Source organism: Ruegeria sp. PrR005 (genome assembly GCF_010500245.1).
Lineage (GTDB): Bacteria > Pseudomonadota > Alphaproteobacteria > Rhodobacterales > Rhodobacteraceae > Ruegeria_B > Ruegeria_B marisflavi.
Genome location: NZ_JAAGOX010000010.1, coordinates 1 through 57434 on the forward strand (window position 1 = coordinate 1; position 57434 = coordinate 57434).

Sequence of the window (57434 nt, forward strand, 5' to 3'; positions counted from 1 at the left end):
AACCATCGTCCAGATGGACCAGAGGCCACTAATGCACTAACAATCAAACCGGACCAGTCAGATCAGGCCACCCAGTTCCCAATCCAAGGATATCGCCAATACAAAGGTTTTCTTCGGTCAGGCCAATTGTCGTGATGTTTTCACCAAAGGCGGCGGGTTCCATCCCGGCGACCATGTGCCCCTCATGCTGCCAGGCTGCGTAGTGATCGCGCGCATAGTGGTGGATGGCTTTTTCCTCGCCGCCATGCACGGTCAGATCCGCTTGCACATCTTCTGCAAAACCGGTCGGCGTTATGGTCTGGTATCCGGGAACCCGGTTCTTCTGAATGGCGGACGGCGGCTTTCCTTGCCAGCGGTCCTGGACATTGCCAAGGAATATACCGCCGATTTCCGCCGAGAGATCAGGATGGGTCATTCAGGCCTCTTTGTATTCGATACAGATCTTGTCTTTTTCGCCGGGTTCCAGGGCCAGTTTCAGCAAGGAGCAAAAGCCGTTTTCTGAGGTGGCATCGTGATAGGCGCAGGCCTTGCACCGGCCGAATGCCTGGCCGCCATTGGCTGCCAGTGCCAGCTTCAACCCCTGTGTCAGGCCGCTTTCAAGCGCGCGCTTGACCTCTGCCGGAAGGTTGCCGATAGCATCGGCAATCGGGTTCGGCTCCTGCACGGCGGCAATGCCCGCATCCGCGAGTGCGTAGGATATTGACCTTTGGTCGGATGCTTGCCGCCGCTCGGTGACATATCCCTTGCGCACCAGTGCCTTCAGCGTTTGGGACATCGTTCCGCGGGTGGTCCCCAGATATTCCGCGACATGGGAAGGGGATCGGGAAAACTGGTTGGCTTCCGACAAATACTCCAGCGCCGCCTTTTGGGTCGGGTTCAAGTCTCCGGACCAGCCGCTGGCTGAATCCAGCCGGGCGAGCCGGTTGATGAGGATGCGGATGCCTTGATCTCTTGTCATGTTCAATAAATAGCGAGTCGAAATTAAAGTTGCAATGTGGATCTCTATATAGTAGCGAGTCGATACATGTGCCGATGGAGAATTCAGATGAAACGTTCCACCCTTCCTAATCTTGCCGCTGTTCTGGTGGCCTCTTCTGCCATTGCAGGCGGCGACCGCGCTATTGACCAGGTGGAGGCTGTCAGTTCCCCCCAAGATGCTGCAAAGGTGGCGGATTTCGACATCTTGGCGGCCCATGTACACCGTAGCGGCAATACCGTAACCTTCCACATGACCACCGGTGGAACGGCGGGCGCGTCTGTTCCTGTGGCAAACGGAGCCGTTGGCGGGTCCGATGTTTGGTCCTATGTGTGGCCCACCTCGCTGGATCCTTCTGCGGTGGGGTTCGAGGGCGGCACCGGCATTCTGGCGATGGCCGCAACCAGTCACCCGGACTTTGATGACACTCCGCTTTACGACGAGAACGGCGACGGTCATCCGGCCAATGACGGCATCGAATGGCATAGCCATTGGGTTGTGCTGGCCCCGACAGACGCCTGCGGCCCAGGTGCCCTGGCCGTGCGCGACATTCCCGAAGGGGCGTCGCCCAAGCTGCCTGCAACTTGGCCCGGCTTGCCGATTTTCCTGGACAGCCCCGGCTTTACACCGCTGTTTGACGGGCCGGAAATCAAGGTGAATGCGGGTTTTGTCAGTGATGTCGATCTGGAAAGCGTCGCGTACGACGGCGTCACCGCCGCGCTGAGGGTGAATGCCAATGTCCATGCGCCCTTGCTGTGTGTCACGGATGTCTTCGACATTGCCTCGGGGGATCTGAGCCTTCCCGGCAAGCTCAAGTAAACTTCATCGGGCAGTTCCCTCTGTTTCCGAAGCCGCCCATATTCATGGAGAAGTCAAATGCAAGCCCCGGAACTTCGGGTAACCCAGTGGTTCAATACAAAGGAGAACCTTAAGCTCCTGGATTTCAGGGGCAAAGTTGTCCTGATCGAGGCCTTCCAGATGCTGTGCCCTGGCTGTGTCGTCCATGGCATCCCCCTGGCACAGGCAGTCCAGCGGCACTTTTCCAGCGATCAGGTCATGGTGATTGGGCTGCACACGGTTTTTGAACACCACGAAGCCATGACCCCGGTATCCCTCAAGGCCTTTCTGCATGAGTATCGCATTACCTTTCCTGTGGCGGTCGATAAACAAGGGACAGGACCGCTGCCGGACACCATGGCAGCATTCGGGATGCGGGGAACACCCAGCCTGGTTCTGCTGAATCAGAACGGCGAAATTGCTGCGCATCACTTTGGCCAGGTGTCTGAATTGCAGGTGGGGGCCGAGATTGGCTGTCTTCTTGGCGGCATGGCCGCTGCGACTGCCGCGGAACGGCGGGCAACTCACTCGGGCGGATGTACCGACAATGGATGCACCGCGTAGACCGCGACCTGTGGCCAACGCAACGCTAGTACCCTGAACTTGGGGGGCCGGAACGTTCAGGGTCGGATTGCTGTCGTCGGGGCGTGCAGGGCCGCTTGAGGTCAGAGAACAACCGATGGCTCCGGTCACGGGGCACGATCAAATCGAACAACTGAATCAGACCCGAACAGGCGCCCGCCTGATTGGTTCAAAGCCTGCGTCTAGCGGCGCTCTGCCGCATCCAACGGCAATGTAAGGGTCGCGCAAAGACCGCCGTCCGGCAGGTTGCTCAGCACGATATCGCCGTTATGGGCCTGAAGGATGCCGCGTGTGATCGACAATCCCAATCCATACCCGCCGGTCGCGCGTGCACGCGAGGTTTCCAATCGCACGAACGGGTCGAATACGCGCTCCAACTCCGGTTCGGGAATGCCCGGTCCCCTGTCGCAGATCCGGATGACGGCGGTTCCACCCTCGTCTGCATAGGTGACCTCGGCCTCTGTGCCGTACCGCTGAGCGTTCTCTATCACGTTGCGCAGAGCGCGCCGCATCGCATTCGGGCGCAACGAAACCTTGACGGAACGGCCATGGTTCAAGACATAGCCGTTCGGCATATCTTGACGCAGGGTTTCGAGAAACGCGCCCAGATCACATCTCTGTTCTGGCTCGGCATCAGCCAGCCCACGGGCGAACGACAAAGCTTCTTCGACCATGTGCTGCATTTCCTCGACCGAGGCGATCAGGCTTTCGCGGGTTTCGTCATCCTCGACCAGCTCGCTGCGCACACGCATCGCGGTCAGTGGCGAGCGCAAGTCATGGCCCATCGCCGCGAGTATGTGCGTACGCTCGGCCACCAACCTGAAAATCCGGTCCTGCATGCGGTTGAAGGCTTGAACCAGCTCCCGCACCTCGCGCGGTCCGGAATTGATGAGCACCGGCCCGCCCTGTTCCGGCCCCAGCTTTTCCGCCGCTTCCGCCAACAGGCGCAGCGGTTCGGTGACCCGCGCCAGAAGGTACCAGAACAGGGCCAATAGGATGAAACCGGCGCTCAAACCAAAGGACAACGTAGCAAATCGCGGCCATTGAAAAGGCGGGCGTTCGAACCGGGTCGAGACATTCAGCCAGTCGCCCCCCGCAAGCGCGATCGAAAGTTCCAGTTCAACCGTCAGCATCTGGCCGCGCATCATTTCGCGATGCTGTTCGGCCATGCCCGGTTCGAGATAGGGAAGCGGCAGTGCCGAGCTGTCAATCTCGTGCATCTCTGCCCGGATCTCTCGGCTGAAATCATCGTCCAGCAGGGCCCGTATTCGGGCTTCGGTGGTTCCTCTTGCATCATGAGAGATATGGTCGACCACTGGATCGGCACCGATCTCGAACCGGACCAAGGGAGAGTTGGCCGCCCTTACGATCTGCTCATGCAGATTGGCCGGTGCCTTTTCGATCAACCGCACCACATTGGCGGCACGACCCGTCGCCTCGTCGCCGATAGCCGCGCGCACAGCCAGGTTACGCTGATCCTCAAGCAGAACCAGTGTAACGCCCTGGGCAACCGCAAGCGCCGCCAGGACCAGACAGACGATTTGCAGCCGAAGGCTCTGCGGGACCAGCCTCACGTCTCCAAAACCTCTATATCCGCCGAAAGGCAATATCCGCCATTGCGATATGTGGTTATGAGGCGCGGGCGCAGCAGATCCTTTTCGATCTTGCGTCGAAGCCGGCTGATCTGATTGTCGATGGTACGGTCCAGCGGCGCCGTGGCCCGGCCAGAGGTCAGCTCCATCAGTTGATCGCGGCTAAGCACCATTCGGGCCCTTTCCAGCATCACGACAAGAAGTTTGAAATCCGCGCTGGTCAGGCTGGTCTCGCGGCCCTCTTCGTCCACGATGACCCGCCGGTCGCTGTCGAGTATCCACTGTGCAAACCGAATGCGTTTTCCGGCAAGACTGCCCGCCGGGGAAACGGTTCGGCTGGATCTGCGCAAAATCGCCCGGATACGGGCCAGCAACTCGCGCGGGTTGAAAGGCTTGGACAAGTAGTCATCGGCGCCGGTTTCCAGCCCGATGATCCGGTCCATGTCCTCATCCAGAGCGGTCAGAAGCAGGATCGGAACGTCCCCGGTTTGCGATAGACGTTTGCACGCGGATAGCCCGTCCTCTCCGGGCATCATCACATCCAGAACGATCAGATCAATACTCCCAGAGACCAGGACGGCATCCATTTCTTTCGCATCCTTTGCCATGGACGCGCGCATTCCATGTTTCTCGAGATACCGGCAAACTGCATTCCGTATCTCACTGTGGTCATCAACGACCAGGATATGCGGAGTGGGGTTCTGCATATTTACAATTCGGCCCGTTGTTCCTCTCGGATGTTGATTTGTTCCGCGCGACGTCTGGTCCCAAATACAGGCCCTTGTTCCCTTGCCTTCGTATCTCGGAAGCGGCCTGCATCCTAGTCCTTGTCGGGGTTCAAACGCTTGCAGATCGGCACGCCGCTCGGCACCGCTGCAAATACCGACCGCTGACCTTGCCCGTTTCGCAGATGCAAACTCGCAGCCTTTGGCGGCGAAAAGTCAAGGATACACTTCGTTACAATTCTTCATCCCGGCTGACATTGACCTTCCGGCGACGGAGAGGCGTATTCCGCTTAATCGCATCGGTGGAAGGAAACAGATCCGATGCAGTCAATCGGGAACCGAGAAAGTAAGTAATGAAAAAGCTGATACTCGCGGTGCTTGCTGTCGGCGTTGCTGCCACGTTGGTTCTCACTTGGCGTTCGTCTGCCCCAACACCCGCCTCCGACCGGGTCTTGGGCACTGATGGCACTGATCAAGGCGCGCCGATGGTGACAGTCCAGTTGCCGGAAAGCCTCTCTGAAAACGGCAGGATCGGTGAGCGGATCTTTCAAGGCAAATGCATGGTCTGCCATGGCCAGAACGCCGCCGGTCAGAACGGTGTGGCCCCGCCCTTGGTGCATTCGATCTATCGCCCCGGTCACCACGCCGACGCGGCCTTTCTGATTGCCGCCCGAAACGGGGTCCGCGCGCATCACTGGAAATTCGGCAACATGCCTCCGGTCGAGGGGATCACAGACGGCGAGGTGCGGATGATCGCCGAGTACATCCGCGAGTTGCAACAGGCAAACGGGATCAAGTGAGGCGGCCCCCTTGGTATCGAACTTCACAAAACGACAAGGCAAGAACATGTTGAGCAGACGATCCTTTATCAGGGCATCAGGTGGCGCGGCCGCGATGGCCGCGTTACCGGCAACGGTGGCCCGAGCCAAAGCTGCGGCACCCGAACTGGTCGCCCGGGAATACGCGGTGCAACTGTTGCCGCCTGACTATCCCGAAACCTCGGTCTGGGGGTATGACGGCCAGGCGCCGGGACCCGAGATTCGGGTGATGCAGGGCGACCGGATCGCGCGCCGTTTCGTCAACCGGTTGCCGCAGGCCAGCTCAGTCCACTGGCACGGGCTGCGCGCGGAAAACGCGATGGACGGGGTTTCTGGCCTGACACAGGATGCGGTGCCTCCGGGCGAAAGCTTTGACTACGATCTGGCGGCCGAGGATGCGGGAACCTTCTGGTATCACTCGCACAACCGCTCGGCCGAGCAGGTGGCGCGCGGGCTTTACGGGCCGCTGATCGTTGACGAGCCGACGCCGCCGGACGTGGATCGCGATGTGACGTTGATGCTGGACGACTGGCGGGTCGACCCCAAGACCGGCCAGATCACCCAGGACTTTGACGCCCCACATGATCTGTCGCATGGCGGGCGCTTGGGCAATTTCATCTCGACCAATGGCGAGGCAGCGTATCAGCTCCCGGTCAGGCGGAACGAACGGCTGCGCCTGCGGATCGTGAATGCGGCCAATGCCCGGCTGTTCACGCTTGGCATTCAAGGGCTCGACGGTTGGCTGATGGCCTATGACGGGATGCCGGTAACAAGCCCCGAACCGATGCCGGAGACGCTCACCCTGGGTCCCGGTCAGCGGGTGGATCTGTTCGTTGATGTCATCGCCGAAGAGGGCGAGGAGGCCTTGCTGGGGCGCATTGACCAGAGCAAAGGTTATGTTCAGGCGGCCTTTCCGGTGTCGGGCAGGGCCAGCGCCAATCGCCGCCCCGCACCCGCGCCGCTGCCGCGCAACCGGACACCGGACTTGGCCGGTCTGGCCGATGCCGCGACCCTGCGGCTGGAGATGAGCGGCGGTGCGATGGGCAGCATGCGCGAGGCCATCTGGAAAGGCAGCAGCCGCAACGCGGACGAGTTGATGGAGAACGGGCAATTCTGGGCCTTCAACGGGCTTGTTGGAATGACCGAGACACCGCTGGCCCGCCTGTCGCTTGGCCAGGTCGCGCGCATGACCGTGGTTAACGACACCGTTTTTCCGCATGCGATGCACCTGCACGGGATGCACTTCCGGGTACTCGCACAGGACGGCACCCCCGGACCACTGCGGGACACGCTGCTGACCGCGCGCGGGGAAACCCACGAGATCGTCTTTGCCGCCGACAACCCGGGCCGCTGGGCTTTTCATTGCCACATGCTCAGCCACGCGGCATCGGGCATGATGACCTGGATCGAGGTGACCGCATGAAGCCCATCCATCTTGCCAGCTTTGCCGTTGCGATCATTGCTCTGGCCGCAGTGGTCTATGCTGTACGCGCGCCATCCGGGTCCGTATCCGCGGGCGCGTCCGCATCAGCAAGCGAAGCCACGCTTGCACAGGGACAGGCCCTCTATCAGGAAAACTGCGCCTCCTGCCACGGCAAGTCTCTGGAAGGGCAGCCGAACTGGCGCGAACCGGATGCGGATGGCCGCCTGCCCGCGCCGCCACATGACGAGACCGGCCATACCTGGCACCATCCCGACAGCATGTTGTTCAATTACACCAAATTCGGCGGTCAGGCGACGCTTGCCGCGCTGGGGGTGGAGCTGAACAGCGGTATGCCCGCGTTCGGAGAGCAACTGACCGACGACCAGATCCGGTCGATCCTGGATTACATCAAGTCGACCTGGCCCGCACGTGCACGCGCCGCCCAGGCCGAACGGACCCGCGCAGACGAGGAGGCGCAAAAGCCATGACCCGAGCCAAGCATTTCGTCCTGTGGGCCAGCCTTCTGACGATGCCGCTGGTCGCCCAGGCGAGCGAACGCAGCGAGGAAGAGATCAAGGCATTGGTCTATCAGGCAATCCTGGAACGGCCCGAGATCATCCTGCAAGCGGTCGAACAGCTGCAACAGGCCGAAGAGGCGGCACAGGCAGCCTCGGCCCATGCGGCGCTGGCCGAAAACCGCGACAACCTGTTCAACGACCCCAACGCGCCGGTTCTGGGCAATCCCGAGGGCGATGTGACGGTGGTCGAGTTCTTTGACTACAACTGCCCATATTGCCGCCGCGCCATGGCCGAGGTTCAGGGTCTGCTCGAGGCCGATCCGGGCGTGCGGCTGGTCTACCGTGAATGGCCGATCCTAGGAGAAGGGTCCGATTATGCCGCCCGCGCCGCGCTAGCCGCGCGCCAACAGGGGAAATACGAGGCGTTCCATTGGGCGCTGATGGGCATGTCGGGCAAGGCGAACGAGACCAGCGTGTTGCGGATCGCCCGCGAGGTCGGGCTGGATACCGACCAGTTGCAGCGCGACATGGAGGCCCCCGAGGTCACCGCCCATATCGCCCAGTCCATGGCGCTTGCGCAGCAGCTTGGATTCAATGGCACCCCCTCTTTTGTGGTCGAGGACAGTCTGGTGCCTGGGTTCGTGGAGCAATCGCAATTGCAGGACGCGATTGATCGCGCCCGGGATGCTGCGGCCAAGTAAGAGCGCCCCGAGTTAGCGCGGCCTCTCAGTCCCTTCTGCTGCCGCGCTGCCGCTCCCGGTCTCCCCCGGGGGCGGCCCTTGAAAAAAACGTAACCGTCCGTCGCAGAGTCCGGACCTGGTTACATCCCGATACAAATTGCCCAAGGACCATGCTTGCGCTGTTTGTGACCGCTCTCGATATCTGACGAGGCGGCGGTGCAATGAAGCCCGACCGACCTTCAAACACAGGTGTACCGTTGCAGAGCAAACCCAGGCCCAGGCCGTTCCACAGACGCCCGGTTGCACTCGTGGCGCTTGCCATTCTGATGTTGGCGTTGGCGGCGGCTGCGGCCGGCGGGTTCGTCGGGCTGGATCAGCAGAGTGTTGCGGCCTTGCTGGACCGGGCCGGGGTCTGGGGACCGGTCGCCATTGTCGGGTTGATGACGATGGCGGTGGTAATCAGCCCCCTGCCCTCGGCCCCGATCGCGGTCGCCGCTGGTGCGGCTTATGGCCATACGCTGGGCACCGGGTTGGTTTTGGCAGGGGCGCTGATGGGTGCGGTGATTGCCTTTGCCCTCGCCCGGCTGCTGGGCCGGGACTTCGTGGCCCGATGGGTCGGTTCGACGCTTGATACCGGATTGCTGGGATCGCAGAATTTCCTGACCTGGACCGTTTTTGTCAGCCGCCTTCTGCCCTTCGTTTCCTTCGACCTGGTCAGCTATGCCGCCGGTCTGTCGGCGCTGCGACCATGGCGCTTTGTCCTGGCCACTCTGGCCGGGATCGTACCGGCCAGTTTCGGGCTGGCCCATCTGGGCAGCGCGCTGAGCGCGCCCGTCACGGGCGGTACACTCTGGCCTGTTCTGGCGCTTGGGCTGCTGACCGGCCTGCCCGTGGCCTGGGCCGCGTGGCGGTCCGGGCGGTCATTTCCGCAATCAAACAAGATGCCAAGGAGGCTCTGATGATGCTCGTTCTCTATACCCTGCTGTTGTCTCCGGTCGTCGGATTGGGGCTGCGCCGCATGGTGCGGCGTCAACTGATCCGCGTCGAAAACCCAACCCTCAAAGGAGCACGCTCATGATCCGCGCCCGCATTCTTCCCGCCCTGAGCCTGACCGGCGCGCTGATGACAACATGGGCCGCGCAGGCCGGGGTAGTCTATATCCCCGAAGGCAGCGCCGGTTCGGTCCTGATGGTCGAAAGCGAGACCGGCCAGCCGATCGGACGGATCGCGGGGGTCGAGGCGGTGCATGGGCTGGCCGGTGCGCCCGGCACCCCGTATCTGGTGGCAGGCAGCTTCACCGAGATCGACCCGGAAAGCGCCGCGCAGACGGCCAAGCCCGAAGGCGTCAGCCAGGCCGATCACAACGCCCATCACGCCAAACCCGCCCAGGCGGCCATGCCGACCGACAAGGGGCTGAGCCTGCTGACCGTTCTAGACGCCAAGACCGGCGACGTGGTGCGGCGGATCGAGGTTCCGGGCGCGGTCCACCATACCGCGGTATCACCCGATGGCCGCTGGGCCTTGGCGACCCATCCCAGCGGTGACGGCGTTTCGCTGATCGATCTGACGACGCTGGACTATGCGGGCTTTATCGCGACCGGCCCGATGCCCAATTACGTGTCATTCAGCCCTGACAGCAGCCGCGCTTATGTCAGCAATACCGGGAACGGCACGCTCAGCGAACTTGACCTGGACAGCCGCATCCTGTCGCGCAATCTGCTGGCGGGCGAAGGACCCGAGCATTTCGCCCTGTCCCGTGACGGCGCCACCGCCTTTGTCGCCGATGCCGAGGCCGGCACCGTGCTGCGGCTGGACATTGCCTCGGGCGCCGAAACCGCGACCTATGGGTTCGGGGCCGAATTGCACGGGCTTGACCTCTCCGATGGCGAGGACACTCTGTTCGTCGCGGTCAAGGGCGCCGACCAGGTGGCGGCGGTCGATCTGGCCTCGGGCGCTGTCCGTCTGCAAGCGCTGGCGCCAGCCCCGTATCACCTGACCGTAGCCGATGGCAGCGAAGCACTGTTTGTCAGCAGCCGGGAGGAACCCAAGGTGTGGGTCGTGAACCAGGCTTCACTTCAGGTGACATCAGAGATCGGGGTCGAAAGTGAAGGCCACCAGATGGTGATCCTGCCCTGATACCGGCGGCCCCGCTCTGCCAACCACACAGTCAACAAACGGACACAGTATGGAACATTCCGCCCACACCCATCAGGCGCCTGAAGGGACAGAAATCTTTACTTGCCCGATGCACCCCGAGGTGCGGCAATCCTCGCCGGGCAACTGCCCGAAATGTGGCATGACCCTCGTTTCCGAACACGAGGCGGCAACCCCGTCGCATGCCCATTGCCACGGGAGCGGCGGCACAGTCGAACCGGGCGGCAGATACGACAGCGTGCCCGCAAGCTGGTCAGGCAGCGTCTATACCTGTCCGATGCACCCGCAGGTGCGCCAGACCGACCCGGGTTCCTGCCCCCTCTGCGGCATGGGGCTGGAGCTGGAAAGCGCGGCCCTGGCCGATGACGGCCCGAACCCCGAACTGGTCGATTTCACCCGCCGGTTCTGGGTGGGCGCGGTGCTGACGCTGCCGTTGCTGGTGTTCACCATGGGGCCCTATCTGGGCTTTCCGGGCGTGCGCGAACTGTTCGGCGAACGGATGACGCTGTGGATCGAACTGGCGCTGGGAACTCCGGTCGTCTGGTGGTGCGGTTGGCCTTTCATGGTGCGGGGCTGGACCTCGTTCCGGACGCGGCATCTGAACATGTTCTCGCTGATCTCGATGGGGGTGCTGGCGGCATGGCTGTTCAGCGTCGTCGCGGTGTTGTGGCCGCAGGTCTTTCCCGACGGGTTCCGCGATGCCGAGGGCAATGTCGGCGTCTATTTCGAGGCGGCGGCGGTGATCGTTACCCTGGTTCTGCTGGGGCAGGTGATGGAGCTGCGTGCCCGCGAAGGCACCGGCAAAGCGATCCGGGCGCTTTTGGACATGGCGGCCAAAACCGCGCGGGTGATCCGCGACGATGGCCGTGAAGAGGAGATCCCGCTGGACGCGGTTCAGCTGGGCGACCGCCTGCGGGTGCGTCCCGGCGACAAGGTGCCGGTGGACGGGGTGGTGACCGAAGGCCGCTCCTCGGTCGATGAAAGCATGATCACCGGCGAGCCGGTCCCGGTTGAAAAGGTGGCGGGCGACATGCTGACCGGGGCCACCATCAACGGCACAGGCAGCCTGGTGATGGAGGCGACTCGGGTCGGCGCCGACACGATGCTCAGCCAGATCGTCGAGATGGTGTCGAACGCACAGCGTTCGCGGGCGCCGATCCAGAAATATGCCGATCAGGTGGCGGGGATGTTCGTCCCCGCCGTGATCGGGATCGCAGTGCTGGCCTTTGTCGGCTGGGCGCTCTGGGGTCCGGCACCGGCGCTGTCCTATGCGCTGGTCGCGGCCGTGGCGGTGCTGATCATCGCCTGCCCCTGCGCCCTGGGCCTGGCCACGCCGATGTCGATCATGACCGCCACCGGGCGCGGTGCGCAGGCGGGCGTGCTGATCAAGAACGCCGAGGCGTTGGAGCGGTTCGAAAAGGTCGACACACTGATCGTGGACAAGACCGGTACGCTGACCATGGGCAAACCGCGTCTGGTGGCAGTCCTGCCCGAGGCGGGCCATGACGAGGGCGAAGTGCTGCGGCTGGCGGCGACGTTGGAAAGGGGGTCGGAACACCCCTTGGCCGAGGCCATCGTGGCCGGGGCCGAGGAACGCGGCGTCGCACTTGGTACGGCGACTGATTTCGAGGCGGTCACCGGCAAGGGTGTCACCGGCACAGTGGATGGCAAGGCGGTTGCCCTGGGCAACCGCAAGCTGGTCGAGGATCTGGGCCTTGACGCTGGTGATCTGGCGGAAACAGCCAACACCCGCCGGGACGAGGGCGAGACGGTGATGTTCGTGGTGGTCGAGGGCGCGCTGGCTGGGCTGGTCGCCGTCTCGGACCCGGTCAAGGAGACCACTCCCGCCGCGCTGAAGGCCCTGCACGACCTAGGCTTTCGCATCATCATGGCAACCGGCGACAACGAACGCACCGCCAAGGCCGTCGCCGCGCGGCTGGGCATCGACGAGATCCGCGCCGACGTGCTGCCCGAGGACAAGGCCCGCATCGTGCGCGAGCTTCAGGCCGAGGGACGCAAGGTGGCAATGGCGGGCGACGGGGTGAACGACGCACCGGCCCTGGCGCAGGCCGATGTCGGCATCGCCATGGGCACCGGTGCCGACGTGGCGATCGAAAGCGCGGGCATCACGCTGGTCAAGGGCAATCTGGACGGCATCGTCCGAGCCCGGCGACTGGCCCGTGCCACGATGCGCAACATCCGGCAGAACCTGTTCTTTGCGCTGATCTACAACGCCTCTGGCGTGCCTGTGGCGGCGGGGCTGCTGTACCCGCTGTTCGGCATCCTGATCAGCCCGATGTTCGCCGCCTTTGCAATGAGCGCCTCGTCGATCTCGGTGGTGCTGAATGCGCTGCGCCTTCGTGGCACCCGGATCTGATGCGACAGGGTTGAAACAGGACTGATCAGATGACTGAGACCGCGCAAAACCGTGCTGCCGTGCCCGAGGGGGCCGGCAGCATCAGCCTGAGCAACGCCGTGGCCATGGGCACCGGGGTGATGATCGGGGCGGGGATATTTGCCCTGACCGGACAGATCGCCGGTCTTGCCGGGCCTTTGTTCCCGCTCTCTTTCGTGCTGGGCGCGGTGGTGACGATGTTCAGCGCCTACAGCTATATCGTGATGTCGAACACCTGGCCCTCGTCCGGCGGCATCGCGATGATCCTGACCAAGGCCTATGGACGCGGTGCCGTGGCGGCGGCGGCCTCGGTGCTGATGGCGCTGTCGATGGTCATCAACGAAAGCCTGGTGGCGCGCACCTTTGCCACCTATGCGCTGCGCCCCTTTGGCATTCAGGACGGGCCGCTGGTGCCCGTGATCGGCGTTGCGCTGATCGTGATGGCCTATCTGGTCAACGTCTCGGGCAATCGCTCGGTAGGGCTGTGGTCACTGGTGATGTCGGCGGTCAAGATCGGTGGTATCGCGCTGTTCGGCATCGCCGCCCTGTGGGCCAGCGGTATGGAAAACTGGTCACCCGTCACCCGGCTGTCGGAAAACGGGATTACCGGGTTTGCCGCATCGGTTGCGCTGTCGATCCTGGCGTTCAAGGGGTTCACGACGATCACCAACAGCGGTGGCGAGATCACCGATCCCAAGCGCAATGTCGGGCGGACGATCCTGATCTCGATCGCGGTCTGCGTCGTCGTCTATCTGCTGGTGGCGCTGGCGGTCGGGTCGGCGTTGACGCCCATGCAAATCCAGCAGGCGCGCGACTATGCCCTGGCCGAAGCGGCGCAGCCGGTGCTGGGCCAGACCGGGTTCTATCTGACCGTGGCGCTCGCCATGGTGGCCACCGCGTCGGGCCTGATCGCCAGCGTCTTTGCGGTGTCGCGCATGCTGACCATGCTGACCGAAATGAAGATGATCCCGCACAGTCATTTTGGCATGTCCGGCGGTATCCGGTCACATATGCTGATCTATACCGTGGTGATCGCCGGTGCCCTGACCGTGTTGTTCGATCTGGGCCGCATCGCCTCGCTGGGCGCGTTCTTCTATCTGGTGATGGACATGGTGGTGCATTGGGGCGTCTGGAAGAACCTGCGCCACAGGATCGTCGCGCGGGGCTGGGTCATTCTGACGGCGCTGATGCTGGACGCGGGGGTTCTGGCCGCCTTCACGGTTTTCAAATGGCGTGCCGATCCCACCATCGTCATCGTTGCCCTTGTCACCATGCTGGTCGCTCTGCTGGCCGAGCAGCTGTATCTTGGCCGGTTCGTATCAGATGGTGGTGAGGCGAAACACACTGGCCGTCACTAAATCCGGCCAGGCTCTGTCGCGCCCTCAACCGGGGCGCCGCGCCTTTCGATCAGAAAGCCCAACACCTCGCGATAGCGGATGCGAGTATCCTCAAGTTGTTGATAATAGCGGAACAGCTCTTTCAGCGGCGCCGAGAAATCCTTGTGCGCGGCCAGCACCGCAACCAAGGCACCCAGGGTGATCCGTTCTTCGATCACGAAATAGCCGCCCAGCGAATAGAACAGGAACGGGGTCAGCGAAGTCAGAAAGTTGTTCAGTACCTTTGCCAGGAACTTGATCCGGTGGATGCGATAGCGGATCCGTTCCAATTCTCGCAGCGAGGCCGCTGTTTGCCGGATGTTCCACAGAGCCCTCTGTTCCGGTTCCAGTTGTCCCGCCAGGCGCCGGGTCAGCACCCGCATGGCCCGGATGCGTTCGCGGCTCAGCCGGTTCACGATCCGTTGCAGATAGGGCAGCAGCACCAGTTGCACTGGCAGCACCGTCAGCGCCGCCGCCCCCAGGATCGGGTCCTGAAGAAACATGAACAAAAGGATCGTGATCAGGGTTCCGCCCTGGGTCACCGGCAAGGCGATCAGGTCGGCGGCAAAGCCGCCGATCGGCTCGACCTCGGCCCCCAGAACCTGCACGACATCGTTTTGGCGTTGTGGCGGCGGCCGTCGGCGCCATTGCCGATAGATCAGCAGACGCAACCGTCGGAGCAGGCGTTCCGCCACCCTGCCCTTGCACGTGTTCAGGCTGTATTTTCCCAGTCCGTTCAACGCAATCGCGACCAGGTAGATGGCGCTGAACAGGCCCAGCATCTCCATCTGGCTGAGCGTAAGGCCGAAAACCTCGGCCGGACCTGCCGAAGGTTCCAGCACGTTGTTGACGATCTGCTTGGGCATTTCCAGCGAGAGATAGAGCGGCGGCATCAGCGACAGGCTCAGTAGCAATAGGCCCACTTGCTGTCGTCGGGTGTTGCGCAGAATCTGCCTCAGAAGGTTCCGTTCCAACCCGCCGATGCGTGCCGGGGTCTGGCGCCTGGGCCCGCGCTGCTCACGGCGCTGAAGGGCCTGCCGCGCGGCATGAAACAGCAGCGCGAGGATGGATACAAACAGCAGAGAGGGGGCCAGGACCAGGATAAGGTGCATCAGCGGATGCACCCAGGCCGGAGCGCCCATGTCGTAATCCGTTCCCAACCGGCCGGCCGCCCAATGGGCCAGGGTGTGAAGTTCCGGGAACCAAGAACCTGTCATTTTAAGCGAATGTCCAGAAAACGCGCGGCAATTCGCAATGAATTGCCGCGCAGGTGGGCACCGTGTTCTTGTTAGTGGTGCGGTGCCAGGAGGTTAGTTGACCGCGACCTTGCCGAACATTCCGGATTCATAGTGGCCGGGGATCAGGCAGGCGACTTCGAAGGTGCCCGAATTGCCAAAGGTCCAGATGATCTCGCCCTTTTCACCCGGCTCCAGCGTGATCGCGTTCGGGCTCTTGTGGGATTCCATCTGCTGCGACATCGCCTCTTTGTGCATTGCGTTGCGCTCCATCGTGTCCAGGATGAACTCGTGTTCCAACTCGCCCTTGTTGGTCACCGAAAAGCGGATGGTTTCACCCTTTTTGATATCGAAATCTTTCGGGGTATAGATCATCTCGCCGTCGTCGGTTTCGCTCATCGTCACCTCGATCGTGCGGTTGACCTGGCTGGCCTGGCCGGGCATGCCGGTTTCCATCATACCCGCGTGGCCGCCGCTGCCATGGCCCTGTGTGCCGTTGTCCTTGTTCTCTTCACCGTGACCAGAGGGTCCGGCGATGGCAACACTGGCGCCGATAACGGTCACGAGGGAAGCAATGAGAAGGATTTTCATAGGTAACTCCTGTCAGATTAGAGGGTGATAGATTCCAGCGACGCGGCGGGTTGGGGTTGGCCACACCGCTGGTGAACGAGCGGGCTGTCGCCCGCCCGGTGTCCGGTCAGAACATCAGTCTGGTTCCGAACACGACCGAGAACGTTCCGTTCTCGTCGCCCGCGGCGCGGATCAGATCCGCAGTGCCGCCATAGGACCGCTCGTAGTTCACGCCCACATAGGGGGAAACCGCCCGGTCGATCAGGTCGTAGCTCAGCCGCAATCCGGCTTCGAGCGTGACCCCGCCCGCCGCCTGATTGTAGATCGGGTCATCCTGCAACGGCAGCGTCAATTCCAGACTTGGTGTCAAGACCAGACGGTTGGTCAGCATCGCCTCGTATTCGCCTTCAAAGCGAAAGAAGGAGTTGTCCGACAGATACAGATCGGCGTCGATCTCAAACCATTGCGGCGCCAGGCCCTTGAGACCCAGAACTGCGTTGTAGCGGTCAGGCAAACCGTCGGGCGTGTTCGCCTGAACACCCACCACCGCGTCGAAGAAGGTCGAGATAGGGAATTGCAGGCGGAGCTGGTTTTCGAGCGTCTCGAACCCGCCGGCACCCTGCACCCGCTCGCCTTCGCTGCGCCAGACGAGTTTCAGCTCGTCGGTGCCGATCAGGGCGTCGAAATCCCAAACAATGGTGTCTTCGTCATCGCCCAGCCGGTATTCCAACTGCTCGGCCTGAAATCCGTAGATCAACTGTTCTGCCTGCGCCGGAAGCGCCCAGGCCATCGCCATCGCCCCGGCAAGGGCGGCATTACGCATCTTGTTCATCGTTGCTTCTCCATTCTGAGAGGACCGCATCACGCAGGGCCGCCTTCGATGACGACCTTGCGGAACATGCCCGCATCGGCGTGGTAAGACAGGTGGCAGTGGAAGGCCCACTGGCCGGTCACATCGACCTCGGTCTCGGTATAGACGGTGGTGCCGGGCGCAACGCTGACCGTGTGCTTGATCGGGTCGTACTGGCCCTTGCCGGTATCCAGGATCGACCACATGCCATGCAGGTGCATCGGGTGCGACATCATGGTTTCATTAACGAATTTGAACCGCACCCGCTCGCCGTATTTCAGCACGATCGGCTCAGCCTCGGACAGTTTCTTGCCGTTGATCGACCAGATGTAGCGTTCCATGTTGCCGGTCAGGCGCAGTTCGATCTCGCGGGTGGCGGGCCGATCCTTGTACAGCGGTTTGCGCGCCGTCAGGTCGTCATAGCTGAGGAATTTGCCGCCATTGGCCGCCTTGGGGGTCAGACCGCTGCCGGGAGCATAGAACGGGTCGCCCTGGCCCTTGGCATTGGTCATCGCGGAATGATCCATGCCCGCCATCGAGTTGCCTGAACTGGTCATATTGGAGTGATCCATGCCTGCCATCGGTTGGTTCATGCCCGTCATGGTAGAGTGATCCATTGGAGCGGCCTTGGCCTGCGGCGCCGGTGCGGTTTGAGTCATTTGACTGTGATCCATACCCGCCATCGGTTGGTCCGTGCCGGTCATGGTGGAGTGATCCATCGGCGCGGCCTCGGCCTTGGGCGCCGGCGTGGTACCGCCCATCTGGCTATGATCCATACCTGCCATCGGCTTGGGCTGAGTGTTCATCTGGCTGTGATCCATGCCGCTCATGTCGTCGAGCGGTTTGGCGGCGCTCTGCATGACATGGCCTTCCATGCCCATGCCGCCCATCATCCCGCCCATGTCGGCCATGGTCAGGCGCGGCTTTTCACGCATTGCGGGCACTGGGCCAGCCATTCCTTCGCGCGGGGCCAATGTGCCGCGCACCATGGCTGTTCGGCCCATCGATTCCGCCACGATGCTGTAGACGCGGTTTTCCTTGGGCTGCACGATCACGTCATAGGTCTCGGCCACCGAGATCCGCAATTCGTCCACCATAACCGGTTTCACATCATTGCCATCGGCCTGCACGACGGTCATTTTCAGACCGGGGATGCGCAGGTCGAAATAAGCCATGGCCGACGAGTTGATCAGCCGCAGCCGTACCTTCTCGCCCGGCTTGAACAGTCCGGTCCAGTTCTGATCGGTGCTTTCGCCGTTGATCATGGGGGTAAATCCCTGGACGTCCTCGACATCCGTGGGCATCATCCGCATCCGGCCCCACATCTTGCGGTCTTCCAGCGCCGCCTTGAGGCCGATATCACCTGAATCCTTGATCAGGTCCTGCAAGGTGCGCTGCGAGCGGTTGTAGTAATCCGCCGACATTTTCAGGTTGCGCATAATGCGCTTGCCACGCTGCGGGTGGGTGTCGGTCAGTTGCACGACATAATCGCGGTCGGCACGGACACGCTCGCCCCCCTTGGGCTCGATCACGATGGCGCCATAAGCGCCGTCCGGCTCCTGGAAACCTGAATGGCTGTGAAACCAATAGGTGCCGGCCTGCTTGATCGGAAAGTTATAGGTGAAGGTCTCGCCCGGCTTGATGCCGTCAAAGCTGATCTTGGGCACGCCGTCCTGGTCAAAGGGCAGGATCAGCCCGTGCCAGTGGATCGAGGTATCCTCGCGCAGGTTGTTGGTCACGTTCAGCGTGACATTCTCACCTTCCTTGAAGCGCAGGATGGTGGGGGTCTGGCTGTTGTTGTAGCCAACACCGGACTTTCGGAACTTGCCCGCGTCGATGCGGATCTTGTCGACGGTGATATCATAGGTCCCGGCCTGGGCGGCGGAAGCCGCGGACAGGACAAGGGCAGCGCTGGCAACAGCCGCGCGCAAGGGTGCGATGGGTGGCATCGTTGGTCCTTTGTTCAATTGAGTAGCTGGTCAGGAGACCACTGCGGGCTATCGCCGGTGCAGCCGCCATGCGCGCCGGGCCGTGCCGAAGACGCATCTGCATTGTGTTGGGCGGTATAAAAGCCGGTTTGCCGCTGCGACCGTCACGCTGAGAGACCGGCGCGCAATGGGCTCACGTAAATGGCGTCACGCTTTGGGTGGTGGCAGATGCGCCTCGGGCGTTACAGACGCCAGACCGGAAAGATTCAGCGCAACAGCCAGCTTACCTGTTGTTTCCGCAGGAAACGCCTTTTGCCACAGTTGCGGAATCACCGGTGTTTCACAGGTTGCGACCTTGTGGCAAAGGTTGGGGTCCGGGCCGGACGTGTCGTGGCTGCCTGCTGTTTCGTGCTGGACGGCAAACGCGTCTGTTGGCTGGCCTTCTGCATTTGCAGCCTGCGGCAGGAAAAGTGCTGACAGCGCAAGCATCAGTGCCAGCGATATCCACATTTTTCCAGCGTATTTGCGCATAGACCAGGTTCCTTCGGCTCTCGTTTCATCTAGCTACTCAACGCCAGATCGCAACTCAAGGATACGTTTTGATACAATCTAGAGGCAGCCGTGACATCGGAGACCGGCAAACGATGGTTCACGGCAAAGGCGGCGATACAGGCCGGAAATTGGCACCATTGAGATGCATCACCCTCAAGGCCAACCGCGACACGGAAATGCCGGTCGTGGTTTTCACTCTCGGAAAAGGTTCGCGGTACCGGCGGCGTTACGGCAGCGTTCTTGCCTGAACACTCATGAGCGTCAATTGTACGTCGATCAGCCGCCTCCCCTCCTCCACCAGGTCGAAGCAGCGATTGCCCAGGGTCCAACGGATCGCAACGCCCTGCATGGTCGAAGTGAGCAGGACAGCCGCGTCCCTCGCCGCCATGTCCGGGCGTAGAATTCCCTCGGTTTGCATGCCGGTGACAGAGTCGGCAAGCTGGGATTGAAACGATGCGAGCAGATGATCAAACACCTTGCGCAGCGGCGGGTTGTCCACCGTGAGTTCGCGCGAGAAAAGAAGAGATGGCAGTGCGGGCCTTTCGGCAACTGCCAAAAGTTGGGCGCCGATCAACCCCTTTAGCCTGGACTGTGGTCCCAATGCCTGACCTGCGGCTTCCTTCCAGCGTTCTCTCAGCGAGGCCGCTACATTCTCTGCCACGGCAAGCCACAAGTCTCCCTTGGTGGGAAAGTGGCGAAACACGGCGGGCTGGCTGATGCCGACAGCGCGCGCCACATCGGTCGTGCTCATGCGATCCGGTCCGATTTCCGATGCCAGGCGCAGTACCTGAGCAATGATCTGAGCCTTTCGGTCTTCGGCACTCAGGCGCGGCATTGGGTCACCTATTGTTAGTGAGTTATAACTCACATAAATTGAACCATATTGCAACACCGACTGTGAGTCGCAGAGCCCGCAAGGAGGACTTCCATGCAACCGCGCGCCGGATACTCCCAAATTCAGATTGTCCTGCATTGGGCGGCCTTTGCCCTGGTCGCGCAGCAATACCTGTTCAAGAACTCCATTTCCGCCGCATGGGAGAATATCTCCGAAGGTGGGGAGATCGCGTTCAACCCCTTGGTCCTTGGCCATGTGGCGGGTGGGGTGCTGGTGCTTGCTCTTACGGTTTGGCGGCTTGCCCTTCGCTCCCGGCGTACGGCCCCGGTACCGGTCGGATCAGTCCAGCAGCAATTGATCGCCAGGGTGACCCACATTGGCCTCTACAGCCTGATGCTGTTGATGCCCCTCAGCGGGGCAGTCGCCTGGTTCGGGGGAGTCGAGGCTGCGGTGTCGGGCCATAATGTCATGAAAGTGCTGCTGCTGGGGCTTGTTGCCCTGCACGTTGCCGGAGCGCTCTATCATCAGTTCGTGCTGCGGGACGGGATCCTGAGCCGCATGCATCAACCACAGGAGTGAGACCATGCGCGTCGGCCCCTTGCTCGCCCTGCCGCCCATCGTCCTCGGGATTGCCGCGGCGGCCTGGTTGATCGCCGGCGCACCCGGGCCCGCAAAAACGGACAGTGACGCGCCCGCGCTTTCGGTTCGCATCGAAACGGTCACGCCGCAGACTATCCGGCCTGCCGCGTCGGTCTGGGGAAACCTGCGCGCGGCCGACACCTGGGTCGCGGTTGCCGAGGTTCAGGGAGAGGTCATCTGGCGCCACCCTGACCTGGAACAGGGGCGCATAATCTCTGCGGAAACCGAGGTTCTCCGAATTGACCCCTCGGATTACGAACTGTCACTCAGGCAGGCCGAAGCCGACCTTGCGGCCTTGCAGGCCGAGCGCAGACAAATCGGGATCGAGGCCGCCAATACCGGGCGTATCCTCGAACTGGAACAGAAACGACTCGCTCTGTCCGAAGCAGATCTCCGGCGAACCGAAAAACTCGTGTTGCAAGGATCCGTGCCGCAGACACGTGCCGACGAGAGCGAACGCGCCACCCTGCTTGCCAGGCGGACCGTGTCCGAGCTTGAAAATTCCCTGGCGCTTGTCCCGTCGCGGGAACTGAGGCTGGATGCACAGATCGCCCGGACGCAAGCCGCAATCGACCGGGCGCGCCGGTCGCTCGAGCGGACAAAACTGATCACACCCTTCGATCTTCGCGTGACCCAAATACCGGTAGAGCTGTTTCAGCCCGTGACCCCCGGCCAAGTTGTCATTCGCGGGGATGGTTTGAATGCGGTCGAAGTTGTCGCGCATCTTCCCATTGACGAGTTTCGCCGTTTGATCCCCCGTTTGCCCGAAGGCCACTCGATGCAGGACACGTTGCGAACGGGGCTGGCGGATGCGATTGGCGTGATCGTCAGCCCAATCGCCGATCCCGGCCAAACCTGGTCAGGGCAAGTGTCACGGATCGAAGGCGCGCTCGATCCCCGCGCTCGAACCGTCGCGGTGGTTGTTACGATCACCGATCCTTACCAGGGCGCGGATCCGCCATACCGGCTCCCGCTTGTGCCAAACATGCAGGTCCGGCTCGTGTTGACCGGCGCGTCCTTGTCAGATGTCATCACCGTGCCAGAAGCGGCGCTGCACGGCGGGATCGTGCTGGTTGCCGATGCCGAGAACCGGTTGGAACTGAGACAGGTCACACCGGGGTTCGCACAGGATGGGCGTGTCGTCATCTTTGATGGGTTGATCGCTGGCGACCGGGTCGTGATCGATACCATCGCGCCGGCGATCCCCGGTCTTGCGCTGGCACCTGTCGAGATCACGCTATGATCCGCTGGTTCGCGGGGCATCCGACAGCGGCCAACCTGCTCCTCTTGCTGTTCCTGGCGGCCGGCAGTTTTGCCGTGCCGGGCCTGCTGCGCGAGACCTTCCCCGATTTTCGCGCGGTCGAAGCGGAAGTGACCGTTCCCTACCGGGGTGCCGCGGCCGAAGATGTCGAGAGCGGCATCTGCGCGCCGCTCTGGGATGGGGTGCAGGGGGTCGAGGGGCTTGAAACCTTCACCTGCACCGCCCAAACCGGCCGCGCGCGCGCCGTTGCCACGATGGCGCCCGGCAACGACCCGATCCGTTTCGTGAACATGCTGCGCACCGAAGTTGCGGCAATCGACAGTTTCCCCGACCGTGCCGATCCGGCTATCGTGCGCGAGTTGCATCGCTCGGATCCCGTGACGTCGATCGCCGTATCGGGCGACTTGCCGTTGACCGAGCTCGATCTCTACGCCGAAACGCTTTCAGATCGACTGACAGCCTTGGCCGGTGTTGCCCGCGTGACCCGGTCCGGGCTGGGAACCCGAACCATTCGCGTCAGCGCGCTGGCCGATGTTCTGGAGGCACATGGTCTGACGCCCGCCAGTCTGGCCAGCGCGTTGGCCGCCCAGAACGTCGATTTGCCGGTCGGAACACTTGAAGGGCCGGGCATTGACCTGACCGTGAGATTCACCGCCGAGCGTGAGAAACTGCCAGAGCTGGCCCGCATCCCTGTCCTCGCGCTGGAAAACGGTGCGACGCTGACACTCGGGGATGTCGCGGAGATCGAGGAAACCTTCGAACCCACCTCCGACCGTATCTATCTGAATGGGTCCCCAGCGATCTTGATCGATGTTGCCAAATCGCTGGACGCCGATGCGCTCAGGGTTCTTGACGCAATCACGGAACTGGCGGCCGAAGAAACGGCACGTCTTCCCAATAGTCTGAAGGTCGAAGTCGTTCAGGATGTCACATCTATCATCCGCGATCGTTTGGCGATGCTGGTTCAGAACGGGGTGATGGGGCTGGTTCTGGTCGTGGCGGTCATGAGCCTCTTCTTCCGGCCGGGCTTTGCCATCTGGGCGGCAATGGGGCTGCCGGTTGCCTTTGCGGGCGCGTTCCTGTGGATGGGCCTGTCCGGTCTGAGCCTGAACATGATCACGCTTGTCGCGCTGTTGATGGCGATCGGGATCGTCATGGACGATTCCATCGTCATTGCCGAGGCGATTGCCGTCGAAACGGCCAACGGTGCGACGCTTGAAAACGTGGTCGCAGGGGTTGCCCGTGTCGCGCCCGGCGTCGTGTCCTCGTTCCTGACAACGCTCTGCGTTTTTCTGCCGCTGGCGTTTCTGGCTGGCGAGTTGGGCGCCGTTCTGGAAGTACTGCCCGTCGTCCTGCTGGCGGCGCTCGCCGCGTCGCTGGTCGAGGCTTTCCTGATCCTGCCGCACCACCTGAAAGGCAGTCTGAAAGGACAGGCTCCGTCAAAGTTCCGCCTCCGGTTTGATCGTGGTTTCGAAGCCTTGCGCGACCGCGGCGTCGGCCGTCTGGCCGACCTGGCGATAAAGGCACGCTGGTTTGTGGTGGGACTGTCGATTGGCGCCCTGGTGCTGACCGTCGGCGCCGTTGGTGGCGGGATCATCAAGCGCGAGGCCCTGCCGGAGATCGACGGCGATGTGCTAGAGGCACGCCTGATCCTGCCCGGCGGTACGACGCTGGCCCGAACGACCGAGGCCGTCGAACAGGTCGAAGCCGCAATCGACCGGGTGAATTCACGGCTGACGCCCGCCCAACCCGGCGGCCAGTCCCTGGTCACGCGCCGTATCACCCGGATGGGCCGAAACCTGTCGGCAGGTGAAACGGGCGCGCATGTCGCGACCGTTGCCGTGGACCTGCTGGGCGCGGAAACCCGGACCAGCACGTTGGACGAGATCGTCACACTCTGGCGCGAGGAAATCGGGCCATTGGCCGGTGTCACGTCGCTGGTTCTGACCGAACCGGGCATCGGACCACAGGGGATCGCCGTCGAATTGCGGCTGACCCATACCGAACTGGACGTTCTTGAGGCAGCCGGACGCGCGACACTTGCCGAACTTGAAACCTATGCCGGCGTGCGCAACGCCATCGTTGACCTCCGGCCGGGCGCGCCCGAGCTGCGCCTTGCGCTGGCACCGGGCGCCGAGTCTCTGGGTCTTACAGCCACCGATGTCGCGGGACAGTTGCGCGCCGCCTTCATCGGCACCCAACTCTCCGAGCTTCGGCGGGGCGACGACGCCTGGGAGGTCGAGGTCCTGCTGGCGGGGTCCGATCGCGCAACACGTGGTGATCTGACATCGTTCGACATCGCGCTTCCCGACGGCGGAACCGCTCCGTTGTCGACCGTCGCGTTGATTACAGAGTCGCGCGGCTGGGGCAGCCTGACGCGGCGCAATGGTATCAGAACCCTGACGGTATCTGCGGATGTTGACGGGCGGATTGGCAACGCGGATGCGATCACTGCCCAACTTTCGCGCAGCTTCCTTCCTGAGCTTGCACAAACGATGCCCGGACTTGGCTTTGACATCGGCGGACAGGCGGCGAATTCCGCCGAGACCGTTGCCTCGATCCTGCGCGGTTTCCTCATCGGCCTTGTCGGCGTCTACGTGGTGCTGAGCTTTCAGTTCCGCAGCTATGTCGAGCCGGTGATCGTCATGCTGACGATCCCGCTGGCATTTCTGGGCGTGATCTGGGGCCATGTTCTGATGGGTTACAACATCTCGATGCCCTCTCTTGTCGGCGCGGCATCGCTGGCAGGGATCGTCGTCAATAATGCAATCCTTCTGGTCGGTGTCATCAAGACACGTCAAGCCGAGGGAAAATCAGCGGTGATTGCGGCCGGAGACGCCGTGCGCAGCCGCTTTCGCCCGATCTTCGTTTCTGTGTCCACAACGATAATCGGCATGGCGCCATTGTTGCTTGAGACCTCGACGCAGGCGCAGACCCTGAAACCACTGGTGATTTCCCTGGTCTTTGGTCTGTTGGCGGCGACCCTCCTGATTATCATCATCTTGCCGGCGTTTTACGCCGCTCTTGAAGATTTCCGCAGGAATGGACCCACCGACCACCCCAATCCTGGTGCGTTAGAAAAGAGGTAGATGGGTGAAGGACGGTCGTCTGATCAGACTTGGCGATACCGGTGCAAACTGAAAGGCTTTTGTTCAGCAAACGGTCCGAAACCGTTCGACGGCGACGTCAAGAACCTCTTCGGGGGGTCGCTTCCACCAGGTGGCGGCAGAAAAGATTTCGACCTCGCACAGGCCGTCATACCCGGCATCCTCAACACCCCGGCGGATTGCCTTTAGGTCGGCCACTCCATCGCCCATCATTCCACGGTCGAGGAGCATATGAGAAGTGTCCTCCAGCCAATCACAAAGGTGATAGCCAAATACCCGGCCCTGCGCATCCTGCAACGTTTCGGGCAAGGTCCGGTCCCACCAGACATGATAGACGTCGACCGCTATTCCAACGTTCGGCGCATCAATGTCTGTACATATTTCCAGCGCATCTCGCACGGTAAACAGACATGTCCGGTTTCCGCCGAACATCGGGTTGAGAGGTTCCAAGGCCAGCTTCACGTTGCTTTGCCTCGCATACTCCGCATGCCGTGCAACGCGGTCTGTCAGCCGTTTCCGGCTTTCCTTCAAACCTAGAGTGCCCGTCTCCGTCCCTCCAGTTACAATTGTCAGAACCGACGCGCCAAGCGCGGATGCCATCTCGATCGAGGCCTGGATCTCTTCGTCGTTGCCAGCCTCGCGGCCGGTGAGATAGGGCGTGCGACAGAGGCCCGCCACCTGCATTCCGGCCGCACGCACACGCTCACCGATTTCGAACGCACGTGTCCCGATCTCGCGGCGCCAGAATACGATTCCACCATAGCCACGCGCGGCACAGGCGTCGATGACCCGTTCCGGCGACCAGCCTGCCCCATACCCGTCCAGGTTATGTCCAAGGGTTGCGGTGTTCAGGGCAAGCGCCGAATGATCCTGTGAAAAGTCGCGCATCAGGCGATGCCATGCATGGCCAGCAGCCGTTTCATTCGCATGACCGCGATCTCCGGATCTCGCAGCAGGCCACAGCCGTCCGCCAGGCGGAAAACTTCGGTGAAGTAGGGCAGCGGGCGCATAGCCTGCGCGCCGCCCAGCATGACGAAATGGTCCTGGTGGCCGTTCAACCAGGCCAGAAAGACCACGCCCGTTTTGTAGTATTGAGTAGGCGCCCGGAAAATGAGCCGTGCCAAAGGCACAGTCGGATCAAGCGTGGCGCGGAAACCTGCGACATCCCCCTGCTCCAACCGGCCCACCGCGTGCGCGGCGGCCGGCGCCAGCGGATCGAATATCCCCAAAAGCGCGTGGGAAAATCCCTGATCGTCTCCTTCGATGAGTTCGGGGTAATTGAAGTCATCGCCGGTATACATGCGAACGCCGTCTGGCAGGCGGCGGCGCAGAACGATTTCCTTATTCTTGTCGAGCAGAGAGATCTTGATGCCATCGATCTTGTCGGCATTGGCCTCGATGATCGCAACGACAGTTTCCAACGCGCTGTCAAAGTGGCTGCTGCCCCAATACCCGGCCAGAGCGGGGTCGAACATTTCGCCCAGCCAATGCAGGATTGCAGGACGGTCGCAGGTGGCCAGCAGCTCGCCGTAAAGCGCGATGTAGTCGTCAGGCCCAGACGCGACACGCGCCATGGCGCGGCTGGCCATCAGGATGACCCGAGCATCCAGCGCCTGAATGGCGGCCAGCTGCTCCATATAGGCGCGTTTGACATCATCAATGCCGCGCGCTTTGGATGGGTCCAGGTGATCGGTGCCACAGCCGTTGGCGACCAGAGCATCGGGCAGTTCGGAACGGGTGCGGCGGATGAGCTCCAGCGCGCCGCCCCAGTCCAAACCCATGCCACGCTGAGCGGTGTCCATTGCCTCGGCAATGCCCAGACCCAACCCGTGAAGATGATGACGAAAGCGCATCGTCGCATCCCAATCGACGTTTGCTGGTCCCGACGGGTCATTGGCCGTGAACGGATCGGCCACCACATGCGCAGCCGAATACACGACACGGGCAGGGTTTGCCGACAGCCGCGCCTCGGGCAGAGGCTGTCCAACAAGCGTGTAGTCGGTCAGTTTTCCAGTGTCATCGGGCAAGGCAACTTTCATGGCAAGCGTCCTTCAGTAACGTGGAACAAGCATCCCGGCGTCCGCCGAAATCGCTTGTCCGGTTGTGTAAGGGAGTTTCCCAGAAGCAAGAGTGGCAATGATGGCCCCCATTTCTTCCGCTTGCCCGACACGCGGGATCAATGTCAGACCCGCCTGGGCGCGTTCTTCGTATTGCGCGATTACGGGTGCGGTCATTTCGGTGGCGATCAATCCCGGCTGCACATCATAAACCGCGATGTTTTCGCGACCCAATCGCACTGCCCAAGCTTTGGAAGCCATGGCGGCAGCTGCCTTTGACACGCAGTATTCCGACCGTGGCTCGGCAACGGCGACCGCATTGGATGAGGTGACATTGACGACGCTGTAGACCAACGAAGCATCCCGATCGCGTGCCAAAAGACGTCGCGCAAAGGTCTGGGTCAGAAAGAACATCGCCTTTGCGTTAACGGCGAGGCAGCGATCATAACTGTCCTCGGAAACCTCAAGGGGATCACCTCTTTGCATCACGCCCACACCGGCGTTGTTGACCAATGTCGTCAAGGGTCCCAAGGCCCGCTCGATCTCTCCAAGCTTGCGATCATGAGAGGCTAGGTCGGTCACATCAAAAGCTGCCGCTACCGCGCGCGCGCCGACACGCTGTACGGTTTCCAGTGCCGCTTTCAATTCGGCATCCTCCGCGGGTCCATTGATGGCGATGGCGAAGCCTTCGCGTGCCAGGGCCAAGGCGGCGGCCAACCCGATACCCCGGCTCGAACCCGTAACAAGCGCAACCTGCCCGCTCATGCCATTGCACCTTTCGCAAACAATTCCCGTGCGATGATCATGCGCTGAATCTGGTTGGTGCCTTCATAGATCTGCGTGATCTTGGCATCGCGGTAAAGTCGTTCGACCTCAAACCCCCGGATATAGCCCGAGCCGCCAAAGACCTGCACAGCGTCCGCCGTGCGGGCAACGGCCATGTCCCCTGCAAAACACTTCGCCATGGAACAATACTTTGTGGCATCTGCGCCGGTGTCGATTTTTTCGGCGGCGTTCCAGACAAGAAGACGTGCGGCCTCAACATCTTTGGCAATATCGGCCAACAGCCATTGAACGCCCTGAAACTCCGAGATCGGTTTCTTGAACTGTTTGCGCTGCTGGGCATAGTCGACAGCCGCTTCCAATCCGGCCTGCCCTATCCCCACCGCCAATGCGCCGATGCCCACGCGCCCCTTGTCGAGCACGCTCATCATCATGTGAAAACCGCGCCCCTCTTGTCCCAACAAGGCTTCCGCTGGCAGGCGCACATCGTCGAAGTTGAGCGCTCCGACCTGACTGGCCCGTTGACCCATCTTGTGTTCCTTGGGGCCGCGCGACACGCCCTCGGCATGCAGGTCGACGACAAAGATCGACATGCCGCGATGCCCGGCGTCTGGGTCGGTACGAGCCAGAACGAAGCCGACATCCGCAACAGGGGCGTTATGAATCCAGATTTTGCCGCCATTGAGCACCCAGCCGTCCCCGTCCCTTTTGGCCGCGGTTCTGATGCCGGAAACGTCAGTTCCGGCCTCTGTTTCGGTAATGCAATAAGCGCCCCGAAGCCTGGCCGTCATAAGGGCCGAAAGCCATTGTTTACGCTGAGTGTCTGTGCCGTGCTTCACCAGCAGGGTTGAAAGCAGTTCGACCAATCCACACTGATCGGCGACACTGGCATAGCCGCGTGACAGCTCCTCCATGACAAGCGCATAGGTCATCGTATCAAACCCAGGGCCGCCCATGTCTTCGGGGACGCCAATACCAAACAGACCCAATTCACCCATCTGGTCGTATATCTCTCGAGGGAAACGTTCGTCGCGATCAAGTTCCTCGGCAACTGGACGAATGACATCTTCGGCGAACTGCCTTGCCATTTCACGTGCCTGTTGATGGGTTTCAGTCAGAAACATGTGGCCTCTCGCAGTAACTGGATAGTTACTTTTAAGCTGAAAACCAGCTGGGGTCAAGGTGCGCACATGGGTTGATTTGTGTAGCGGAGTGTGCGCTATATATAACCGTATGGTTACTTGGAGGGGAGGAGAGGCATGCAGCCTGACATCAAGGTTAAATTCGGGCGCGTCGATCTGGAGGTGACCCCCTTCGGCTTCGGCACGGCGCCGATCGGCAATATTTTTCGCGAGATTGACGAAGCGACGTCTGACGCAATGATCCAAGAGGCCTGGGCACAGGGCGTTCGCTACTTCGATACGGCGCCCATGTATGGGCATGGCCTGTCCGAATTGCGCGCCGGCCACTCGTTGCGCTGGAAAAACCGTGACGATTTCGTGCTTTCGTCAAAGGTGGGGCGCATACTCAAGCCCGCGCGCAAGGCGGATATCGACTATGCCCCCTGGACCAATGCCGGTCGCTTCACGATGCATTTCGACTATAGCTATGATGGCACGATGCGCAGCTTTGAGGACAGCCTTCAGCGGCTGAACATCGAGCGGATGGACATCTGTTTCATCCACGATATTGACGTTTTCACACGTGGCGCTGATCAGCCCGAGGTCTTCAAACAGGCCATGGATGGCGCTTGGAAAGCTTTGTCCGACCTACGCGATCAGGGAGTGGTCAAGGCCATCGGTGTCGGAGTGAATGAATGGGAAGTATGCCACGCGGCCCTGCAACAGCGTGACTTCGACTGTTTCCTGCTGGCCGGACGCTACACTCTGATGGAACAGGACGCGCTGAATGAGTTTCTGCCGCTTTGTGAAGAACGTGGTGCGGCCGTGGTCGTGGGTGGCGGGTTCAATTCGGGAATCCTCGCCACAGGGGCGAAAGAGGGCGCAAAATACAACTATGCCCCTGCCCCGGATGACATCATGACCAAAGTCCGAAGGATTGAGGCAGTCTGCGCAGAACACGACGTGCCGCTACCGGCGGCCGCGCTGCAATTTGTGGTGGCGCACCCGGCTGTCCCGACGTTCATGGCCGGGACCCGGACGGTTGAGCAGTTGCAGCAAAACCTGCATTGGTTCAGCCACCCGATACCGGATCAGTTCTGGACGGATCTGAAAGCCAAGGGGTTACTTCGCGAAGACGCCCCAACACCTTGAGCCTCCTTAACCGGGGCCAAGCCGCTATGGCTTGGCCGATCCTCATGTTGGGAACGTGATAGAATCTGGATCGCACCGGGTGGCAATCGCCTTCACAACTCTATGTCGCAGACAAAGACACCGTCAGCGCCGCCTTCAAGACAGGCGACGATATCGGCTCCGATGGTCTGATGCTCTTGATCGACCAGATAGGCATCACGCACTTTGGCATCTCGAAAATCAAACCAGAACATGTCCAGGAACCCACGCACCAAGGGTTCTTCAACCGAAATGTTGGCACGATGGTCAAATCCCTGGATACCGTCGATCCGCAAAGCGAGACCGGCAAGCCGCTGATAGAGGGCGTCTTTTTGGCCTGCGCTGATACCTTCGCGGAACCGTAGATGAACGAGGTGTCGGATCATTGGTCTTTCCCTTTTCTGGTGAAATCAGGCGGGCGCCTTTCCTGGAACGCGGCGACCCCTTCACGCAGGTCGGTACTGGCCGCCGCGATGTGTCCTGCAAAGGATTCCAGCACGCGTTCGCGCTCTTCGCCTTCGGCGGCGTTGAGCAACATCTTTGTCAACTCCGTGGCCAGGGGGCTGCGTTGGAGCACGGCCTTAGCGACGTCCTTTGCGGCGTTCAGCGCTTCGCCTGGGCCTACGACCTTGTCTACCACCCCCATTGCCAGCGCGCTTTCGGCGGTCAGGATTTCGCCAAACAAGGCCATGCGGCGCACGGCCTGCTGGCCAAACCGGCGGACCGCCCGTTGGGTCCCGGACCAGCCCGCGATAATCCCCAATCCGGCCTCGGGTTGCCCGAATTTCACTTGCTCTTCAGCCATCCGGTAGTCAGCACAGGCTGCCAGCTCTAACCCGCCGCCAAAAGCGTGGCCATTGATCGCGGCAATAACCGGTTGCCGCAGACGGGCGAGGCGATCAAGACTGTCGTGGCCATCGCGGACCCAGTGGCGGGCAAAGGTCAAGGGTGTCTGATCGCTCCAAGCCGCTATGTCACCTCCCGCGCAAAAAGAAGTGCCCGTGCCCGTCAGGATCAGTACGTCGATGTCATCGCGGCGCTCGATCTCGTGGCACAAACCCCCGAGCCGGTCCATCATTTCCGCGTCAAACGCATTGCGCTTGGTTTCCCGTTGGATCCGCAAGACACCGACGCGATCCTGGACGTCGAGAGAGAACGCGCCGTCTTGTGTCATGAGTCTGCCAGCTCAAGCCGCATTGCATCCGGCTTGAACAATCGAGCATCCATGGTCTTCAGGTTGTCAGAAACTTTCAACGGGGCCGCCGCCTGGTCCAGCACATCCTTCCGAAGTTCCAGCCCAGGGGCGATCTCGGTCACGACCAGCTCTCCCTCCAGCAGCCGGATCACACAGCGTTCAGTCACATAGGTGACATCCTGGCCCAGCTCCAGCGCCCGCGTCCCCGAGAACGACACCTGATCGACCTCGTCGACGAACTTTGCAACTTTGCCTTCGGCTTCGATGACCAATCGGCCATCTTCAATCCGCATCTTGGCACCTGCATTGAAGTTTCCCGAGAAAACGATCTTTCGCGCCCGTGCCGTGATGTCCACGAACCCCCCGGCACCCGCCGTCCGGTGCGGCACGCCACGCAGCCGGGAGACATTGACCGAGCCATCGCGGCCGACTTCCAGGAAAGACAACAGGGATGCGTCGAACCCACCAGCCTGGAAATACGTGAATTGATGCGGAGACGCGACAAAGGCTTCGGCATTGGCCGCGCAGCCGAATTTGAAATCCAACAGCGGCACACCGCCAACCGCGCCCTGCTCAATCATCCAGGTCACAGCGCCATGCAGACCCTCTTCGACAAGAATGCGCGGTACATTGGCAGAGATGCCAAAGCCGATGTTGACAGCCCAGCCGACCCGCATTTCCTGTGCGACCCGGCGGGCGATGACCTTGCCCACATTGAACTCGGCATTCCTGAACGTGTACAGCGGCCGGATCAACTCGCCTGAAATCGCGGGATCGTACTGTGTGGCGGTTGTCTGGAGTTGCTCCGGCGCTTCTACGACAAAATCAACGAGTATCCCCGGAACGCGAACGTCATGCGGGCGGATTGATCCGTTTTGCGCTACACGCTTGACCTGCGCAATCACCAGGCCACCGGCATTCCGCGCCGCCAATGCCATTTCCATCGCTCCCAGATACGCGCCTTCGTGCTCGAAGCTCAGGTTGCCGCGCTCATCCGCTGTTGTGGCCCGGATAACGGCGACATCGGGTCGAATCGCAGGAAAGAACAACCAGTCTTCGCCTTCGAAGTCGCGATGGAACACGATCGGATCCTTGCGGGCCGCGTCGTTCATGGCGCAGGCTTCCAGATCCGGGTCGACAAAGGTCTTCAAGCCGACCTTCGTCAACACGCCGGGCCGCCGTGCCGCGCCTTCGCGCAGGATGTCGAACACGATCCCGGACGGAACGTTATAGGCTTTCACCTGCCCCGCCGCAATCATCTGCCAGATCTTAGGAGGCTCGGCCGTTGTCGGCCCCGAAGGGTAGGACCCGCCAATGATCTTTGTCAGCAAACCCGGTCTGGCGATATGGTCGACGCCTGGCGTGCCGAACATATCGCCCGCCGCAATCGGGTGAATCGATGTCAGGTTGCGCGGAGACCCTTCGGCCTGAAAACGTGCACCCAAGGCTGCCAGGACCGCATCCGGGCAACACAGGCCACTGGACGCGTTCACGGCGATGATGCAATCGTCCTTGATGTGGCGAACAGCCTCCTCTGGGGTTGCGATCTTGGACATCTCCGGTTGCCTCTTTGTAACTAACTGGTTATTTGTAATATGCAGACAAGTTCCGTTTCAATCAAGACCGATGTTTCCGCTAGATTGTTTGCGAAGGCTTCGGCACACTACAGGGAGAGCACTCGGTGACAATCTATTTCGAAAAAACCTATCAGCGCAGTTTCGGAACCTTTCCCTTGAAAGGCCGCGACCTGCACGATGCCATCCATGCCGCCGCCAAGGTTGGCTATCGCGCGTTCGACACCGCACAAATGTACGAAAACGAAGCCGAGACCGGAGCGGCACTCAAATCCACGGGATTACCGCGCGAAGAGCTGTGCATCACGACCAAGGTGGACATTGCCAATTTCAGCGAGGAGAAGTTTCTTCCTTCCGTGGAGGAGAGTCTTCGCAAGCTTCAGGTCGAACAGGCTGATGTGCTGCTGCTGCACTGGCCGACACCAGGCGGCGATATCAAACTGTCGCTTGAGCTATTACAGAAAGCGCATGATCAAGGGCTGGCCAAACACATCGGGGTTTCCAACTACACAGCCCAGATGATGCGTGACGCCAAGTCCATCGTCGAAGCCCCGATTGTAACAAACCAGGTCGAGTTTCACCCCTTGCTTGACCAGGATAAGCTTTTGGCGGCAGCGAACGAAACCGGTATTCCGCTGGCCTCCTATTGTTCCGTCGCACGTGGCGAGGTGTTCAAACACGCGATCTTTGACGAAATTGGCGTCACGTATGGCAAGACTGCCGCGCAGGTCGTCTTGCGCTGGATCCTTCAAAAAGGCGTCAGCATCAACACAATGTCGACCAAGCCGGCAAACATCCAGGCCAATTTCGACGTGATGGATTTCACATTGTCCTCCATCGACATGGACCGCATCGAAGGGATGACAAAGACCGGATATCGGATCGTCGGGAGGGATCTTGTGCCCTACGCCCCTGACTTTGACTGACAAAGAAGGGGCGGCACACGCGCCGCCCCAGTGCTGACAGGGAGGAGGAGTGTCAGCGGTTGCCGCGCACCAGGTCAGCCGCCTTTTCACCGATCATGATTGTGGGGGCGTTGGTGTTCGAACCTACAAGGCTGGGCATGACCGAGCTGTCGCAGATCCGCAAACCGTCTATCCCACGTACCCTTAGCTGCGAGTCCACCACAGCCATCGGGTCACTATCCGCTCCCATTTTGCAGGTGCAGGTCGGGTGATAGGATGTGCGCCCGTATTGGCGGGCATAAGCTTCGTAGTCGGCCTGAGTTCTTACGTTCTCATCCGGAAAACGGATCTTGCGAATGCGCTTTTGCAGAGCGGCCTGTTCAAAGATCTCGCGGCTGATCTTGACCCCTTCGACGGAAGTTTTCAGGTCATCGGGGTGGCCCAGGAAGTTGGGGTCGACGATCGGCAGCGCCGCGGGGTCCGCAGAACGCAGCTTGACCGTACCCCGGGCCTTGGGACGCAGTGTATAGCTGTTCAGCGTGATCCCTGACGAGCCTTTCGGCACGCTTGGCACACCGGCTTCGGCCCCGGCACCGGCGAGGAAGTGAAATTGCAGGTCGGGGATTGCCTGATCCCGGTCAGCATACCAGAATGCGCCGCCTTCGACGACATTTGACGTCACCGGCCCGCTGCCAAACAGGTAGTACTGAGCCCCCGCCCAAACCATCCAATGCAGCTTGTTATACTTGTCGAGGCTATGGTGTCCGGTCAGTTCCGCAACGATGTCGATACCGAAATGATCGTTCAGGTTCTCACCAACGCCGGGCAGATCCTGGACGACCTGAATGGAATGTTCGCGCAGATGATCAGCGGGACCCAACCCGGACAGCATCATCAGCTTAGGCGTTCCGATCGCACCCGAGGTGATCAACACTTCTGTGCTGGCCCGGGCGGAGAGGCGCCCCGATTTATCGGAAAAATCAACGCCGATGGCGCGGCCCTTTTCAATCACCACCCGATGCACCAGACAGCCGGTCCTGACCGTCAAGTTGGGCCGTGCCGATGCCGGTCGCAGATATCCCACCGCTGCGGAACAACGTTTACCGTTCCGTGTCGTGGTTTGATAAACTCCTGCACCCTGTTGCACGGGACCGTTGAAATCCGGGTTATGGGGAATGCCGCGTTGCTGGCAGGCCTGCACGAATGCCCGAGTCATAGGTTGCGGTTCCGGTACGTTGGATACGCCTAGTTCACCATCGGTGCCGTGCCAGTCACCAGCCAAAAAGGTGTTACCCTCGGAGCGCAGGAAATACTTCTGGATCTCGGGGAAGGACCACCCGTCACACCCCTCGTCCCGCGCCCACCGGTCATAGTCGGCCGGGTTGCCGCGTGTGAAAACCTCGGCATTGATCGAAGAGCCGCCGCCGATCACCCGTGCCTGGGCATAGGGGATTTCCCGGTTGTTCGCGTGTTTTTGTGGCGCAGTCACCAGCCCCCAGGTGTGCGGGCCAGTCGTCATCTTTGCAAAACCGACAGGCATGTGGATCAGGGGATGCCAATCCTTGCCCCCCGCCTCTAACAGAAGCACGCGACAGGAACTGTCCTCGGTCAGGCGGTTGGCCAGAACACAACCCGATGACCCGCCTCCGACAATAATGTAATCGTATCCGTCGGCCATGATGCCCCCCTTTACGCGATCCAAGGTGTACGTTTGCCGATCTCGATATGAACTGACTTAATCTGGGTGTATTCTTCGACGCCGTACATGCCCGCCTCGCGGCCCCAGCCGGATTGTTTGAACCCACCAAGCGGCAATTCCGGTCCGCCCGCAAGTGTCGTATTGACCCAGAAACGACCGGCCTGTACCCGCCGCGTTACCATCAGCGCCTTGTCAATGTTCTTGGTCCAGACCGATGCCGCCAACCCGTATTCGGTGTCATTTGCAATCTTGATGGCCTCGTCCACCGTGTCGAACGGCATGATCGTCAGAACCGGCCCGAAAATCTCTTCCCGCGCGATCGACATCTCGGCAGTGACGTCGGCAAACAAGGTTGGCGCGATGTATCGGCCGCGCCCAAAATCCATCTGTTCGCCCCCACAGATCAGCCGGGCGCCTTCGGTTCTCCCCTTTTCGATGTAGGCCATGATCGTGCGGTTCTGCGCATCGGTGGTGATCGCCCCGATTTGCGTGGCCTCGTCCAGCGGATCGCCCACGACGACCTTGGCGAACTTGTCCCGCACCATTTGTGAGAACTTTTCCGCGACTGTGCGCTCCACGATCAGCCTTGATCCCGACACGCAGCATTGTCCGGTGTTAAACCCGATCCCAAAGGCCACGCCGTCGGCAGCATCTTCCAGATCCGCATCGGCAAACACAATCTGGGGGTTCTTGCCCCCCAGTTCCAGCCCCAGTTTCTTGAAGTTGCTGCGCCCGGCGGCCTCGACGACACGGCGCCCCACGGCAGTGGAGCCGGTGAACGACAGCATGTCAACTCGCGGATGTTCGATTAGCGCCTGACCGATGGTGGACCCCGATCCGGTGACCACGTTCATGCAACCGTGTGGCAGACCGGCCTCGGTCAGGATCTCGGCCAGGATCAGCGTGGTGGCACTGGTAACCTCGGATGGCTTCGCGACGATCGTGCAGCCGGATGCAAGGATATAGGGAACCCGTTCGCACAGGATCAGGAAAGGGAAATTCCATGGCGTGATGATGCCCACCACACCCACCGGCTCGCGCGTGACAAGACCGAGCATCCCGTCGCCCAGGTTGTTGAAACTGTCGCCGTGCAAGGATCGGGCCAGGCCGCTGGCATATTCAAACATGTCCGCACAACCCGCCACTTCAGCCCGTGCCTGGGAAATCGGCTTGCCGTTCTCCAGCGTCTCAAAATACGCAATTTCCTTGGCGCGTTCGCGGATCAACGCCCCGGCGCGCAACAACACGGCCGCCCGCGCCTGCCCGTTCAGACCAGACCAGCGCCGGTCGTCAAAAGCCGCTCGGGCGGAGTCCACCGCCATGTCCAGATCTTCCTCCGTGCATTTAGGAATGCGCGTCACAGGGACATCATGGCCCGGAGAGTTCCGGCTGAAGACCTCGCGCGAGCCGGCTGGAACATAGGCGCCGTCGACAAAGAACCCGAATTCGCGCGGGTTTGTCGGCAATGACAGTCGTGTGCTGCTTTTGTCCATTTCGCTCTCTCCTTTGGCCGATTGGTCCTGCACGGACATTAGCGCTGGTCTCATGCGTCAGGTCGCCATAACGATTTGCGTTTTTAGATCTTTCGGGCGATCCGAGATCGTTTCAAAGGCCGCCTGAATATCGGTCAGCGGATACGTGGCACGGGTGAATGGCTTGGTTCGGATACGGCCATGTACAAGCAGGGTCAGCGCGTCATGCATGTCTTGTCCCATTCCGGCGACTGATCCCTTGACGGAGTTCTCATGCAGGATCGTCTCCAGGATCGGCAACGCCAGCCTCTCGTCTACCCCTGTCAGACCAAAGGCGGCCAGATGTCCGCCCTTGCGCATCAACCGCAATGCAGTCTTGTACAGCGTGGGGTTCCCTACGCTTTCGATAACGATATCGGCACCGCGGCCTTCAGTTGCATCCATGACGGTTTGGTGCAGCTGGGCGGGATCGGTCACGCCGATGTCGGCACCGCATTCGAGGGCCATGGCGACACGGTCCTCGGACAGATCGGCGACGATAATCGGCGCGGCGCCGATGGTCCGCAACAATTGCACATGCAGGTTCCCGACCGGTCCGGCACCGATGACCACAACAGATTGTCCAAAGGTGACCCGTGCCTTGCGCGCCGCCCGCACGACACAGGCCAGCGGTTCGGTCAGGACCAGAACCTCGAACGGGATGGCGTCAGGCGCAGGGATTACAAGCCGTGCTGGCACCACGATATATTCAGCAAAGGCGCCGTCCATCGTGATTCCCATCTGCCGCATATCCGGGCAATTGAGAACCTCGTTTCGGCGGCACCAGAAACAGTGACCACAGCCGACGTTCATGTCGACCACGGCCTTGCCACCCAGCTGAAAACCCGTCACGCCGGACGCCACCGCCGCGATTGTTCCGGTAAACTCGTGGCCTGGGATCAATGGAAGGCTGTCTGCCGCGTAGTGACCGTTGAAAATATGCAGGTCCGTTCCGCAAACCCCGACTTGCGCAATCTTGATCAATACCTCGCCTTGACCGGGCTGCGGAATGGGGCGCTCTTCCACCTCGAACCGTCCTGGTTTCACTAGAATAGCGGCGCGCATCATTTCACGATCCGCATCTTTGAGCGGTCGATCGTCATGGCGATGGCGACAATCAGGATGACGCCAAAGATCATCTGCTGCATTGTCGCGTCGACTTCGAGATAAACCATCGCCGAGCGGATCACGACAACAATGAGCGTGCCCACCAGCGTGTTGATGACCCCACCGACCCCTCCGGTCAGAGGGGTGCCGCCAACAAGCACCGCCACAATGGCAAGGATCAGGAAACCGTTGGCTAGGTTGGCGTCGCCCCCGGACAGTTTGACCGAGAACATCAATCCGGCAATCGCGGCAAAGGTGCCTGAAAGCGCAAAGGCCAGGATCTTGATCTGGTCCACTTTCAAGCCCGAGGCCACCGCCGCCAATTCGCCAGATCCGACCGCCTTGAGCGCGCGGCCGAATGTGGTTCGGGATTGCAGGAACCACGCAAGGGCAAGCAACAGTCCCGCAATGACCAACTCATGGGGAATGCCAACGGTGTTTCCGAACATCCAACCGAAACTCGCATCACGAGCGTCGGCGTTCATCGAAAGCGCCCGCTCGCCCGACAGGAACCGGGCACCGGACAGCGCGATGAACCCCATGGCGAGGGTCGCTACAAAAGACGGCACAAACTGGCGGGTCGTGATCCAACCCGAAGCGGCCCCGATCACAAAACCGGCACCAATGCACAGAAACGCAACAAAGATCCCGTATTGCACCAGGTAAACCGTAGCGACCACAGTGACCAGATTGGCGACCTGCTGCATCGACAGGTCGATGCCCCCGATGTAGATCGCGAATGTCATTCCCAAGGCCATGATGAAAAGCGGCACGATATCCGCCACCAGTTGCACAAGGCTTGCCGGGTTCAAAAAGGAGGGGTTGAGCGCCCCGACCAGCAGCACCAGCACCGCCAAGGTGATCCAGGGAAAATACGGTTTCAGATTTTCGATCGACATATCCGATTTCCTCAGATCATGTGATGAACAAGGTCAAAGGGAGAGGGTTTGCCGCCCGGAGACCCGTCAAATCGTTTCTGTATTTCGCCATCTTTGAGAACGAGGATCGTGTGGCTGAGTCCAATGGCTTCTTCCAAAGTGTCGGCGACCAGGACGATACCCGCGCCGTCGTCGCACATCTCGCGGATCATGTCGTAGACATCTTCCTTGGCTCCGATATCCAGCCCGCGTGTCGGGTGATCGAGCAGGAAGATGTCAGACCCGCCTGACCGCCACTTGGCCAGAACAACCTTTTGCTGGTTGCCGCCGGACAATCCTCCGCAATCCTTGTAGACATCCGGGGTCTTGATCGAGAGACGCTTGATCCAGTTTTCGGCCAGGGCCTTTTCCTCGCGGATGCGCAAGACCCCGTGCGACGCATATTTGCCCATCTGGCTGAGTGTCATGTTCTCATAGACGTTCATGCCATTGACGATGCCTTCGACCTTACGTTCGCGCGGCACATAACCGACGCCTCGCGCGACCGCTTCTTGTGCAGTGGCGCGATGAAAGGGATTTCCCTTGATCGCGACCGCCCCGGTGCTTGGCCTTTCCAGGCCAAAAATCGTCCGTAAAACGGCTTCGCGCCCGGACCCTTCTGTGCCAACAAGGCACAACACCTCTCCCGGGTGCAGATCGAATGAGACGTCGCGGTATTTTCCGGCAACGCTCACGCGGTCGAACCGGACCAGCGTTTTGCCGCTGTCATAGGGGTGTTGCTTCTGTTCGCGATAGTATTGCTTGTCGACTTCGCGTCCCACCATCTTGTGCTGGATCGCGTCGATGTTTGCCTGGCCATGCTCTACGACATCGACAACTTCACCATCCTTCATCACATAAATCCGGTCAGACAGTTCCAGTACCTCGTCCATGCGATGCGAGACGAAGATGAACGACGCCCGACTGGTCAATTCGCGCACCAGCGAGAAGAGAAGTTCAACCTCTTCCTTGGCCAGGACCGACGTCGGCTCGTCCAGCAGGATCACCAGATCGCCGTCGATGCGTTCTTCCAGGGTCAGCACCTTGGCCAGCTCCACAAGCTGGCGCTGTGCAAAGGACAGTTTCGATGTCACTGTAGAAGGATCGATATCCAGTTTCACTTTTCGCAACTGGTGCCGGGCCGCCTTTGCCATGGCTGTCCAGTTGATCACGCCAAACCGGACAAATTGCTGCTCGAACCCCAGAAAGATGTTCTCCATCACCGTCAGGTTTGTAATCAGGGACTGCTCTTGGAAAACCATCCCGATGCCGTGATCCATTGCCTGGCGCGGGTTCTGGAAACGAACGGCCTTGCCGTCGATTGTCACGGTGCCGCTATCAGGCTGGTAGGCGCCGTAGATTACCTTCATCAAAGTGGACTTGCCCGCGCCGTTTTCCCCGACGAGTCCAACGATCTCGCCGCGTCCGATCTTGAAATCCACGGCCTTGAGTGCGTGAACGCCCGGGAACTTCTTGTCGACCTTGTTCAGCTGGTACATCGCTCTGCCCCTATTTCACAAAGCTGATGGATTTGCGGTCGGTCGACAGGATGACGGCGAGGATCACGAGAATGCCCAGCACCCCGTCCTGAACGTAACCGGGCAGCCCGATCACCACCATTCCATTGCCGATGACAAAGACGATCAACACGCCCACCAAGGTATTCCAAACCCCGCCGATACCGCCCCACAAGGCAGTGCCACCAACAACCACCGCTGTGACGGACAGGAACATGAAGTCGTTGCCGGTTGCGGTTTCCGCGATCCCGATGCGACCCACGGCCAGCAGCGCGCCAACGGCAAAGAAAACGCCCGCAACCGTATATCCCAGAACGCGGACCCGGCTCACGTTCAGGCCCGATGCGATGGCCAGGTCCTCGCCACCACCAACCGCATAGAAATTACGTCCCAGCGTGGTGCGAGTCTGAATGAACCAGGCGATCAACAGAAAGACCCCAGCCACATAGACCATCAGAGGGAATCCGAGAACGCGCTCGGTAAGAAGGGACCGGAACAACTCGTCCTCGATACGAATTCGATCGCCGCCAGTCATCACCATGGCCAGCCCCGTGCCGACAAAACCCATCGCCAGCGACGCCATGAAAGACGGGATCTTGAGCTTGACGTGGATCAGCCCGTTGACAAAGCCGAGAGCCGCGCCGACGAGCATCGCGAAGGGCAATGCCAACCAGGCCCAACTGGCCAAGGTGCCACCCAGCCACAGAAAGCAAAATGCAAAGGAGACCGCACATACGGACACGGTGCCTTCCATCGACAGGTCGATCGAACCCATGATAATGACGAATGTTACGCCGGTGGCCACCATGAGCGCAGGCGAGGCAGCAATCAGGATTCGCGCAAAATTTCGGGTCGACAGAAACCGTGGTTCGATCGCCGCGAAGAAGCCGCAGAGCACGATCAGAACCAGAAGCGGGGCCCATTTCACCAGAGTTTCACGTCCAATGCCGACCCAGGTGCCCGCTTTGTCGGCTGTCTGTATTGTGGCCAAGGTGCTTCCTCCCAAAGCGCTCTCGCGTCACCGTGCCGGCAACGAACGGCTGGCTGAACCAGCCGGGCGTGGGGCCCGGCCGGCCAATCCTCTGATCACTTGTAGACGATGGGTCCGTTCGACGGCCCCCAGAAATCCGTCCAGTCATAGGTCGGCACGCTGTCCAGGTAGCTTGCCTTGAATTCCAATGCGTCGTCCGGCCGGACCATGATTGTCGGGCCATAGAACTCGCGGTGCTCGTTCGGTTCTTCGGACGGTTTGAAGCTGCCGATGGCCGCGTGATACGCAAGAGCCGCGGTGATACCGCCACCCCAATGCGGGTTGGTAAAGACCGTGGCGAGAATCTTGCGTTCGGCGACCAGCTGGACCGCCTGCGGGTTGCCATCGTAGGACACGATGGGCATGTCCTCGATGCCTTCTGCGCGCAACGCTTCGAGCACGCCATAAGCGATGGTGTCGTTGGCGCAATGCACCCCGGTGATCTCGTCACCATAGCGGGTGAGAAAGGCGCTCATCACCTGATTGGCTTTCTGGGTGTCCCAGTCTGCTGGCTCGGCCGCCAGAAGCTCGACGTCGGGATAATCCTTGAGCGCGTTCTTCAGACCGTTCAGACGTTCAATGGCCGGGTTGTTGGAGGCGATGCCACCCAAATGAACCACGCCACCCTTGCCGCCCATCGCCTCCAGAAGAATGCGCGCCGTCTGTTCCGCCGGGCCTTCATCCGACCAGCTCATATGGCTGACATAGTTGTCGCCGAAATCCCAGGGATGAAGATCGTCGGTCTTGTTCCACAGCGTCGATACATAGGCACCGGCTGCGGCTACGGCCTCGACGACGGGGCGCGCGTTCGGGGCGTCATTGGTGTCGATGGCCAGCGCCAGGTTGCCGCCTGTCTTGGCAAGCACAGCCTTGACATCAGCCAGCGATTTCTCGGACGAGCCCTCGTTGATCAGATGCGTCAGTGCGTCCTTGGTCATCCCAAGGCTTTGCACGAATGCTTCGCCACCAGATACGATTTCGTTCCAGTACGGGTTGGTTCGGTTGCGATAAGACCAGGCGATGGTCGGATCGGTCAGCGCCGCCCGCGCCATGCCGGGCCCCAAGGCTCCAATGGCGGCAACGCTGCCAAGACCGCAGGCGGAGGCGAACAGAAAGTTTCGCCGGCTTATTTTCTCTTTTTCGATGAAGTCCTTGATGAACGTAGACATTGGTTTCCTCCCATTGTCGGCGTGAAGCCGGGACCGTGACAATCAAGCCGCGTACAGTCGACGCCTCATGTCTCTGCGACCCACGCCGCCAAGCCAAAAGACATATAACGCACTAACTAGTTACTTCTTTACATGTCACTCCGTCAAGCCCTATGATAAAGACACGTCGTCGCATAAAGTGCTGCATGAGAACCGGATTTTGACTGGCCGGGCGGGAACGGACATCAAGCGTAGAGAAAATCACAAGGCGCGGTGGAGACATGGCAGTGAAAACAACGAAGAAAGTTCGCGATGCGGATGCAACGCAGGCACGGATACTCGCCGCCGCCAAGAAAGAGTTCGCCAAGAGTGGTCTGGGAGGAGCGCGCGTTGATGAAATCGCCGACCGCGCAAAGGCCAACAAGCGGATGATCTATCACTACTTCGGTAACAAGGAAGATTTGTTCCGAATCGTTCTGGAAGAGGCCTATACCGATATCCGAACCGCCGAGCAGGCGCTGAAACTGGAACATCTGCCGGCCCGCGACGCGCTTGAAAAACTGATCCGATTTACCTGGGAGTACTACCTGAAGAATCCGGAGTTCATCACATTGGTGAACAGCGAAAACCTCCACAAAGCGCGCCATTTGAAGAAGTCCGACAAGATCGAGAATCTGTTCAAACGCTTCGTCGGCATGGTCGGCGCGCTTCTGGATCGGGGCGTGGAGGAAGGCACCTTTCGCCCCGGAATCGACCCAGTACAACTGAACATCACGATCGCCGCGATCGGGTACTACTACCTGACCAACCGTTTCACAGGCTCGATTGTCTTTCAGCGGGACCTGATGGCCCCCGAGGCATTGGAGGAACGGTTGGCCTTTAACATCGAAACCATAATGCGCATGGTCTGCATAGATCCCTGAATGTTATCCAAGGGTCTAGTTGACCGGAACGCATTGCGGACCAAGCCACCCTACCAGCAGCCCGGGCCGAGGGCGCTGACACGTCAGCGTCCCAATCTTGGCGCATCGCCGATTTCCACCAATCCAAATGAGCACTGCCGCACCGGAGCTTGCCTTAGCGCGACTGCCGAAGCTCCTCGATGGTCTTTTCACGCATCACGAATTTCTGGACCTTTCCGGTGATCGTCATCGGCATCTCCTCGACCACGCGGAAATGGCGCGGGATCTTGTAATGCGCGATCTGGCCTTGGCAGTATGTCCGCAGCTCGTCGGCATTCAGCGCCTCTCCAGGCCGGGCCGTGACCCAGGCACAGACTTCTTCGCCGAACTTCTCGTCGGGGATGCCGAACACCTGCGCATCGCTGACCTTGGGGTGACGGATCAGGAACTCCTCGATCTCGCGCGGATAGATGTTCTCACCGCCGCGGATGATCATGTCCTTCACCCGCCCGACGATGGTACAGAACCCTTCGTCATCGAACACCGCCAGATCGCCGGTATGCATCCAGCCATCTGTGATGCTCTCGGCGCTCTTGGCCGCATCTTCCCAGTACCCTTTCATCACCGAATAGCCGCGGGTGCACAACTCGCCCTTCTCGCCCACAGCGACGATATCGCCATCCGGCCCGACCAGCTTGACCTCGAGATGCGGATGCACGCGGCCCACCGTTTCGCAACGCTTGTCGATCGGGTCGTGGACGAAACTCTGGAACGATACCGGCGACGTTTCGGTCATACCGTAACAGATCGTGACCTCGGCCATGTTCATCTTGGAATTGACCCGCCGCATCACCTCGATGGGACACGGCGCACCCGCCATGATGCCCGTCCGCATCGCGCTCAAGTCGCGCGGGCGGGATTCCAAGCCTTCTAGCATCGCAACGAACATCGTCGGCACGCCATAGGCAGCGGTGCAGCGCTCGCGCTCCAGGGTATCAAGCGTCGCCACAGGATCGAATCCCTCGCCCGGGAACACCATGGCCGCTCCTTTGCTGATCGCCCCAATCACCCCCATGACCATGCCGAAACAGTGGTAAAGCGGTACCGGAATAGCCAGCCGGTCGGTCTCGGTCAGGTTGATCCGCCCGGTCACGAAGCGGGCATTGTTGACGATGTTGTAATGCGACAGGGTTGCGCCCTTGGGGCTGCCGGTGGTGCCCGAGGTGAACTGGATGTTGATCGCGTCGTCCGGGTTTAGCGTCCGGTCCACCGCTGGCAGGCGCAATAGCTGGGCCGGTCCGCCCAACCGGCGCAACGCCTCAAAGGAATAGGTGCCGGCAACCGGTTCATCGCCCATCACCACCACGCTGCGTAAATGTGGCAACTTGGCCGAATGCAACCGCCCCGGCGCCGCGCTGTCCAGCTCGGGCGCCAGATGCCTGACCATGCCGACATAATCCGATGTCTTGAACGCGCGGGCACAGATCAGCGCCTTGCAGCCCACCTTGTTGAGCGCATACTCCAGCTCGGCCAACCGGTAGGCCGGGTTTATGTTCACCATGATCGCGCCGATCCGCGCCGTGGCGAATTGCGTCAGCACCCACTCGAACCGGTTGGGCGACCAGATGCCGACCCGGTCGCCTTTTTCCAACCCCATTGCCAGCAGACCCGAGGCCAGTTCGTCGACCGCCCGATCAAGGTCGTAATAGCTGAGCCGGATGCCCTGTTCGCAAAACACCAGCGCCTCGCGCGGGCCAAAGCGCGACACCGCCTCGCGCAGCAGTTGCGGAATGGTGATATAGGTCAGCGGCGGACTCGACGGCCCCCGGACATAGGACATCCCGCCCTGAGGGGCGAGCGTTTCAGGCGCCGTTTCGGTGGTTGTATCCCAGCCAGAAATCCGGCTGGATAAACTTTCGCTCAGGATCGACATTCTCCGCCTCCCTTGAATGGCCCGGATGAGTCAGTTCACCCCGTCTGGTCACATGGCACGCCAATCGCCGCTTTGCTCAAAAGCATGTGCCGCCTGGTAAATCTTCATCTCGCCGTAATTGCCAGCCACCAGCATCATCCCGATGGGCAGCCCCTCGCTCAGCCCGCAGGGTACGCTCATCGCGGGCAGGCCGCCATTGAACGGCGCGGTGTTTGGGACCATCTCGAACGCCCGCTGAACGTAAAGGCTGATCGAGCAGTCGGACGGCGGGATCTCTTGCGGTTTGATCGGCAGGGTCGGCATCAAAAGCAGGTCGTATTGCTTCAGCGCGGCAAGGTAACGCTCGTTCACCTTGCGCATGATATTCTGGCCCTTGCCATAGAACCGTCCGCGATACTGGCTCTGGAAATGCTCGCCGACGAACATGCAGGCCTTCAGCGAATGGCTCAGCTCATCGGCCCGGTTGCGCCATTGCGCCATGTGGTCGGTCATGGAGGGCAGGAAAAGGCCGCGATAATTGGTGCCGGTCGAGTTGCCCCACATCATCAGGTCCTGAAGCCCTTCGAGCGTGATCGCGGTCCAGGCGTCCATCGCCGTATAGTGTTCGGGGATCGACACCTCCTCGACCCGCGCGCCCAGCTCGCGGAACCGCTCGGCGGCCTGCATGACCTTCTGGTCCACGTCGGCCTCTGAATTGGGATGGGCAAAACCCTCTTTCAGCACGCCGATCCGCATCCCCTGCGCACCCCGGCCCAGGGCCTCGGTATAGCGGTAGACCTTGGGCTTGTATTGCCGGGGATCAAGCCCGTCTTCCCCGGCCAACACCTCCAGCAACAGCGCATTGTCCGCCACGTTGTTGGTTACCGGGCCAAGGTGGTCGATCGTCTGTTCGATCGGCATCGCCCCGGTATAGGGCACCAGCCCGTGGGTCGGCTTCATGCCGTAAACCCCGCAGTTGGACGCAGGAATGCGGATCGACCCGCCCTGATCCCCGGCGATCGCCATATCGACCTCGCCTGCCGCCACCAAGGCCGCCGAGCCACTGGAAGAGCCACCCGCCATATAGCCGCGCTTCCACGGGTTGTGGACCGGGCCCTTGGCGTTGGTATGCGACCCGCCAGACAGACAGAAATTCTCGCAATGCGCCTTGCCGGCGATCACCGCACCGGCATCCAGCATCCGGGTGACAATCGTGGCGTCGATCTCGGGCGTATAGCCTTCCATGATCGACGAGCCGTTCATCATCGGAACGCCTGCCAGGCAGATCGTATCCTTGATCGCGATCCGCTTGCCGCGCAGCGGCCCGTCCGGCGCGCCACGTACCTCGGTTTTCACATACCATGCATTGAGCGGGTTTTCCGACGGGTCCGGGAAATGCCCGGGAGACCGTGGATAGCGCACCTCGGGCAGGTAATCGGGCATCGCGTCGAGCCGGTCATAGGCCTGCATATAGGGTTCGATGATCTGGGTGTATTCCATCAGGTCCTGATCCGACAGGCTCATGCCGAAACGGTCTGCCATGGACCGCATCTGGGCAAGCGTAGGGCGTCTGATACTCATTGCGGTCCCCGCTGAGGTGATATGGGTTTGCGGTTTGGCCGGGTCGCGGCGCGGCCCGGTGCCAGTCGGGAATGACGGCATCTCAGCCACGGATCGCGGCGAAGATGGCGGCGCGGATCTGGTGACCGCACCCTGTGCCCGTGTCGACCGGGCCGCGCCAAAGCCAAGGAACTGATCCACCTTGTTCTGATCACTCAGGTCGGCGCGGCTCAATTCGCCTGCGATCCGGCCCCGTTCCAGCACCAGTACCCGGTCACTGAGATCGGCGATAAAGTCGAAATTCTGCTCGACCAGCAGCACCGAGAAACCCCGGTTGCGGCGCAGTTTCAGCAGGGTTTCGGCCATTTCCTCGATGATCGAGGGCTGGATGCCCTCGGTCGGCTCGTCCAGAAGCAGGAAATCCGGATCACCCATCAGGCAGCGCGCCAGCGCCAGCAATTGCTGCTCGCCCCCCGACAGCGCGCCGCCGTCGCGATCCAAAAGCGGGCGCAGGCGCGAGAAATCAGCCAGCACGCTCTCCATCACATCCTGTTCCGAGGCGCCGGAATAGTCGTGCCAGGCAAAGCGCAGGTTGTCGCGCACAGACAACTGCGGGAAAATCCCCCTGCCCTGCGGCACATACCCCAACCCCAGCCCGGCGCGTTCATAGGGCGCCATGCGGGTAATCTCGGCGGCATGGAACCGTACGCTGCCCGCTGTTGCGGGCAGAAATCCCATCAGCGTTTTCAAGAGTGTGGTCTTGCCCATTCCGTTGTGGCCCAGAATGCCGACCACCTCGCCCTCGGCGACGGCAAAGTCGATGCCGTGCAGGATCGGCACCTTGCCATAACCCCCGGACAGGCCCTTGACCTCTAGCGTCATGGTTACGTCTTCCGCCATGTCAGGCCTTCTTTCCCAGATAGACATTGCGCACCTGTGGATCGGCCATCACCCGGTCCACATGATCCTCCATCAGCACCGCGCCCTGGTGAAACACCGTCACCTGTTCCGCGATCGAGCGGATGAATTGCATGTCATGCTCGACGATGACGATTGCGGCGGTCTTGTTCAGCTCGCGGATGATGCCGGTCATCCGGTCCACATCCTCGGCGCTCATTCCCGCCGCCGGTTCGTCGAGCAGTACCAGCCACGGGTCGGCCACCGCGACCAGGCCCAATTCGACCCGCTGCCGCTCGCCATGCGCCAATTGCCCCAGCGTACTGCGCGAAATCGGACCCAGCGCCAGCCGCTCGATCATCTCGGTCGTCTTCCGGCCCGCCTCGTCAGAGGGATAGAACCGCCGGGCTGCCAGCCAGATATTCTCGAAAACATTCAGGTTATCCATCACGCTGGGCGTCTGCATCTTGATGCCCACCCCCAGCGAGGCGATCTGATGAGGCATCCAGTGGGTGGTCTCGTGCCCGCGCATGAACACCTGCCCCTCGGTCGGGGTCTGCAATCCGGTCACGCATTTGAAAAACGTGGATTTTCCGGCACCGTTGGGCCCGATCAGACACCGCAACTCGCGTGCGCGCAGCTTGAAATTCACGTTGTCAGCGGCGGTCACCCCGCCAAAGCGCATGGTCAATGCATGGGTTTCCAGAACGATCTCAGCCACCTGTCCCCTCCCTGTTGCGGGTCCGGCGGACCTGGTGGATACGTCCCAGCGGGCGGCGGCCAAAGCTGATCCGCCACAGCGAGGCCAGCGCAGGCACGATGCCGCGCGGCAGGAACAGTACGAAGAGGACCAGGATCAGCCCCATGATCAGCGTGTTGTCGATCATGCTTTGCTGCCCCAGCAGGAACTTGAGATAGGCGAGCCCAGCCGCACCCAGGATCGGCCCCAACCGGGTGCCAAGCCCCCCGACGATGCACCAGATGATGATCTCGGCCGATTGGCTTAGGGAAAAGAGGTTCGGCGTGACGATCTCGCCCCAGTTGGCGAACAGCGCGCCTGCCAGCCCGGCAATCGCCGCACCCACGGCGAACAGCACCGTCTTGCGTGCCCGCACGTCATAGCCCATCAGCGCGATCCGGGTCTCGTTCTCGCGGATACCAACCGCGACGCGCCCAAAGCTTGACCGGAGCAGGGCCGAGACAAGCACGAAGACTATCGCCAGCGCCACCGCGCAGACATAGAAATAGGCGTCACCCCAGATATAGGCGTCCGGGTCGCCTGGCACGTTCAATGTCTGAAAACCGGGAATGCCGTTGAACCCACCCATCCGCGCCTTGCCGATCACATATTGCGGTCCCGCGGTAGAGTTCATGAACTTGAAGAGGATGAGTGTCACCACCAGCGTGATCACGCCCAGATAGACATCGGTGAGGCGCCCATAGAACATCATCGCGCCAAGAAGTGCCGCAAAGATCGCAGGCACCAGCACGGCCAGGATCATCGGTACCGTGCTTTCGCCGATGTTGATTGCGGCGATCGCATAGGTATAGGCGCCGAGCCCGAAAAACGCTGCCTGGCCAAAGCACAGGATGCCGCCAAAGCCCCAGATCAGCCCCAGGCTCAGCCCCAGCATGCCGTAGATCACCAGCACGGTCAGCGTATAGGTCGCGATCATCAACGGCATGATCCAGATCAGGATGGCCGAAACGATGATGGTCAGGATCATGTCGCGCGACAGGCTGCCGGTCATCACAGCCTCCCCTTCAGGAAGCGCCCGGTGATGCCCTGCGGCAGCAGCCGCAGCAGGATGACGGCCGCCACCAGCAACGCGACCTCGCCAATCACCGGCGATATGGCAAACGTAAAGATCTGGCTGACGATGCCGAAGAACCCGGCGCTCGACAGCAGCCCGGCCACCAACGACGGCCCGCCCGCGATGACGGTTATAAAGGCCTTGGCGATATAGGCACCGCCCGATGTGGGCACCAGACCCACCAGCGGCGCCAGCACCGCGCCCGCCAGACCCGAGAGCGCCGAGCCGCAGAAGAAGGTCGCCATATAGATCCGGTCGGGGCTGTATCCCAGCGACGCGGCCATATCCGCCCGTTGCATCGCACCCCGCGCCACCAGCCCGGCGCGGGTGGTCTTGAGCACCGCAAGAATGCCAATCAAGAGCAGCACCGACACCACGATGATGAAGAAGTTGTATCCGTTGATCTGGTAGCTACCAACCGCGAAGCCGGGGATCGGCGTAGAAATCCCGGTGGTCGTATTGCCAAAGATCATCGTGGTCATGCCGATGAAAAACAGGCTCAGCCCCCAGGTCGCCAGCATGGTGTCGACCAGCCGCCCATACAGATGCCGGATCACCAGTCGCTCGACCACCAGCCCGATCAGACCCACGATCAGCGGCGCGATGATCAACATGGCAACAAAGACGTTCACGCCGAGGTTCACGGCAGTGATGGTGGCATAGCCGCCCATCATCATGAATTCGCCATGGGCCAGGTTGATCACCTTCATCATGCCGAAAACCACCGCCAGCCCCGCCCCGATCAGGATCAGCGAGGCAACGGCGTAAAGCATCTCCACCAGTATGACGAATGAAAGGTCCATCGTGTCTTTCGGTCTGTTTTGCGCGTGCAGGGGCCGCCCCCGGCCATTGCGCCGGAGGGGAGTTCGGGACGGGGTGGCATTTGCCACCCCGCCTCAGATCCGCAGAAACGTCAGATCTGGATTTCGTATTGGGTGTTGTCGTCCGGGTTGGCCTCAAGATCACACACCGCCTGGGTATCGATCGGCGGGCGCTGCGAAAGGGTTTCCACCACGTCCATCTTCTGGTCCTTGAACTTCATCAGATGCACATCAACCGTGGCATGATGCGTCTTGGGGTCGACGGTGTATTTGCCCGCCGGTCCGTCATACGACACGCCCGTTTCCAGCGCCGCAATTACCGCGTCACGCTCGACTGAACCGGCCATCTCGACACCCTTGGCCCACGTGTGAACACCGTAATAAGTCGAGATTGCCAGCTCGTGCAGCGCGCTGGGATCGCCATATGCCGCGCTCCACCGTTCCTTGAAGGCAGTGTTGGCCGGTGTGTCGAGGTCCTGGCTATAGGAATAGGCCACCATGATTCCATTGCCCTCTTCGGGGGTCAGCACCTTGTGCTCGTTGCCCACACCCAGCGTGGTCGAGGCCAGCGGGATCTTGTCCTTCATCCCCGAGGCCGCCCATTGCCGGAAGAAACTCAGATGCGCTCCGCCCACCAGCGGCGCGATCACCAGATCGGGCGCGGCGGTCTGGATCTTGGCGATGGTCGCCCCGAAATCAGCTACGTCGAGCGGGAAGAAATCGGTCGACAGCACCTCGCCCCCGGCATCGCGGACGTATTTCTCAATCCAGCGCGCGGTGATCTGGCCATAGTTATAATCGGCGGCCAGCGTATAGACCTTTTTGCCGCCCGCCTCCTTCATCGCCCAGGGCACCAGCACCTCGGCCTGCTGCGCGGGGGTGAGACCATTGCAGAAGATGTTGCGGTCGCAAACGCCGCCCTCGTACTGGACGTTGTAGAAATACAGCGTCTTGGTCTTGCGCATGGTCTGGCGGATCGCCTCGCGCGAGGCGCTGAGGATGCCGCCATGCACCACATCAACCTTGTCCTGCCGGGTCAGTTGCTGGGCGTATTGAGAATAGAGCGCCATATCCGACTGGGTGTCATAGGCCATCACGTCGATCTTGCGACCCAGCAGCCCGCCTGCGCCGTTGATCTCGTTCACCGCCAGGCGCAGCGCCATGTCCATCGGCTTGCCATAGGCGTCGAAGATGCCCGAGGTGTCGACGATCGAGCCTAGCTTGATCGTATCGGCCGCCAGCACCGCCCGGGGCAGCATCGCCGCACCCGTCATTGCTGCCGTCGCGCCCAGGAAATTCCGTCTGTTTATAGTCATCCCACTTACCTCCGTGTTGTCTGTCTTGGTGTCATGCGCGGATGTCGTTCCGCGTCCTTGCTTCATTTGTCGTTGTCGCGCTCGTCGCGCTCGATATCGCGCTGGCTGGGGCGTTCGCCGGTCTTGCCCTTGATCCGGTTGGCGTAATCCGCCGTCCGTCCGGCAAGGTTGGCGTCGAAATCCAGGCCAATCTCTTCGCCCATCTGTTTCATCGCAGGCAGGCGTACCGCCATGCCCAAAATCTGGTCCATCGCCGCGCCAAAGGCGCCGTCCACGCCGCCCTCTCCGGTGCCGCCCCCACCGATGCCGCCGATCTGGTTGATGCGGATCGAGTCGATCTTTTCCACCGGCTTCATCATCTGGGTCATGATCTCGGGCATACGGTCGAGTTTGCGTTCTTCGAGTCGCATCCGGATCACCGCGTCCGACAACGTGTTCTCGGCCGAGTTCAACGCCATGCGGCCGGCCGCCTCGGCCTCCATCCGGGTCCGTTCACCCTCGGCCGTCTTGGCCGCCGCCGTCGCCTCGGCCTGTGCGCGTGACAACAGGGTGTCGACCTCACGCTTGACGCGGGCCTCCTCCAGCTCGCTGTCCTTCTCCTGTTTCAGACGGGAAATCTCGCGCTCGCGCTCGGCTTGGGCGCGCTCCTTCTGGGCCTGCACATGCTCGGCCGCCAGCAGCACCTTGGCACGCGCCTCTTCCTCGGCGGCCTTGGCCTCGGCCTCTTCGGCACGCCTGCGGGCCAGTTGGATGCCATTGGCGATCTTGACCTCCTCCAGCGACAGGATCGCAGCCATCTCGGCCTTGCGCAGTGTCTCGTCGTTTTCTACTTGGCTGGCCTTTACCCGCCCGTCGTTTTCGATCCTTGCGGTCTCGGCAATCAGGCGGGCAACATCGCGCGCCTGCTCCTCGCGCGATTTCGCCTCGGCTTCGAGCTTGACCAGGTATTCCTGCTGCGCCACTTCGGCTTCGCGCTCTGCCCGTTTCAGTTCCAGTGCCCGCTGATGCTGTGCCAACTGGCTTTCGCGCACGGCTATATCGGCCTCGGTCTCGACCTTGATACGCGCCTTGCGCTGGTCGGCTACCAGCTCGGCCAGCCGCCGCATCCCTTGCGCGTTAAAGGCATTGTTCTCGTTCCACTGGGTCAGATCACTCTGATCGACATGGAGCAGAGAAACCGACACCAACATCAGGCCCTGCCTTGCCGCCTGTGTCTCGATCACGGTGGCCACATCGGCGGCAAAGCCCGCCCGGTCCAGGTGGATCTCGGCAAGGCTGCGTGTTGCCGCCGCGTTCTGGATCGCGTTTACCAGCGTCCCGGACATCACATCTTCGAGCCCGTCTGTCCCACGGGCAATCCGGTGGCCCAGAGCCTGCGCCGCCGTGGCGATCCCTTCTTCGGTCGGCGCGACCCGCAACTCGCAGTCAAAGCTTAGATCGGCGCGCATCTGGTCGCGCGTCAGAACCGCATCTCGGCCGGTGCGGGAAATCCGGAAATTCAGCGTCCCCATCGACACCCGCTGCACCCGGTGCAGGATCGGCAGCGCAATGCAGCCGCCGTCGATCACCACCCGTCGGCCACCAAGGCCCGTGCGCACCAGCGCACTGTCGAGCGTCGATTTGGCGTAATAGCGTTGCAGGAACCAGATGCCGACAAGCAAGACAAGTACGGCAAGCACCAGAATGGCGATCCAGAGCACGGTTTCTCTCCCCGGTTATACAGTCTTCCTGACCTCACGACGGACGCCGGAAATTGTTATATGAACGGTGAGAGATTTTATTTTCCAATTCAAGTAAAAAATTGAACAGGAAACTAATATTGCCTAAGTTACTGTTTTAGAAAGCATTAATAACTTCAAATTTCAACCCATCGGCTCTGGCCAGATAGATCTGCGCACGGTCCGGGCGGGTTGTCCCCTGCCGTTGGCGCGCGCTGCGATGAATCACCGGCGGCATGGCACCATGGCTTTTGTTCTGCCATGTCCTGGGCTGTTCCCGCAGCAGACCGGCCAGAAAATGCACGCCTTCATAAGTGGATTGCCCCAACGCGTTCAGAACCGGCGCCTGGTCACCATGCAGCCCGTAATAAACCTCCTTGAAGGCGGCATTTGCTTCGGTTGGAAGAGTCGCGAAATACGAGGATGCCACGAACATCCGCTTGCTGTTGCGCGCGCCGCTGGCCAACAAAGCATTCTCGTCGACCGCACAGGACAGGCGCACGATCCGGTCGTGCAGCCCGGCTGCGCCAAAGGCCCGGTTGAATGCGACCGCGTCCTGTCCGACCAGCGATATCAACACCGCCTCTGCACCCGACATGGCAATATCCTCAACATGCCGCGCCATGTTGCTCAGCCCAAAGGGCAGGTATTTCTCATAGGCGAGGTTGACCGCCAATTGCTTCAGCTTGGCCTTTGCATTCAGATGCGACATCCGTGGCCAGACATAGTCGTTGCCGATCAGGGCCCAGCTTTTCGGGCGGTACTGGCGTTGCATCAACTCCATCGACGGACCTAGCTGCTCGTCCGGCGTCTCGCCGATGGCAAACAGCCCGGCGGTTGTCTCTCCACCCTCGTAAAGCGGCGTGTAGATATAAGGGATGCGTTGGCGCACCACCTTGCTCAGCCGTTGGCGGATCGCACTGATATGCATCCCCACGATGGCATCTATCGACCGGCTTTCGATCAGGTCGTTCACCGTCTCTTCGATCGGCAGGCTAGATTCCTGCGCGGCGTCGATCATGATCAGCTGCACCTTGCGCCCGTTCAGCCCGTTGCCGCGGTTCAACTCCTCCACCGCCGCCTGGGCGCTAGAGATACAAGACGGCGCCCACAGCCCGGCCGCGCCGCAAAGCGGGATCAGCAAGGCGATGCGATAGCTGCTGCGCGAGACGGTCATTGGGCCGTCTCGTAACTCGGCCAGCTCGGTCGGAACGAAAAGTTCGGCAGCAAACCTGTTCATGTCGATCACGCCCCTCCACGCGGACAGGGAATTCGCACATTGCATTTGAATTTATTTTCCAAGTCAATTAAATTCTGGCAAAAGACCGAGCGAGTGCCCCATGGATCAGCCCGACAGACCAATGACCAACCAGGTATCCTATGCGCTGGCTGCCGCGCATCGCAGGATCAATGCCTCTCTCAACGCGCGACTGCGCGGGCACGGCATCCAGATCGAGGCCTGGCGCCTGCTCGAAGCGCTGGAATCGGGCCAGCGCTTTACCATGGGCGAACTGGCCGAAATCGTGCTGATGAACCCGCCCGCGTTGACCAAACTGGTTGATCGCATGGTCTCGGACGGTCTAGTCCATCGTCAGGTCGCCCAGACCGACCATCGCAAGATCAACGTGCTGACGACTGCCCTTGGGCGCAAGCGCATGATGCAGATCCGGTGCGAGATCGAAGATCAGGATGCCAGCATTCAGCGGCAGCTCGGCGAGAGCGACTCGCAGAAATTGATCAGCCTGCTGCAAGGCATCATGTGAGTCGCAGGGCGACAGAACCCGCGTGATTTGGAGCGCCTGAACACCCATAGTCGATCCAGTCTGGTCTGGATCTTCATGTACCTAGTACCTGAAAGCCGACTGCGCCCCGCCCTGGCAACTGCCGATTAGGGGAGACGCACAGGGTACGCTCTGAGCCGTGAAGCCGCAAGTCAGCGGCATATTCTCTTGTGTCTCATACGCTGCCATCCACAGGATGTGGAAAAACCACTTGCAAGAATCGTGTGTTCTGGCCCATTAATTACGGAAACAAGTGAATAACACGGCGCCAAGCGTAACAATCGCGCCGGTCGAGGGCAGAATGAACGATTTGACGACGGGATCCAACCTGACGGACAGCCGCTCTAACTCCGGTGAACGGCAACGGGAGCGGATCGACCTGCTGGTGGGCGATCATGCACAGCGCCTATCTGAACGGTTGCAGGCGCATCGCGCGCAACTGTTCCCCCCCGATGCCAGACGCACCCTGCGCAAGTTCACTTCAGGCGAAGCGGCCGAACTGCTGGGGGTCAAGGATGCCTATCTGCGCAAGCTGCATCTTGATGGGCGCGGCCCCTCGCCCGAGACCCGTGCGGGCGGTCGGCGCTACTATTCTCCCGAGGATATTCAGGCGCTGCGCGAATTGTTGGAATCAGGCACTAAATCGCCGGGAACCTACCTGCCAGGGCGGCGGCAGGGTGACCATCTGCAAGTGATCACGGTGATCAATTTCAAAGGCGGATCGGGCAAGACCACGACCGCCGCGCATCTGGCACAGAAAATGGCGCTGGACGGGTACCGGGTTCTGGCCATTGATCTCGACCCGCAGGCAAGCCTGTCGGCGCTGCACGGGTTTCAGCCCGAATTCGATCTGCTGGACGGTGGCACGCTGTACGATGCGATCCGGTACGAGGATCCGGTGCCGCTGGGCCGCGTGATTCAAAAGACCTATTTCACCAATCTCGACATCGTTCCGGGCAACCTAGACCTGATGGAATTCGAGCATGAAACCCCCCGTGCGCTGCTGCAACAGGATGGCAACCTGTTTTTCACCAGGATCGGCGACGCCCTTTCAACCGTGGAACAGGATTACGATGTCGTGGTTGTCGACTGTCCGCCTCAGCTGGGATTTCTGACCATGTCGGCCCTGTCGGCAGCCACTGCCGTGCTGGTGACCGTACATCCGCAGATGCTGGACGTGATGTCGATGTGCCAGTTCCTGTTGATGACCTCGAACCTTCTGGGTGTGGTCAGCGAGGCTGGAGGCAACATGTCCTATGACTGGCTGCGCTATGTTGTAACGCGCTACGAGCCCGGCGACGGGCCGCAGAACCAGATGGTCAGCTTCATGCGCTCGATGTTCGGCGATCATGTGCTGAATCATCCGGTGCTGAAATCAACAGCCATCTCTGACGCTGGCATCACGAAACAGACCCTATACGAGGTGGAAAAGGGCCAATTCACCCGCGCGACATATGAGCGCGCGATTGAAAGCCTGAACGCGGTGAATGCCGAGATCGAGGCACTGGTACAGCAAGCATGGGGTAGACAGCATGGCGCGTAAGAACCTGTTGCAAGGGCTGATGGATGCCCCCCCTGCCCCGGCCAGCGAGCCCGCCGAAACGCGCGTGGATGTGACCCGGCCCCGCTACAGCTCGGGCGCGATCGGCGCGGTCAGCCAATCGATATCCGACCTGAAATCACGTGCGGTGCAGGAAATCGACCCTCGAATGATCGACACGGGCGGTCTGCGTGACCGGTTGGACGAGGACAGCGGGCTGGAGGAACTCATCGCCTCGATCCGCGAATACGGCCAACAGGTGCCAGTACTGCTGCGCCCCAATCCGAACGACCCCGAGCGCTATCAGGTCGTATATGGACGCCGCCGCGTTGCCGCCTTGCGGCAGATGCAGCAGCCGGTCAAGGCGCTGATCCGGATACTGGACG

51 protein-coding genes (1 of these 51 running past the window's edge) are annotated in these 57434 nt (G+C 61.0%); 19 read left to right on the forward strand and 32 right to left on the reverse strand.

The genetic code is table 11. The features are described from left to right. Window positions 1-43 precede the first annotated feature (43 nt). Together G0P99_RS06125 and G0P99_RS06130 are read right to left on the reverse strand one after the other, a co-directional pair. Window positions 44-415, reverse strand: a complete 372-nt coding sequence (locus G0P99_RS06125; RefSeq protein WP_164128512.1) for an MOSC domain-containing protein — start codon at window positions 413-415, stop codon at window positions 44-46. After that, window positions 416-958, reverse strand: coding sequence for a MarR family winged helix-turn-helix transcriptional regulator (locus G0P99_RS06130; RefSeq protein WP_164128513.1), 543 nt, complete (start codon window positions 956-958; stop codon window positions 416-418). It abuts the gene before it with no gap. A gap of 87 nt (window positions 959-1045) precedes the next feature. Between G0P99_RS06130 and G0P99_RS06135 the strand changes: the two genes are divergently transcribed. Together G0P99_RS06135 and G0P99_RS06140 are read left to right on the forward strand one after the other, a co-directional pair. Further along, a complete protein-coding gene (locus G0P99_RS06135; RefSeq protein WP_164128514.1) occupies window positions 1046-1795 on the forward strand; it encodes a hypothetical protein in 750 nt (249 codons plus the stop codon). Between the two features lie 57 nt (window positions 1796-1852). Beyond that, on the forward strand, window positions 1853-2377 hold the full coding sequence (locus tag G0P99_RS06140; protein ID WP_164128515.1) for a redoxin domain-containing protein: 525 nt from the start codon (window positions 1853-1855) through the stop codon (window positions 2375-2377). Between the two features lie 200 nt (window positions 2378-2577). On the opposite strand, the gene G0P99_RS06145 is transcribed toward G0P99_RS06140, so the two are convergent. Beyond that, complete coding sequence (locus G0P99_RS06145) at window positions 2578-3969, reverse strand: ATP-binding protein (protein WP_370462721.1); 1392 nt, start codon at window positions 3967-3969, stop codon at window positions 2578-2580. Next, on the reverse strand, window positions 3966-4694 hold the full coding sequence (locus tag G0P99_RS06150; protein ID WP_164128517.1) for a response regulator: 729 nt from the start codon (window positions 4692-4694) through the stop codon (window positions 3966-3968). The genes G0P99_RS06145 and G0P99_RS06150 overlap by 4 nt, the downstream gene beginning before the upstream one ends. A 371-nt stretch (window positions 4695-5065) precedes the next feature. Between G0P99_RS06150 and G0P99_RS06155 the strand changes: the two genes are divergently transcribed. The 8 genes from G0P99_RS06155 (at window position 5066) to G0P99_RS06190 (ending at window position 14058) form a co-directional block, all read left to right on the forward strand. Next, the gene (locus G0P99_RS06155) at window positions 5066-5512 is read left to right on the forward strand and encodes a cytochrome c (RefSeq protein WP_164128518.1); all 447 of its coding nucleotides are present in this window, start codon (window positions 5066-5068) and stop codon (window positions 5510-5512) included. Between the two features lie 46 nt (window positions 5513-5558). Further along, window positions 5559-6953: a multicopper oxidase family protein gene (locus G0P99_RS06160; RefSeq protein ID WP_164128519.1), complete on the forward strand. Its 1395-nt coding sequence runs from the start codon at window positions 5559-5561 to the stop codon at window positions 6951-6953. Continuing rightward, a complete protein-coding gene (locus G0P99_RS06165; protein ID WP_164128520.1) occupies window positions 6950-7441 on the forward strand; it encodes a cytochrome c in 492 nt (163 codons plus the stop codon). Before G0P99_RS06160 ends, G0P99_RS06165 begins: the two co-directional genes overlap by 4 nt. Then, window positions 7438-8172, forward strand: a complete 735-nt coding sequence (locus G0P99_RS06170) for a DsbA family protein (protein ID WP_164128521.1) — start codon at window positions 7438-7440, stop codon at window positions 8170-8172. The genes G0P99_RS06165 and G0P99_RS06170 overlap by 4 nt, the downstream gene beginning before the upstream one ends. Before the next feature lie 305 nt (window positions 8173-8477). Then, on the forward strand, window positions 8478-9110 hold the full coding sequence (locus G0P99_RS06175) for a TVP38/TMEM64 family protein (RefSeq protein ID WP_239059711.1): 633 nt from the start codon (window positions 8478-8480) through the stop codon (window positions 9108-9110). Window positions 9111-9225: 115 nt separating this feature from the next. Next, window positions 9226-10287, forward strand: a complete 1062-nt coding sequence (locus G0P99_RS06180; protein ID WP_164128523.1) for a YncE family protein — start codon at window positions 9226-9228, stop codon at window positions 10285-10287. A 49-nt stretch (window positions 10288-10336) separates the two neighbouring features. Then, window positions 10337-12682 carry a copper-translocating P-type ATPase gene (locus tag G0P99_RS06185; RefSeq protein ID WP_164128524.1) on the forward strand — a complete coding sequence of 782 codons (2346 nt, stop codon included), beginning with the start codon at window positions 10337-10339 and terminating at the stop codon, window positions 12680-12682. A gap of 29 nt (window positions 12683-12711) precedes the next feature. Further along, on the forward strand, window positions 12712-14058 hold the full coding sequence (locus tag G0P99_RS06190; RefSeq protein ID WP_164128525.1) for an APC family permease: 1347 nt from the start codon (window positions 12712-12714) through the stop codon (window positions 14056-14058). Here the strand turns inward: G0P99_RS06190 and G0P99_RS06195 are convergent. The 6 genes from G0P99_RS06195 to G0P99_RS06220 form a co-directional block, all read right to left on the reverse strand. After that, the gene (locus G0P99_RS06195; protein WP_164128526.1) at window positions 14055-15293 is read right to left on the reverse strand and encodes an ABC transporter transmembrane domain-containing protein; all 1239 of its coding nucleotides are present in this window, start codon (window positions 15291-15293) and stop codon (window positions 14055-14057) included. The genes G0P99_RS06190 and G0P99_RS06195 overlap by 4 nt on opposite strands. A gap of 93 nt (window positions 15294-15386) precedes the next feature. Further along, the gene (locus tag G0P99_RS06200) at window positions 15387-15902 is read right to left on the reverse strand and encodes a plastocyanin/azurin family copper-binding protein (protein WP_164128527.1); all 516 of its coding nucleotides are present in this window, start codon (window positions 15900-15902) and stop codon (window positions 15387-15389) included. A gap of 106 nt (window positions 15903-16008) precedes the next feature. Then, window positions 16009-16713, reverse strand: a complete 705-nt coding sequence (locus G0P99_RS06205; RefSeq protein WP_239059703.1) for a copper resistance protein B — start codon at window positions 16711-16713, stop codon at window positions 16009-16011. Between the two features lie 29 nt (window positions 16714-16742). Then, a complete protein-coding gene (locus G0P99_RS06210; protein WP_164128528.1) occupies window positions 16743-18680 on the reverse strand; it encodes a copper resistance system multicopper oxidase in 1938 nt (645 codons plus the stop codon). 186 nt (window positions 18681-18866) lie between these two features. Further along, entirely contained in the window at window positions 18867-19190 is a 324-nt protein-coding gene (locus G0P99_RS06215) for a hypothetical protein (protein ID WP_164128529.1), read from the reverse strand. Between the two features lie 247 nt (window positions 19191-19437). Further along, on the reverse strand, window positions 19438-20046 hold the full coding sequence (locus G0P99_RS06220; RefSeq protein ID WP_164128530.1) for a TetR/AcrR family transcriptional regulator: 609 nt from the start codon (window positions 20044-20046) through the stop codon (window positions 19438-19440). A 93-nt stretch (window positions 20047-20139) separates the two neighbouring features. Between G0P99_RS06220 and G0P99_RS06225 the strand changes: the two genes are divergently transcribed. Genes G0P99_RS06225 through G0P99_RS06235 form a run of 3 tightly spaced genes read left to right on the forward strand, consistent with a single transcriptional unit; the run spans window position 20140 to window position 25035 of the window. Beyond that, window positions 20140-20625: a cytochrome b gene (locus tag G0P99_RS06225; RefSeq protein WP_164128531.1), complete on the forward strand. Its 486-nt coding sequence runs from the start codon at window positions 20140-20142 to the stop codon at window positions 20623-20625. 4 nt (window positions 20626-20629) lie between these two features. Further along, window positions 20630-21928, forward strand: a complete 1299-nt coding sequence (locus G0P99_RS06230; RefSeq protein ID WP_164128532.1) for an efflux RND transporter periplasmic adaptor subunit — start codon at window positions 20630-20632, stop codon at window positions 21926-21928. Continuing rightward, window positions 21925-25035 (forward strand): efflux RND transporter permease subunit, encoded by a 3111-nt coding sequence (locus G0P99_RS06235; RefSeq protein WP_164128533.1) that lies wholly within the window; start codon window positions 21925-21927, stop codon window positions 25033-25035. Before G0P99_RS06230 ends, G0P99_RS06235 begins: the two co-directional genes overlap by 4 nt. 63 nt (window positions 25036-25098) lie before the next feature. Here the strand turns inward: G0P99_RS06235 and G0P99_RS06240 are convergent, their stop codons facing one another. The 4 genes from G0P99_RS06240 to G0P99_RS06255 are packed head-to-tail and all read right to left on the reverse strand — an operon-like array spanning window position 25099 to window position 29017. Continuing rightward, on the reverse strand, window positions 25099-25941 hold the full coding sequence (locus G0P99_RS06240; protein ID WP_164128534.1) for a sugar phosphate isomerase/epimerase: 843 nt from the start codon (window positions 25939-25941) through the stop codon (window positions 25099-25101). Beyond that, window positions 25941-27092 carry a dihydrodipicolinate synthase family protein gene (locus G0P99_RS06245; protein WP_164128535.1) on the reverse strand — a complete coding sequence of 384 codons (1152 nt, stop codon included), beginning with the start codon at window positions 27090-27092 and terminating at the stop codon, window positions 25941-25943. The genes G0P99_RS06240 and G0P99_RS06245 overlap by 1 nt, the downstream gene beginning before the upstream one ends. A 12-nt stretch (window positions 27093-27104) precedes the next feature. Then, complete coding sequence (locus G0P99_RS06250) at window positions 27105-27875, reverse strand: 3-ketoacyl-ACP reductase (RefSeq protein WP_164128536.1); 771 nt, start codon at window positions 27873-27875, stop codon at window positions 27105-27107. Further along, window positions 27872-29017 carry an acyl-CoA dehydrogenase family protein gene (locus G0P99_RS06255; RefSeq protein ID WP_164128537.1) on the reverse strand — a complete coding sequence of 382 codons (1146 nt, stop codon included), beginning with the start codon at window positions 29015-29017 and terminating at the stop codon, window positions 27872-27874. The genes G0P99_RS06250 and G0P99_RS06255 overlap by 4 nt, the downstream gene beginning before the upstream one ends. Window positions 29018-29152: 135 nt before the next feature. Between G0P99_RS06255 and G0P99_RS06260 the strand changes: the two genes are divergently transcribed. Then, entirely contained in the window at window positions 29153-30166 is a 1014-nt protein-coding gene (locus G0P99_RS06260; protein ID WP_164128538.1) for an aldo/keto reductase, read from the forward strand. A gap of 92 nt (window positions 30167-30258) precedes the next feature. Here G0P99_RS06260 and G0P99_RS06265 read toward each other — a convergent pair whose 3' ends face one another. From G0P99_RS06265 to G0P99_RS06275, 3 genes are read right to left on the reverse strand one after another with little or no spacing between them, the layout of a single operon-like run. Continuing rightward, window positions 30259-30570, reverse strand: coding sequence for a Dabb family protein (locus tag G0P99_RS06265; RefSeq protein ID WP_164128539.1), 312 nt, complete (start codon window positions 30568-30570; stop codon window positions 30259-30261). After that, window positions 30567-31358, reverse strand: a complete 792-nt coding sequence (locus G0P99_RS06270; RefSeq protein ID WP_164128540.1) for an enoyl-CoA hydratase/isomerase family protein — start codon at window positions 31356-31358, stop codon at window positions 30567-30569. Before G0P99_RS06270 ends, G0P99_RS06265 begins: the two co-directional genes overlap by 4 nt. Further along, window positions 31355-32935, reverse strand: a complete 1581-nt coding sequence (locus G0P99_RS06275; protein WP_164128541.1) for an acyl CoA:acetate/3-ketoacid CoA transferase — start codon at window positions 32933-32935, stop codon at window positions 31355-31357. The genes G0P99_RS06270 and G0P99_RS06275 overlap by 4 nt, the downstream gene beginning before the upstream one ends. A 125-nt stretch (window positions 32936-33060) precedes the next feature. Between G0P99_RS06275 and G0P99_RS06280 the strand changes: the two genes are divergently transcribed. Beyond that, window positions 33061-33879, forward strand: a complete 819-nt coding sequence (locus G0P99_RS06280) for an aldo/keto reductase (RefSeq protein WP_164128542.1) — start codon at window positions 33061-33063, stop codon at window positions 33877-33879. Between the two features lie 52 nt (window positions 33880-33931). On the opposite strand, the gene G0P99_RS06285 is transcribed toward G0P99_RS06280, so the two are convergent. The 7 genes from G0P99_RS06285 to G0P99_RS06315 all read right to left on the reverse strand — a co-directional run bounded on the left by G0P99_RS06285 (window position 33932) and on the right by G0P99_RS06315 (window position 42808). Next, a complete protein-coding gene (locus G0P99_RS06285) occupies window positions 33932-35536 on the reverse strand; it encodes a GMC family oxidoreductase (RefSeq protein ID WP_164128543.1) in 1605 nt (534 codons plus the stop codon). Between the two features lie 11 nt (window positions 35537-35547). After that, entirely contained in the window at window positions 35548-37050 is a 1503-nt protein-coding gene (locus G0P99_RS06290; protein ID WP_203582996.1) for an aldehyde dehydrogenase family protein, read from the reverse strand. Window positions 37051-37107: 57 nt separating this feature from the next. Next, the gene (locus G0P99_RS06295) at window positions 37108-38136 is read right to left on the reverse strand and encodes a zinc-binding dehydrogenase (RefSeq protein WP_164128544.1); all 1029 of its coding nucleotides are present in this window, start codon (window positions 38134-38136) and stop codon (window positions 37108-37110) included. Then, window positions 38133-39074 carry an ABC transporter permease gene (locus tag G0P99_RS06300; RefSeq protein ID WP_164128545.1) on the reverse strand — a complete coding sequence of 314 codons (942 nt, stop codon included), beginning with the start codon at window positions 39072-39074 and terminating at the stop codon, window positions 38133-38135. The genes G0P99_RS06295 and G0P99_RS06300 overlap by 4 nt, the downstream gene beginning before the upstream one ends. Window positions 39075-39085: 11 nt before the next feature. Then, complete coding sequence (locus G0P99_RS06305; RefSeq protein WP_164128546.1) at window positions 39086-40591, reverse strand: sugar ABC transporter ATP-binding protein; 1506 nt, start codon at window positions 40589-40591, stop codon at window positions 39086-39088. Window positions 40592-40601: 10 nt separating this feature from the next. Then, entirely contained in the window at window positions 40602-41600 is a 999-nt protein-coding gene (locus tag G0P99_RS06310; protein WP_203582997.1) for an ABC transporter permease, read from the reverse strand. A gap of 95 nt (window positions 41601-41695) precedes the next feature. Continuing rightward, on the reverse strand, window positions 41696-42808 hold the full coding sequence (locus tag G0P99_RS06315; RefSeq protein ID WP_164128547.1) for a sugar ABC transporter substrate-binding protein: 1113 nt from the start codon (window positions 42806-42808) through the stop codon (window positions 41696-41698). 260 nt (window positions 42809-43068) lie between these two features. On the opposite strand from G0P99_RS06315, the gene G0P99_RS06320 reads away from it, so the two are divergent. Beyond that, entirely contained in the window at window positions 43069-43710 is a 642-nt protein-coding gene (locus tag G0P99_RS06320) for a TetR/AcrR family transcriptional regulator (protein ID WP_164128548.1), read from the forward strand. A 154-nt stretch (window positions 43711-43864) separates the two neighbouring features. Here the strand turns inward: G0P99_RS06320 and G0P99_RS06325 are convergent, their stop codons facing one another. From G0P99_RS06325 to G0P99_RS06360, 8 genes are all read right to left on the reverse strand, one after another. Further along, a complete protein-coding gene (locus tag G0P99_RS06325) occupies window positions 43865-45622 on the reverse strand; it encodes an AMP-binding protein (protein WP_164128549.1) in 1758 nt (585 codons plus the stop codon). A 48-nt stretch (window positions 45623-45670) separates the two neighbouring features. Continuing rightward, window positions 45671-48061, reverse strand: a complete 2391-nt coding sequence (locus G0P99_RS06330; RefSeq protein ID WP_164128550.1) for an amidase — start codon at window positions 48059-48061, stop codon at window positions 45671-45673. A 1-nt stretch (window position 48062) separates the two neighbouring features. Continuing rightward, the gene (locus tag G0P99_RS06335; RefSeq protein ID WP_164128551.1) at window positions 48063-48779 is read right to left on the reverse strand and encodes an ATP-binding cassette domain-containing protein; all 717 of its coding nucleotides are present in this window, start codon (window positions 48777-48779) and stop codon (window positions 48063-48065) included. Further along, window positions 48772-49809: a branched-chain amino acid ABC transporter permease gene (locus G0P99_RS06340; RefSeq protein ID WP_164128552.1), complete on the reverse strand. Its 1038-nt coding sequence runs from the start codon at window positions 49807-49809 to the stop codon at window positions 48772-48774. The genes G0P99_RS06335 and G0P99_RS06340 overlap by 8 nt, the downstream gene beginning before the upstream one ends. Next, entirely contained in the window at window positions 49809-50675 is an 867-nt protein-coding gene (locus G0P99_RS06345) for a branched-chain amino acid ABC transporter permease (protein ID WP_164128553.1), read from the reverse strand. The genes G0P99_RS06340 and G0P99_RS06345 overlap by 1 nt, the downstream gene beginning before the upstream one ends. 110 nt (window positions 50676-50785) lie before the next feature. Then, window positions 50786-52009 carry an ABC transporter substrate-binding protein gene (locus G0P99_RS06350; RefSeq protein ID WP_164128554.1) on the reverse strand — a complete coding sequence of 408 codons (1224 nt, stop codon included), beginning with the start codon at window positions 52007-52009 and terminating at the stop codon, window positions 50786-50788. Between the two features lie 62 nt (window positions 52010-52071). Then, complete coding sequence (locus G0P99_RS06355; protein ID WP_164128555.1) at window positions 52072-53709, reverse strand: flotillin domain-containing protein; 1638 nt, start codon at window positions 53707-53709, stop codon at window positions 52072-52074. Between the two features lie 136 nt (window positions 53710-53845). Further along, window positions 53846-54967, reverse strand: a complete 1122-nt coding sequence (locus G0P99_RS06360; protein ID WP_239059704.1) for a substrate-binding domain-containing protein — start codon at window positions 54965-54967, stop codon at window positions 53846-53848. A gap of 121 nt (window positions 54968-55088) precedes the next feature. On the opposite strand from G0P99_RS06360, the gene G0P99_RS06365 reads away from it, so the two are divergent. The 3 genes from G0P99_RS06365 to repB all read left to right on the forward strand — a co-directional run. After that, entirely contained in the window at window positions 55089-55490 is a 402-nt protein-coding gene (locus G0P99_RS06365) for a MarR family winged helix-turn-helix transcriptional regulator (RefSeq protein WP_239059705.1), read from the forward strand. Between the two features lie 319 nt (window positions 55491-55809). Continuing rightward, a complete protein-coding gene (repA, locus tag G0P99_RS06370; RefSeq protein ID WP_164128557.1) occupies window positions 55810-57051 on the forward strand; it encodes a plasmid partitioning protein RepA in 1242 nt (413 codons plus the stop codon). Beyond that, window positions 57041-57434, forward strand: the 5' end (the start) of a protein-coding gene (gene repB / locus G0P99_RS06375; protein WP_164128558.1) for a plasmid partitioning protein RepB. 542 nt of this gene lie beyond the right edge of the window; the window shows 394 of its 936 coding nt (coding positions 1-394); it begins with the start codon at window positions 57041-57043; its stop codon lies off the right edge, out of view. Before repA ends, repB begins: the two co-directional genes overlap by 11 nt.

What these genes read in the sequence shown, in the direction of transcription:
- G0P99_RS06170 (WP_164128521.1), top strand. Translation starts at nt 7,438, where the DNA reads ATGACCCGAGCCAAGCATTTCGTCCTGTGGGCCAGCCTTCTGACGATG.
- G0P99_RS06220 (WP_164128530.1), bottom strand. Translation starts at nt 20,046, where the DNA reads ATGCCGCGCCTGAGTGCCGAAGACCGAAAGGCTCAGATCATTGCTCAG.
- G0P99_RS06135 (WP_164128514.1), top strand. Translation starts at nt 1,046, where the DNA reads ATGAAACGTTCCACCCTTCCTAATCTTGCCGCTGTTCTGGTGGCCTCT.
- G0P99_RS06150 (WP_164128517.1), bottom strand. Translation starts at nt 4,694, where the DNA reads ATGCAGAACCCCACTCCGCATATCCTGGTCGTTGATGACCACAGTGAG.
- G0P99_RS06165 (WP_164128520.1), top strand. Translation starts at nt 6,950, where the DNA reads ATGAAGCCCATCCATCTTGCCAGCTTTGCCGTTGCGATCATTGCTCTG.
- G0P99_RS06330 (WP_164128550.1), bottom strand. Translation starts at nt 48,061, where the DNA reads ATGGCGGAAGACGTAACCATGACGCTAGAGGTCAAGGGCCTGTCCGGG.
- G0P99_RS06345 (WP_164128553.1), bottom strand. Translation starts at nt 50,675, where the DNA reads ATGGACCTTTCATTCGTCATACTGGTGGAGATGCTTTACGCCGTTGCC.
- G0P99_RS06190 (WP_164128525.1), top strand. Translation starts at nt 12,712, where the DNA reads ATGACTGAGACCGCGCAAAACCGTGCTGCCGTGCCCGAGGGGGCCGGC.
- G0P99_RS06195 (WP_164128526.1), bottom strand. Translation starts at nt 15,293, where the DNA reads ATGACAGGTTCTTGGTTCCCGGAACTTCACACCCTGGCCCATTGGGCG.
- G0P99_RS06250 (WP_164128536.1), bottom strand. Translation starts at nt 27,875, where the DNA reads ATGAGCGGGCAGGTTGCGCTTGTTACGGGTTCGAGCCGGGGTATCGGG.
- G0P99_RS06185 (WP_164128524.1), top strand. Translation starts at nt 10,337, where the DNA reads ATGGAACATTCCGCCCACACCCATCAGGCGCCTGAAGGGACAGAAATC.
- G0P99_RS06235 (WP_164128533.1), top strand. Translation starts at nt 21,925, where the DNA reads ATGATCCGCTGGTTCGCGGGGCATCCGACAGCGGCCAACCTGCTCCTC.
- G0P99_RS06270 (WP_164128540.1), bottom strand. Translation starts at nt 31,358, where the DNA reads ATGACACAAGACGGCGCGTTCTCTCTCGACGTCCAGGATCGCGTCGGT.
- G0P99_RS06295 (WP_164128544.1), bottom strand. Translation starts at nt 38,136, where the DNA reads ATGATGCGCGCCGCTATTCTAGTGAAACCAGGACGGTTCGAGGTGGAA.
- repA (WP_164128557.1), top strand. Translation starts at nt 55,810, where the DNA reads ATGAACGATTTGACGACGGGATCCAACCTGACGGACAGCCGCTCTAAC.
- G0P99_RS06205 (WP_239059703.1), bottom strand. Translation starts at nt 16,713, where the DNA reads ATGAACAAGATGCGTAATGCCGCCCTTGCCGGGGCGATGGCGATGGCC.
- G0P99_RS06200 (WP_164128527.1), bottom strand. Translation starts at nt 15,902, where the DNA reads ATGAAAATCCTTCTCATTGCTTCCCTCGTGACCGTTATCGGCGCCAGT.
- G0P99_RS06180 (WP_164128523.1), top strand. Translation starts at nt 9,226, where the DNA reads ATGATCCGCGCCCGCATTCTTCCCGCCCTGAGCCTGACCGGCGCGCTG.
- G0P99_RS06230 (WP_164128532.1), top strand. Translation starts at nt 20,630, where the DNA reads ATGCGCGTCGGCCCCTTGCTCGCCCTGCCGCCCATCGTCCTCGGGATT.
- G0P99_RS06315 (WP_164128547.1), bottom strand. Translation starts at nt 42,808, where the DNA reads ATGTCTACGTTCATCAAGGACTTCATCGAAAAAGAGAAAATAAGCCGG.
- G0P99_RS06285 (WP_164128543.1), bottom strand. Translation starts at nt 35,536, where the DNA reads ATGGCCGACGGATACGATTACATTATTGTCGGAGGCGGGTCATCGGGT.
- G0P99_RS06340 (WP_164128552.1), bottom strand. Translation starts at nt 49,809, where the DNA reads ATGACCGGCAGCCTGTCGCGCGACATGATCCTGACCATCATCGTTTCG.
- G0P99_RS06360 (WP_239059704.1), bottom strand. Translation starts at nt 54,967, where the DNA reads ATGAACAGGTTTGCTGCCGAACTTTTCGTTCCGACCGAGCTGGCCGAG.
- G0P99_RS06275 (WP_164128541.1), bottom strand. Translation starts at nt 32,935, where the DNA reads ATGTCCAAGATCGCAACCCCAGAGGAGGCTGTTCGCCACATCAAGGAC.
- G0P99_RS06305 (WP_164128546.1), bottom strand. Translation starts at nt 40,591, where the DNA reads ATGTACCAGCTGAACAAGGTCGACAAGAAGTTCCCGGGCGTTCACGCA.
- G0P99_RS06125 (WP_164128512.1), bottom strand. Translation starts at nt 415, where the DNA reads ATGACCCATCCTGATCTCTCGGCGGAAATCGGCGGTATATTCCTTGGC.
- G0P99_RS06255 (WP_164128537.1), bottom strand. Translation starts at nt 29,017, where the DNA reads ATGTTTCTGACTGAAACCCATCAACAGGCACGTGAAATGGCAAGGCAG.
- G0P99_RS06365 (WP_239059705.1), top strand. Translation starts at nt 55,089, where the DNA reads ATGACCAACCAGGTATCCTATGCGCTGGCTGCCGCGCATCGCAGGATC.
- G0P99_RS06245 (WP_164128535.1), bottom strand. Translation starts at nt 27,092, where the DNA reads ATGAAAGTTGCCTTGCCCGATGACACTGGAAAACTGACCGACTACACG.
- G0P99_RS06175 (WP_239059711.1), top strand. Translation starts at nt 8,478, where the DNA reads ATGTTGGCGTTGGCGGCGGCTGCGGCCGGCGGGTTCGTCGGGCTGGAT.
- G0P99_RS06350 (WP_164128554.1), bottom strand. Translation starts at nt 52,009, where the DNA reads ATGACTATAAACAGACGGAATTTCCTGGGCGCGACGGCAGCAATGACG.
- G0P99_RS06130 (WP_164128513.1), bottom strand. Translation starts at nt 958, where the DNA reads ATGACAAGAGATCAAGGCATCCGCATCCTCATCAACCGGCTCGCCCGG.
- G0P99_RS06155 (WP_164128518.1), top strand. Translation starts at nt 5,066, where the DNA reads ATGAAAAAGCTGATACTCGCGGTGCTTGCTGTCGGCGTTGCTGCCACG.
- G0P99_RS06325 (WP_164128549.1), bottom strand. Translation starts at nt 45,622, where the DNA reads ATGTCGATCCTGAGCGAAAGTTTATCCAGCCGGATTTCTGGCTGGGAT.
- G0P99_RS06215 (WP_164128529.1), bottom strand. Translation starts at nt 19,190, where the DNA reads ATGCGCAAATACGCTGGAAAAATGTGGATATCGCTGGCACTGATGCTT.
- G0P99_RS06260 (WP_164128538.1), top strand. Translation starts at nt 29,153, where the DNA reads ATGCAGCCTGACATCAAGGTTAAATTCGGGCGCGTCGATCTGGAGGTG.
- G0P99_RS06240 (WP_164128534.1), bottom strand. Translation starts at nt 25,941, where the DNA reads ATGCGCGACTTTTCACAGGATCATTCGGCGCTTGCCCTGAACACCGCA.
- G0P99_RS06300 (WP_164128545.1), bottom strand. Translation starts at nt 39,074, where the DNA reads ATGTCGATCGAAAATCTGAAACCGTATTTTCCCTGGATCACCTTGGCG.
- G0P99_RS06225 (WP_164128531.1), top strand. Translation starts at nt 20,140, where the DNA reads ATGCAACCGCGCGCCGGATACTCCCAAATTCAGATTGTCCTGCATTGG.
- G0P99_RS06140 (WP_164128515.1), top strand. Translation starts at nt 1,853, where the DNA reads ATGCAAGCCCCGGAACTTCGGGTAACCCAGTGGTTCAATACAAAGGAG.
- G0P99_RS06290 (WP_203582996.1), bottom strand. Translation starts at nt 37,050, where the DNA reads ATGGACAAAAGCAGCACACGACTGTCATTGCCGACAAACCCGCGCGAA.
- G0P99_RS06320 (WP_164128548.1), top strand. Translation starts at nt 43,069, where the DNA reads ATGGCAGTGAAAACAACGAAGAAAGTTCGCGATGCGGATGCAACGCAG.
- G0P99_RS06160 (WP_164128519.1), top strand. Translation starts at nt 5,559, where the DNA reads ATGTTGAGCAGACGATCCTTTATCAGGGCATCAGGTGGCGCGGCCGCG.
- G0P99_RS06265 (WP_164128539.1), bottom strand. Translation starts at nt 30,570, where the DNA reads ATGATCCGACACCTCGTTCATCTACGGTTCCGCGAAGGTATCAGCGCA.
- G0P99_RS06210 (WP_164128528.1), bottom strand. Translation starts at nt 18,680, where the DNA reads ATGCCACCCATCGCACCCTTGCGCGCGGCTGTTGCCAGCGCTGCCCTT.